The organism is Methylocella tundrae (assembly GCF_038024855.1).
GTDB lineage: Bacteria > Pseudomonadota > Alphaproteobacteria > Rhizobiales > Beijerinckiaceae > Methylocapsa > Methylocapsa tundrae.
The window spans coordinates 1,477,438-1,535,108 of sequence record NZ_CP139089.1 but is presented as its reverse complement, the minus strand read 5'-3'; the positions used below and the strand labels follow the sequence as shown (position 1 = coordinate 1,535,108).

45 protein-coding genes and 1 tRNA gene (1 of these 46 running past the window's edge) are annotated in these 57,671 nt (G+C 59.8%); 22 read left to right on the top strand and 24 right to left on the bottom strand.

All coding sequences use genetic code 11. The features are described from left to right. Window positions 1-28 precede the first annotated feature (28 nt). From sdhD to SIN04_RS09595, 3 genes are all read right to left on the bottom strand, one after another. Window positions 29-418 carry a succinate dehydrogenase, hydrophobic membrane anchor protein gene (sdhD, locus tag SIN04_RS09605; RefSeq protein ID WP_134488658.1) on the bottom strand — a complete coding sequence of 130 codons (390 nt, stop codon included), beginning with the start codon at window positions 416-418 and terminating at the stop codon, window positions 29-31. 66 nt (window positions 419-484) lie between these two features. Next, a complete protein-coding gene (gene sdhC / locus SIN04_RS09600) occupies window positions 485-898 on the bottom strand; it encodes a succinate dehydrogenase, cytochrome b556 subunit (protein ID WP_134488656.1) in 414 nt (137 codons plus the stop codon). A 42-nt stretch (window positions 899-940) separates the two neighbouring features. After that, window positions 941-1,225 (bottom strand): hypothetical protein, encoded by a 285-nt coding sequence (locus tag SIN04_RS09595; RefSeq protein WP_134488654.1) that lies wholly within the window; start codon window positions 1,223-1,225, stop codon window positions 941-943. On the opposite strand from SIN04_RS09595, the gene SIN04_RS09590 reads away from it, so the two are divergent. Next, entirely contained in the window at window positions 1,224-2,192 is a 969-nt protein-coding gene (locus SIN04_RS09590; RefSeq protein ID WP_134488652.1) for an alpha/beta hydrolase family esterase, read from the top strand. The genes SIN04_RS09595 and SIN04_RS09590 overlap by 2 nt on opposite strands. Before the next feature lie 38 nt (window positions 2,193-2,230). Here SIN04_RS09590 and SIN04_RS09585 read toward each other — a convergent pair whose 3' ends face one another. Continuing rightward, the gene (locus SIN04_RS09585) at window positions 2,231-2,539 is read right to left on the bottom strand and encodes a DUF167 family protein (RefSeq protein ID WP_134488650.1); all 309 of its coding nucleotides are present in this window, start codon (window positions 2,537-2,539) and stop codon (window positions 2,231-2,233) included. A gap of 41 nt (window positions 2,540-2,580) precedes the next feature. Then, window positions 2,581-2,871, bottom strand: coding sequence for a YggT family protein (locus SIN04_RS09580; protein ID WP_134488648.1), 291 nt, complete (start codon window positions 2,869-2,871; stop codon window positions 2,581-2,583). Window positions 2,872-3,032: 161 nt separating this feature from the next. On the opposite strand from SIN04_RS09580, the gene SIN04_RS09575 reads away from it, so the two are divergent. The 3 genes from SIN04_RS09575 (at window position 3,033) to SIN04_RS09565 (ending at window position 6,989) form a co-directional block, all read left to right on the top strand. Then, a tRNA-Ala gene (locus SIN04_RS09575) sits at window positions 3,033-3,108 on the top strand. Window positions 3,109-3,625: 517 nt separating this feature from the next. Then, window positions 3,626-4,852 carry an efflux RND transporter periplasmic adaptor subunit gene (locus SIN04_RS09570; RefSeq protein ID WP_134488646.1) on the top strand — a complete coding sequence of 409 codons (1,227 nt, stop codon included), beginning with the start codon at window positions 3,626-3,628 and terminating at the stop codon, window positions 4,850-4,852. Between the two features lie 19 nt (window positions 4,853-4,871). Continuing rightward, window positions 4,872-6,989: an ABC transporter permease gene (locus SIN04_RS09565; RefSeq protein WP_341264398.1), complete on the top strand. Its 2,118-nt coding sequence runs from the start codon at window positions 4,872-4,874 to the stop codon at window positions 6,987-6,989. 34 nt (window positions 6,990-7,023) lie between these two features. Here SIN04_RS09565 and SIN04_RS09560 read toward each other — a convergent pair whose 3' ends face one another. From SIN04_RS09560 to SIN04_RS09550, 3 genes are all read right to left on the bottom strand, one after another. Continuing rightward, the gene (locus SIN04_RS09560; protein WP_134488642.1) at window positions 7,024-7,437 is read right to left on the bottom strand and encodes a hypothetical protein; all 414 of its coding nucleotides are present in this window, start codon (window positions 7,435-7,437) and stop codon (window positions 7,024-7,026) included. 143 nt (window positions 7,438-7,580) lie between these two features. Further along, window positions 7,581-7,871 carry a hypothetical protein gene (locus SIN04_RS09555; protein ID WP_244605751.1) on the bottom strand — a complete coding sequence of 97 codons (291 nt, stop codon included), beginning with the start codon at window positions 7,869-7,871 and terminating at the stop codon, window positions 7,581-7,583. Window positions 7,872-8,091: 220 nt separating this feature from the next. Next, window positions 8,092-8,844, bottom strand: coding sequence for a peptidoglycan-binding domain-containing protein (locus SIN04_RS09550; RefSeq protein ID WP_134488639.1), 753 nt, complete (start codon window positions 8,842-8,844; stop codon window positions 8,092-8,094). A 972-nt stretch (window positions 8,845-9,816) separates the two neighbouring features. On the opposite strand from SIN04_RS09550, the gene mmoX reads away from it, so the two are divergent. From mmoX to glpK, 13 genes are all read left to right on the top strand, one after another. Beyond that, window positions 9,817-11,397: an aromatic/alkene monooxygenase hydroxylase subunit alpha gene (mmoX, locus tag SIN04_RS09545; RefSeq protein WP_134488637.1), complete on the top strand. Its 1,581-nt coding sequence runs from the start codon at window positions 9,817-9,819 to the stop codon at window positions 11,395-11,397. A gap of 105 nt (window positions 11,398-11,502) precedes the next feature. Further along, window positions 11,503-12,678, top strand: a complete 1,176-nt coding sequence (gene mmoY / locus SIN04_RS09540; protein WP_134488635.1) for an aromatic/alkene monooxygenase hydroxylase subunit beta — start codon at window positions 11,503-11,505, stop codon at window positions 12,676-12,678. A gap of 13 nt (window positions 12,679-12,691) precedes the next feature. After that, window positions 12,692-13,105, top strand: a complete 414-nt coding sequence (mmoB, locus tag SIN04_RS09535) for a methane monooxygenase regulator MmoB (protein ID WP_197731958.1) — start codon at window positions 12,692-12,694, stop codon at window positions 13,103-13,105. A 25-nt stretch (window positions 13,106-13,130) separates the two neighbouring features. Continuing rightward, window positions 13,131-13,643: an aromatic/alkene monooxygenase hydroxylase subunit gamma gene (mmoZ, locus tag SIN04_RS09530; protein WP_134488633.1), complete on the top strand. Its 513-nt coding sequence runs from the start codon at window positions 13,131-13,133 to the stop codon at window positions 13,641-13,643. 74 nt (window positions 13,644-13,717) lie between these two features. Further along, on the top strand, window positions 13,718-14,017 hold the full coding sequence (mmoD, locus tag SIN04_RS09525) for a soluble methane monooxygenase-binding protein MmoD (RefSeq protein WP_134488631.1): 300 nt from the start codon (window positions 13,718-13,720) through the stop codon (window positions 14,015-14,017). Window positions 14,018-14,232: 215 nt separating this feature from the next. Further along, the gene (gene mmoC / locus SIN04_RS09520) at window positions 14,233-15,285 is read left to right on the top strand and encodes an aromatic/alkene monooxygenase hydroxylase FAD-binding subunit MmoC (RefSeq protein ID WP_134488629.1); all 1,053 of its coding nucleotides are present in this window, start codon (window positions 14,233-14,235) and stop codon (window positions 15,283-15,285) included. Window positions 15,286-15,329: 44 nt separating this feature from the next. Next, on the top strand, window positions 15,330-17,423 hold the full coding sequence (locus SIN04_RS09515) for a sigma-54-dependent Fis family transcriptional regulator (RefSeq protein WP_341264397.1): 2,094 nt from the start codon (window positions 15,330-15,332) through the stop codon (window positions 17,421-17,423). A 33-nt stretch (window positions 17,424-17,456) separates the two neighbouring features. Further along, window positions 17,457-17,807 (top strand): hypothetical protein, encoded by a 351-nt coding sequence (locus SIN04_RS09510; protein ID WP_134488627.1) that lies wholly within the window; start codon window positions 17,457-17,459, stop codon window positions 17,805-17,807. 190 nt (window positions 17,808-17,997) lie between these two features. Further along, the gene (locus tag SIN04_RS09505) at window positions 17,998-19,674 is read left to right on the top strand and encodes an Hsp60 family chaperonin (protein WP_134488625.1); all 1,677 of its coding nucleotides are present in this window, start codon (window positions 17,998-18,000) and stop codon (window positions 19,672-19,674) included. Window positions 19,675-20,293: 619 nt separating this feature from the next. Beyond that, window positions 20,294-20,644, top strand: a complete 351-nt coding sequence (locus SIN04_RS09500; RefSeq protein ID WP_174512304.1) for a hypothetical protein — start codon at window positions 20,294-20,296, stop codon at window positions 20,642-20,644. Between the two features lie 110 nt (window positions 20,645-20,754). After that, window positions 20,755-21,234, top strand: coding sequence for a Fur family transcriptional regulator (locus SIN04_RS09495; protein ID WP_134488623.1), 480 nt, complete (start codon window positions 20,755-20,757; stop codon window positions 21,232-21,234). A gap of 448 nt (window positions 21,235-21,682) precedes the next feature. After that, window positions 21,683-23,299, top strand: a complete 1,617-nt coding sequence (locus SIN04_RS09490) for an FAD-dependent oxidoreductase (protein ID WP_134488621.1) — start codon at window positions 21,683-21,685, stop codon at window positions 23,297-23,299. A 78-nt stretch (window positions 23,300-23,377) separates the two neighbouring features. Then, the gene (gene glpK, locus SIN04_RS09485) at window positions 23,378-24,892 is read left to right on the top strand and encodes a glycerol kinase GlpK (RefSeq protein WP_134492401.1); all 1,515 of its coding nucleotides are present in this window, start codon (window positions 23,378-23,380) and stop codon (window positions 24,890-24,892) included. Window positions 24,893-24,951: 59 nt separating this feature from the next. Here the strand turns inward: glpK and SIN04_RS09480 are convergent, their stop codons facing one another. The 3 genes from SIN04_RS09480 to SIN04_RS09470 all read right to left on the bottom strand — a co-directional run bounded on the left by SIN04_RS09480 (window position 24,952) and on the right by SIN04_RS09470 (window position 29,017). Further along, window positions 24,952-26,715, bottom strand: coding sequence for an ABC transporter ATP-binding protein (locus SIN04_RS09480; RefSeq protein ID WP_134488619.1), 1,764 nt, complete (start codon window positions 26,713-26,715; stop codon window positions 24,952-24,954). Between the two features lie 324 nt (window positions 26,716-27,039). Further along, window positions 27,040-28,314 carry an MFS transporter gene (locus SIN04_RS09475; protein ID WP_134488617.1) on the bottom strand — a complete coding sequence of 425 codons (1,275 nt, stop codon included), beginning with the start codon at window positions 28,312-28,314 and terminating at the stop codon, window positions 27,040-27,042. Between the two features lie 100 nt (window positions 28,315-28,414). Beyond that, window positions 28,415-29,017 (bottom strand): PRC-barrel domain-containing protein, encoded by a 603-nt coding sequence (locus tag SIN04_RS09470; RefSeq protein ID WP_341264396.1) that lies wholly within the window; start codon window positions 29,015-29,017, stop codon window positions 28,415-28,417. A 359-nt stretch (window positions 29,018-29,376) separates the two neighbouring features. On the opposite strand from SIN04_RS09470, the gene SIN04_RS09465 reads away from it, so the two are divergent. Both SIN04_RS09465 and serA read left to right on the top strand, forming a co-directional pair. Beyond that, window positions 29,377-30,549: a phosphoserine transaminase gene (locus SIN04_RS09465; protein WP_341264395.1), complete on the top strand. Its 1,173-nt coding sequence runs from the start codon at window positions 29,377-29,379 to the stop codon at window positions 30,547-30,549. Between the two features lie 70 nt (window positions 30,550-30,619). After that, the gene (gene serA, locus SIN04_RS09460; protein WP_134488611.1) at window positions 30,620-32,206 is read left to right on the top strand and encodes a phosphoglycerate dehydrogenase; all 1,587 of its coding nucleotides are present in this window, start codon (window positions 30,620-30,622) and stop codon (window positions 32,204-32,206) included. Window positions 32,207-32,224: 18 nt separating this feature from the next. Here serA and serB read toward each other — a convergent pair whose 3' ends face one another. From serB to SIN04_RS09405, 11 genes are all read right to left on the bottom strand, one after another. Continuing rightward, a complete protein-coding gene (gene serB, locus SIN04_RS09455) occupies window positions 32,225-33,139 on the bottom strand; it encodes a phosphoserine phosphatase SerB (protein WP_134488609.1) in 915 nt (304 codons plus the stop codon). A 444-nt stretch (window positions 33,140-33,583) separates the two neighbouring features. Further along, a complete protein-coding gene (gene treY, locus SIN04_RS09450; RefSeq protein WP_341264394.1) occupies window positions 33,584-36,328 on the bottom strand; it encodes a malto-oligosyltrehalose synthase in 2,745 nt (914 codons plus the stop codon). Then, the gene (treZ, locus tag SIN04_RS09445) at window positions 36,325-38,106 is read right to left on the bottom strand and encodes a malto-oligosyltrehalose trehalohydrolase (protein ID WP_341264393.1); all 1,782 of its coding nucleotides are present in this window, start codon (window positions 38,104-38,106) and stop codon (window positions 36,325-36,327) included. Before treZ ends, treY begins: the two co-directional genes overlap by 4 nt. Window positions 38,107-38,516: 410 nt before the next feature. Further along, a complete protein-coding gene (locus SIN04_RS09440; RefSeq protein ID WP_134488602.1) occupies window positions 38,517-38,909 on the bottom strand; it encodes a hypothetical protein in 393 nt (130 codons plus the stop codon). 687 nt (window positions 38,910-39,596) lie between these two features. Then, the gene (locus SIN04_RS09435; protein WP_134488600.1) at window positions 39,597-41,054 is read right to left on the bottom strand and encodes a sensor histidine kinase; all 1,458 of its coding nucleotides are present in this window, start codon (window positions 41,052-41,054) and stop codon (window positions 39,597-39,599) included. Further along, the gene (locus SIN04_RS09430) at window positions 41,035-41,742 is read right to left on the bottom strand and encodes a response regulator transcription factor (RefSeq protein WP_244605748.1); all 708 of its coding nucleotides are present in this window, start codon (window positions 41,740-41,742) and stop codon (window positions 41,035-41,037) included. The genes SIN04_RS09435 and SIN04_RS09430 overlap by 20 nt, the downstream gene beginning before the upstream one ends. A 49-nt stretch (window positions 41,743-41,791) precedes the next feature. Next, a complete protein-coding gene (locus tag SIN04_RS09425; RefSeq protein WP_134488598.1) occupies window positions 41,792-43,468 on the bottom strand; it encodes a hypothetical protein in 1,677 nt (558 codons plus the stop codon). 842 nt (window positions 43,469-44,310) lie between these two features. Further along, window positions 44,311-45,027, bottom strand: a complete 717-nt coding sequence (locus tag SIN04_RS09420; protein ID WP_134488596.1) for a hypothetical protein — start codon at window positions 45,025-45,027, stop codon at window positions 44,311-44,313. Window positions 45,028-45,403: 376 nt separating this feature from the next. Beyond that, window positions 45,404-46,639 (bottom strand): efflux RND transporter periplasmic adaptor subunit, encoded by a 1,236-nt coding sequence (locus SIN04_RS09415; RefSeq protein ID WP_134488594.1) that lies wholly within the window; start codon window positions 46,637-46,639, stop codon window positions 45,404-45,406. Window positions 46,640-46,648: 9 nt separating this feature from the next. Beyond that, window positions 46,649-49,840 carry an efflux RND transporter permease subunit gene (locus SIN04_RS09410; protein WP_134488592.1) on the bottom strand — a complete coding sequence of 1,064 codons (3,192 nt, stop codon included), beginning with the start codon at window positions 49,838-49,840 and terminating at the stop codon, window positions 46,649-46,651. A 147-nt stretch (window positions 49,841-49,987) separates the two neighbouring features. After that, window positions 49,988-50,233, bottom strand: coding sequence for a hypothetical protein (locus SIN04_RS09405; protein WP_134488590.1), 246 nt, complete (start codon window positions 50,231-50,233; stop codon window positions 49,988-49,990). Between the two features lie 411 nt (window positions 50,234-50,644). On the opposite strand from SIN04_RS09405, the gene SIN04_RS09400 reads away from it, so the two are divergent. Genes SIN04_RS09400 through SIN04_RS09390 form a run of 3 tightly spaced genes read left to right on the top strand, consistent with a single transcriptional unit; the run spans window position 50,645 to window position 55,792 of the window. Beyond that, complete coding sequence (locus SIN04_RS09400; protein WP_244605746.1) at window positions 50,645-51,802, top strand: HlyD family secretion protein; 1,158 nt, start codon at window positions 50,645-50,647, stop codon at window positions 51,800-51,802. After that, a complete protein-coding gene (gene rbbA, locus SIN04_RS09395) occupies window positions 51,799-54,630 on the top strand; it encodes a ribosome-associated ATPase/putative transporter RbbA (RefSeq protein ID WP_134488588.1) in 2,832 nt (943 codons plus the stop codon). Before SIN04_RS09400 ends, rbbA (SIN04_RS09395) begins: the two co-directional genes overlap by 4 nt. Window positions 54,631-54,643: 13 nt before the next feature. Beyond that, on the top strand, window positions 54,644-55,792 hold the full coding sequence (locus SIN04_RS09390) for an ABC transporter permease (RefSeq protein WP_341264392.1): 1,149 nt from the start codon (window positions 54,644-54,646) through the stop codon (window positions 55,790-55,792). Window positions 55,793-56,052: 260 nt separating this feature from the next. On the opposite strand, the gene SIN04_RS09385 is transcribed toward SIN04_RS09390, so the two are convergent. Both SIN04_RS09385 and rbbA (SIN04_RS09380) read right to left on the bottom strand, forming a co-directional pair. Beyond that, window positions 56,053-57,147 carry an ABC transporter permease gene (locus tag SIN04_RS09385; RefSeq protein ID WP_244605949.1) on the bottom strand — a complete coding sequence of 365 codons (1,095 nt, stop codon included), beginning with the start codon at window positions 57,145-57,147 and terminating at the stop codon, window positions 56,053-56,055. Window positions 57,148-57,256: 109 nt separating this feature from the next. Continuing rightward, window positions 57,257-57,671 carry the final stretch of a ribosome-associated ATPase/putative transporter RbbA gene (gene rbbA / locus SIN04_RS09380; protein ID WP_134488582.1) on the bottom strand. It continues 2,336 nt past the right edge of the window, so the window shows 415 of its 2,751 coding nt (coding positions 2,337-2,751); its start codon lies beyond the right edge, outside the window; it ends in the stop codon at window positions 57,257-57,259.

The window sequence follows — 57,671 nt, the reverse complement described above, 5'->3', positions numbered from 1 at the left end:
CGATAAAGGAAAAGCGCGCCGGACTGGGTCAAGCCAGGCCGAGTTTCAAGACTGCGAAAATGGAAGCGAGCCCGACGGCCGCGCAAAACAGGGAATTGGCGACCAGCGCCCATTCTTTGCCGTGCGTCGAATGAATGTAGTCGTCGATGATTGACTGCATTCCGATCTTCATGTGGTAGACGCCGGCGAGAATAAAGAGAAGAAGAACGATGGCGGGAAAGGGCCGCCCGAGCTCGGCCTTCACCCCGGCGTAATCCTTGCCGACCAGGGACAAGAGGATCCAGACAAAGCCGAAGGTGAGCGGAATCAGCGCAATCGAGGTGACATGGATGCGCCAGGCGTTGGTCGTTCCAGCCCGCGCGGAGCCGAGGGAGCGCGTTTGAGCGGCGCCGCGACGGGGGGCTGGATCATGCGCCATGATGAATTCGTTCCTTCGATTGCGGTCCAAAACGCCGACGGCGCGTCTTAGGGGACCCGATAATTCCTAGAGCTGGGAGAATACGCAGATCCAGACGAGCAGCGTCAAAGCGACGCCGCCGATCAGCGTGCCCTTGGCGAGCCATTCGCGCTGCGGATGATCGAGTCCGTAGCCTGCGTCCCAGATGATGTGACGCACCCCGCCGAGGAGGTGATGAAACAGGGCCCAGCTAAATCCGAAGAGGATGAGCTTTCCGATGAAGGAATTAAAAACGGACGAGACCGAAGCGAAAGCCTCTGGACCGCTCGACGCGGCAATCAGAAACCACGCCAGCAGAAGCGTGCCCACGTAGAGCGCCACGCCGGTGATGCGATGTACGATCGACATCATCATCGTCAGTGTGGGGCGGTAAATCTGCAGATGCGGCGACAGCGGCCGGCGGCCCTCCGGCCGACCGGAATTGAACTCGACCTCTGTCATGAAGGTTAAATCCGATCTTCGTGAAATGCTCTGCGCTTTCCCTTAACGCAAAGCGAATTGGCGGGCAACCAATTGAGTGGATTTTCGGGGCCGGGCGATCTCCGGGATTGATGGATCGGATTTGCCAAAGGCTTTGCTTATTGCCAAAACGCCGCACGCAGTAGAAGAATGACAGCCGAATCCGGGAAATTGTCCGCACAAGAGGTTTGGGCCGAAAGCGCCGCTGCGCTCGACCGGCAAGGGCGCTGCCGGTCCGTTCTCGATGGCTGCGGCAAGCAGTCGAAACAGCGCTTCTGGGGTGACATTGTTGGCAAGGGCTAAAGACATGATCGTCCGGGGCGACGAACCCTTCCGTGACCACCGTGGCGGGCGCCGCCTGTCCACGCTCGCGGCGGCGCGCGCCGCGACGTGGTTGGCGCTGGCGCTTCTCACGATGCTCGCCGCGTCGCCACAGCCGGCGTCCGCCGCGTCCGGCCGGATTTCGATCGAATCCGGCGGCATGACGCGGACCGCGATCCTGATTCTGCATCACCGCCTGAAGCAGGCGCGCCGTCCTCTCGTCATCGTTTTGCGCAGTCGTGAGAAAGGTCCCCGTCTGCGGCGGGTCTTCGGCCTTGAAGAAATGGCCCGTTCCGCGGGCCCCGTGCTTGTGTACCCGGATCCCATCGGGGGCCATTGGAGCGAAACGCCCGGGCCCGAGGCGACGCGCGACGCAACATTCATTCGCGATCTCGTCGCGAAGATCGTCTCCGACGGAATTGTCGACCGGCGCAAGGTTTTTCTTGTCGGCATTTCGAATGGCGGCTTCACAACCTTCCGACTTGCCTGCGACAATGCGTCATTGTTCGCCGGCGTCGCGACCCTGATCACCGCCTTGCCCGCGTATCTCGCCCCGACGTGCAAGCCGTCGCGCCCGCTTCCTCTCCTGATGATCGTTGGCTCTGCTGATCCCGTGATCCCCTACGCGGGCGGCAAAGCGGCGTTGCCGGATGGGAAAATTGACGTCGTCTCAGCCGACGCGGCGCTCGCGATCTTTGGCAAGGCTGCGGGCTGCGGTGAAAGCCGTACGACGACGGCGATGCCGGATCGCGACACGCGCGACGGAACGCGCGCCTATCTCGACAAACTAAACGGCTGCAAGGTTCCGGTCGAGGTCTTGCGCGTCGAGGGCGGCGGTCATTCGGTTCCGGGCCACTGGGCCGGGATCGGATCGGACACCTCTCGGGGTCTGCACAACAATGACGTCGAAAGCGCCAGATTGATCTGGGATTTTTTCAGCCGGCTCGGCGGCTGATTTTCCGCCGAGGACGCGCCCCGGTTCGAGGGCGGCCGTCAGCCGGCCTCCGCGGAGCCGACGAGGGTGGTGAGAGCGGTCTTCAAAGCTTCGGCGTCGCCCGATAGAATTAATGTCTTCAGCCGCCCGCTCGCGCCGGATTCGAGCCGCACGGCGCCGGCCGGAATGCGCAGCGACTTGGCGACCAGCTTGAGCAGCGCCGCATTGGCCTCGCCATTCTGCGGGGCGGCGCGCACGCGCGCCTTCAGAACGGGCCTGCCATCAGAGAGGTGATCGACGCCGGCGATTTCGTCCCGGGCGCTTTTGGGCGTCAAGCGAACGATGACGGCGAGAGCGCCGCCGCGCATGCTCCAGGGAAGGGATCTCGAGTCAAAATTGTTCGGGTCGCTCAATAGACGTTCGGATAGATGTATTGAATAATGATACGCTGGATAAGAAAAATAATCAAAAACAGGACGATCGGAGAAATATCAAGCCCGCCAAAATTCGGCAAAACTTGCCGAATCGGCCGCAGAACCGGCTCCGTCAGCGCGTTGACCGCATTGACGATGGCGCGGACCACGTCATTGTAAGTATTGATGACGTTGAAGGCTATCAGCCACGATAGAATCACTGCTGCGATCACGACGTAAGTATAAAGGTCAAGAACCAGCAAAATCACATCGAGAAGAGCGCGCATGGGAACTCCGAAGCCTCAGCCTATCCCATTTCGTTTACGCGGCTTGCGTCAAACTGGCAAGGCTTCCGCCTGCGGCGCCAGCTTCTTATGAGGATAATAAGCGCAACCGCGCGCAACCCGCTTGCGCGCTCCCGCGCAGTCGCGTAAACAGCCGCTGGATGGGGGCTGTAGCTCAGATGGGAGAGCGCTGCAATCGCACTGCAGAGGTCAGGGGTTCGATTCCCCTCAGCTCCACCAATAAAACCAATAACTTGGAACCCGCCGCAGAAGTGCTGAAAACAATCGGGGAAGCGCAGGGAAGCAAGCGGAGGCGTTTCGCACCGAATCGCTAGCGGGCTTGCCCGGCCCGATCCCGGCTTTGGCGGCGGTGCGCCCCGCCGGCGCTCTGCCGTCCACGCTTGCCCAAAGCTCGCGAGGCGAAGGCGCCCCAGCCTTGATGCGCCGCCTTCAAATAAGGGCACGCCGCCATTCGGCTCGGACATGGGGTCACATAATGCATGACATGGAGCGGCCTCGCGCGTGTTTTATTGGCCGTCACCCGGGTCATTATATCGAGAAAACGCCGCCTGCTGCTCGCGCTTCCATCGACTGCGCTTTTCAAGCGCGCTTTGTCGAATGGCGGCGCTGGTTCGCGAGTGGAATATCAAACTTAGTGGATGAAGCGTCGTTCCCGACAGGCTGGCGGTTGAGGCAGATCAATGGGCTAGGTAGTTAACACGGCATAATGTGAGATGCCCGTTTGAGCCTGAGATCGATGACCGAAGAGGCCGAAGTGAAACCCCTCGTGCGGCAATCACCGCCGCTGAGCGACAAAGGGCTGGTGCGAAAGCAACGCCTGGGGCGCGGCGGTTGGATCGCTCTCTCTCTGGCCGTTCTTCTTGTCGCGGCCATCGGCGCGGTGTGGTGGTACAATTCAGGCACGGAAAAAATACATTACACGACACTGCCCGTCACGCGCGGAAATATCACCCGCGCTGTGACTGCGACGGGCACCGTCAATCCGGTGCTCACGATCATCGTCGGCAGCTATGTGTCGGGGATCATCCAGGAGCTCTTCTGCGATTACAATACGCTCGTAAAAGCCGGCCAGATCTGCGCGAAGATCGACCCTCGTCCTTATAAGGCCGTTCTCGATCAATATTCAGGCCAGCTCGCACGCGACCAAGCCGTGCTCGACAAGGACCGGCTCAACCTTATGCGTTATCAGGGCCTCGTGAAGCAAAACTCGATGGCCCGCCAGCAGGCCGAGGATCAGCTTTATGTCGTCCGTCAGGGCGAAGGGACCGTTAAGCTCGACGGGGGCCTGGCCGCAGGCGCGGCGCTCAACCTCGCCTATACGGATATTGTTTCGCCGGTGGAAGGCATCGTCGTATCCCGCAACGTGACTCAGGGGCAGACAGTCGCATCCAGCTTTCAAACGCCGACGCTCTTTTTGATCGCGACCGACCTGACGAAAATGCAGGTCGATACAAATACCAGTGAAAGCGATATCGGTAGTATCAAGGAAGGAAATTCGGCAACATTCACGGTCGATGCCTATCCCGGGCAGATTTTCAATGGGAAAGTTTCCCAGGTCCGCCAGTCGCCGCAGACGGTGCAGAATGTCGTCACCTTCGACGCGGTTGTCAGCGTTGACAACAAGGATTTAACGCTGAGGCCGGGGATGACCGCATCAACGCGGATCATCAGCGATCAAAGGGAAGATGTCATCCGCGTGCCCAACCAGGCCTTAAGGTTTGTTCCGGGAGGCCCGTCTGGCACAACGCCACCTCCGAGCGCGAAAACGTCAGGCATTGAGTCGACCCATCTTTGGCTCTTGCGCGACGGCATACCCACGCAAATCGATATCGTGCCGGGGCTCGACGACGATAATTTCACCGAGATTACAAAAGGCGATCTCAAACCAGGCGACGCCGTCATCGTCGGTGAAGAGCACAGCTCAAGCTCGCGGTCGCAGAGACTGCCTCTGCCGCGGTTTTAATTCAGGAAATGGATCAGCGGTGTCGGAACCGGTGTTACGGGTCGAGAATGTCACGCGGACCTTCAGTGTCGGCGATGTCGAAGTGCGCGCCTTGCAAGGCATAAATCTCACGGTCGAGCGCGGCGAATTCGTCACCATCATGGGTTCCTCCGGGTCCGGAAAATCGACCCTCATGGCCATCCTTGGTTGCCTCGACAGACCGACAAGCGGCCATTACTTTTTTGAAGGCGTCGATGTCGCGGCATTGCATGAACCGGATCTGGCGCGGATTCGTAGCGAGAGGCTCGGCTTTGTGTTCCAAAGCTTCAATTTGCTGGCGCGCACGAGCGCAATCGAAAACGTCGGTCTTCCGCTCTATTATGCGTCCTCCGGGCCCACGGGCCGTGCGACGCGTACCGAACGCGCCCGCGCGGCGCTTCAATTATTGGGTTTAGGCGAGCGCGAACGCAACACGCCGGCTCAGCTGTCCGGAGGCCAGCAGCAACGCGTCGCCATAGCGCGCGCCTTGATCAATGAGCCCGGCCTGCTGCTTGCCGATGAGCCGACCGGCAATCTCGATACGAAAACCTCGCATGAGATCATGGAAACTCTGGCGGCGCTGAACCGCGAAAAAGGCGTCACCATCATCGTCGTCACGCATGAGCTGGACATAGCCGCTTATGCGGATCGCGTCGTCACCATGCGTGACGGTAAGATCATTTCCGATGAGCGGGTCCGCCCGGAAAAGCAAGCGGGCGCCGCGCGCAAACTTGCGCCCGGCGGCACGCCCGTTTTGCCTCTTGCTAAAGCGGAGTTTCACACGGCGGCCGCGATCCAGGTCGCGGGCTTCTGGACTTTTGCACTGATGATCCTTGCTGCGGCGGCACAAGCGATCGGGCGCAACAAAATGCGTTCCGCGCTCACGATGCTCGGCGTTTTCATCGGCGTCGCCGCTTTGATCGTCATGGTCGCTGTCGGCCAGGGCGCCAATGAGGCCGTCCGCAAACAGATCCAGAGCCTTGGCACCAATGTCGTCGTCATCCTGCCAGGCGCCGTAACAACTGGTGGGATCCGGGCCGGGTTCGGCAGCGCCAGCACGCTTACGGTCCAAGACGCGAGCGCGATCCGTCGCGAAGACCCCGCCGTCGCCCAGGTCGGCTATCTCATCCGTCAGCAAGGGCAGGTTCAATATAGCAATCAAAACTGGACGACGACCGTTCAGGGGGTGAGCGCGAACTACCCGCCGATCACGAATTGGCGGATTGCCGCGGGCCGCGCCATTACCCGGGAAGACGAGACCAAGGCCGCCCTTGTCACCGTCATTGGTCAGACGGTCTACAAACAGCTTTTCAGCGCCGGCGAAAATCCGATCGGCGCCTTTATCCAGGTCAAAAGCGTGCCGCTCCAAGTTATCGGCACGCTCGCGGCCAAAGGTCAGTCGCCGTTCGGACAGGATCAGGACGACGTCTTGATGATTCCATTCCAGACGGCAGAGCGCAAAGTGCTCGGCGTCGCAGCGCCTACACAGCAGCAGACGCCGATCAACTGGCGCTATCTGCCGCCGCCCAATCCCTACAACTTGCAACCGCGTCTGACGGGATTCGCAAATCAAATCTATGTCCAGGCCACGACGCCCCGTGAGGTGCAAACGGCCATTCGTCAAGCGAGTGAAACCTTGATGCGCCGGCATCGCATTAAGCCCGGCCAAATCAAAGATTTCGATGTCCGCAACTTGAGCCAATATGCGGAAACGGCCGAAAGCAGCAGCCGCATCATGGCGCTTCTTCTCGCCGCCGTCGCATCCATTTCTCTCCTCGTCGGTGGCATCGGCATCATGAACATACTGCTCGTCTCGGTGACCGAACGGACGCGTGAAATCGGCTTAAGGATGGCGATCGGCGCGCGGCGTTTGCACGTGCTCCTGCAATTTCTGGCCGAAGCCGTCTTCTTGAGCCTGAGCGGCGGCATCGCTGGCATCATAACGGGCGTTTTGGTCTCCGCGGGCATTTCAGCCCTCCTCGGCTGGCCGGCGCCGATTTCGGCCATCGCGCTGATGGGAGGGTTTCTCTTCTCCGTCGCGGTCGGTGTTTTTTTCGGCTTTTATCCGGCACGCAAGGCAGCGAGCCTAGATCCGATCGAAGCGCTGCGGTACGAATGAAATTTCAAAGCATCGGCACAGCAGGTTCTTGCCCTCAATGCGCCGGCGCCGCGGCCGGCTTGCAGACGCCAAACTCCGCGCGGACATGGTCTTGCGCATAAGTTTGGACGACGATGTGCCACGACGACCTGTCTATGCCAATGCTCAGATCGTCGGTATAACCGTCGATCGTGATCGTACTAATCGTTACTTTGCCCAAATCACGGCGTTGGGACCCTGCGTCGAAGACAAGCGTGTTTGCTTCCTCATCGAATGTGACGCTTGCTTGGCGGCTTGTGTCTTTACCGTCGGTTCCTGCGCTCGTCAGTGTGCAGTCGAGCCGTGTCGGCTTCGCGAATGCTTCGAGCGGAGGGAAGAGCAAAAAGGCCGGCACAAGGACGCCGCCGGCCACCGCCTGCACAAGTGACCGTTTGATGAACATATCGAACATTTCCGCTGTGGGGCCCATATTGCCTTGCTATCGGCGGAAGTAAAGCCGCTGGGATGGCCAGTTTGGCGCATGAGCGCGCGCAACCTTTGTCTGCTCTGCGCCCGTTACAGCCAGTCCCGGCCATGCGGCCTTTCTCAAAAACGGTCGTGCTGAATCCAGCATCACGAGCGGGGAGGCTCTCCGATCAGCATGGCGAGCGGCGCGAGCGGCCCGAGACCGATCAGCTGGAATTCCATCATGCCGCCGACGCCCAGAGGAAGTTTCTCCAGGAGTTCGTGCGCTTCCGCAGTGCTGGTCGCGTTCACGATGAAGACGACGCCGTAGCCCTCGGTCTGAAAGAACCACTGCTCGATCTTTCCGGCGAGATGATTGCGAACCGTCGCGCGAACCTCATGAGGCAGGACCGGCGCGATCGCCTCGGGAGCGCCCTTCGGCCGGCCTCGCGAGATCATTGGCGGCGTCACGAGCGATGAGATTGGCCTTCGCGGCGGCGCGTTGATTTCGAAGACGCGGAGGGTTGTGATGAGCGTTGGTTAAGTCGTACCCGTCAGGACTCGCGAAGCAGCCTGTGCCTGAGACTTCCCCACTTTACCTCTGCTCCCGAGTCTGCGGCGCGGCTGCGCCTGGTGCTGGCGGTTGGCTGACGGGCTCCGTGTCGGGATCCGACGCGGATCATGGCGGTAGCTGGGGAATGTTGGCGAACGGCGCTCCGCTCATCGCGCTCGCGAACGAACCGGACATCAGAGTCGCCGCGCGCTCCATGTGAAGATCAGATGCATCATGCAGCCAGAAAATCGACAGCCAGAGGGCGTCGGGACGATCACTCTGGCAGCGGATATAGCTATCGAGGCCGTTTGTAGCCGATGAGACGACGAAATAGTCGCTCTTCAACATTTGGAACGAGATTTGTCCGCCGTCAGCAACGACTTTGGCGAGAACAGCATTATAGGCAGCTGCGAGATTGACCCCTGGGAGCCAATCATATGTCACCCATACGCGCTTTTCCGGGTCCCTCCATGTGAGGCCATTCTTATCTCGCTCCGCCACCAAGCCAAGCCCCATTGGAACCCAGATCGGGTGACCGCGGTAAGGGTGCGCAACCTGCTGGAAACCCCACACCTTCAGAAGAGGCGCGCCATTCCGATAGAGCCTCGCCAGAAGCTCCTTATCGATGACGCCTGTTGCGGGAAGCCCATTGTCGGCTTGATAATGCGTCGTCGCGTCAAAAAGTCCGCGGCTGAAATCGGCGTCGGCGACTGCGGGCCAATAACCCGCCGTTGTCAGCAAGACTTTGAACAGAAACCGCTCGCCGATCGCAAGCTGACTAAAGGCGCGTTCCGCATCGGCGTAGCTCACGGAAGGCGACAGCGCACTGGCCGGCAAGCACCATATCATCAACAGAATAACCGCCGCCGAAGCACGCATGCCAGATCCTCGGGTCAAGCGTAGCGTGATCCGAGGTTAAACGCCAGTCGTTAGAAGTCGCCTAAACGGCGGCGAGCGACCCTTCGCTGTATCAAGCTAGAGTCGAAATGGCGGATAGGGGCTGTAGATCTCATATTGTGTACAAAATACATACAGTTCAAAATGGATACTGTATGGAATTTATCCAAATCGGATTTCTGAAAAACCCAAGGCGCGCGTTCGGCTTGCAGCTTGCCTCCTGAATGAGACAGCCCGCACAGGCCTGAACCAAACATATCGAGGGATAATCGATCTGTATGGAATCTATACACTGTATAAATTCCATACAGCGCTTTGCTGAGAGGCTCGCAGAACCAGCATAAATGCTATTATAGCTAGTTTGTCAGTTCTCCAAATGTTTTACAAATGAAGATCATCTGTCCGCCTTTGCGGGACGACGGACAGGAGCCTTGGCGTCCACTGGCGCAACAGGTTTCCAGCCGCTATCGCTCGGCCACGCAACCGGGACTTCCAGGACGGGCGGCTCTACAACGCAAGCATTCATACCATCGCCGGACGAGCGCTACGAGCGCAACTTCACGAGAATGGCTTCACCCCAATGCGGATCACGCCGGTTGAGAAAGGATGATGTCTTCGCATGTACATAAAATTCTAAACCAGGATTCTCTGGTGAAGCCAAAGCTGTGCTTGTTACTTTTGATCAGTGTCAAATTTGCGCACACCCGCCTGGATTAGAATAATCCAAATAATCTGCATTACGGTAATGGAATGTGATTGTGCTCTATGCTGCATGTCTCTGATATTTCGACTTTTTTCAAAAATGATGATCGGCGGCCGAAGCGCGGCGCCACACTTGCTGAAGGATAACGCCACATCGAGCCGACTGAGGAGCTCGATCGATAAGGCGCCGCAGCTTAAGGTCGCTGGCTGAAGCTCAGCCGGCGTTCAATGTGAGCACCAAGGAGGAGACATATGGCATTAAGCACCGCGACGAAAGCAGCGTCGGACGCACTCGGAGCCAACCGGGCGCCGACAAGTGTAAGTCCCCAGGAAGTGCATAGGTGGCTGCAGAGCTTCAACTGGGATTTCGCTCAAAACCGGACGAAATATCCCACCAAATATCATATGGCGAACGACACAAAGGAGCAGTTCAAGCTCATCGCCAAAGAATATGCGCGAATGGAGTCGGTCAAGGACGAGCGTCAGTTCGGCACCTTGCTCGACGGCCTGACGCGCCTCGAAGCCGGCAGCCGGGTGCATCCGCGCTGGGGTGAGACGATGAAAGTCGCGTCGAATTTCCTCGAAGTTGGCGAATACAACGCTATAGCGGCGTCCGCGATGTTGTGGGATTCGGCGAGCGCGGCCGAGCAAAAGAATGGTTACCTCGCACAGGTCCTTGATGAGATCCGTCATACCCATCAATGCGGCTTCGTGAACTATTATTTCTCCAAGCATTACCATGACCCCGCAGGCCATAATGACGCGCGCCGCACCCGCGCAATCGGACCGCTTTGGAAGGGAATGAAGCGCGTCTTCGCTGACGGCTTCATCTCCGGCGATGCGGTCGAATGTTCGGTCAATCTCCAACTGGTTGGTGAAGCTTGCTTCACTAACCCGTTGATCGTCGCCATCACTGAGTGGGCGTCAGCGAACGGCGATGAAATCACGCCAACCGTATTTCTGTCGATCGAAACCGACGAACTCCGTCATATGGCGAACGGCTACCAGACAGTCGTTTCGATCGCCAACGATCCGGCCGCCCAGAAATATCTGAACACCGATCTCAACAACGCATTCTGGACCCAGCAGAAGTACTTCACGCCCGTGCTGGGCATGCTCTTCGAATATGGGTCGAAGTTCAAGGTCGAGCCCTGGGTCAAGACCTGGAATCGTTGGGTCTACGAGGATTGGGGCGGCATCTGGATCGGCCGTCTCGCAAAGTACGGCGTCAACTCACCGCCGAGCCTGCGCGACGCCAAAAAGGACGCCTATTGGGCGCATCACGATCTCTTCCTTTTGGCCTACGCCTTGTGGCCGACCGGCTTCTTCCGGCTCTCGCTGCCGGATGAAGAAGACATGGAATGGTTCGAGTCGAACTATCCAGGATGGGACGCGCACTACGGCAAGATTCTGCGCGAGTGGAAGGCGCTCGGCTGCGAGGACCCCACGAGCGGATTCGTTCCGATTCAATGGCTGATCCAGAATGGCCACCAGGTCTATGTCGATCGCGTGTCGCAAGTGCCGTTCTGCCCGACCCTCGCAAAGTGTTCGGGATCACTCAGAGTGCACGAGTTCAACGGTCAGAAGCACTCCTTCAGCGATGATTGGGGCGAGCGGATGTGGTTGGCGGAACCCGAGCGCTATGAATGCCAGAGCGTCTTCGAACAATACAGCGGCCGCGAGCTATCGGATGTGGTCCTTGAAGGACACGGCGTTCGCGCCGACGGCAAGACGTTGATCGGGCAGCCGCATGTTCGCGGCGACAAATTGTGGACAGTCGAGGATCTGAAGCGCGCCAATTGTGTCTTCGCCGATCCCCTCGCCGGGTTCTGACAACATTCTCGTCGGATCGGTCCTCGACTGGTCCGGCGGCTTCAATCAGTTTTCAAAAATTTGGCCCCTCAGGCCATGAAACAACATCAATGGAGGAAACCATCTATGGCTATCGCCTCGACGACCAAGCGCGGGCTAACGGATCCTGATAAGGCCGCACAGATTATCGCAGCAGTGCCTGATCACGAACTCGATTCGCAGCGCCGGATGAATTATTTCGTGACGCCGCGCTGGAAGCGGCTCAGCGAATACGAGATTTTGACGCTTTACACGCAACCGAATCCGGATTGGATCGCCGGCGGTCTCGATTGGGGCGATTGGACGCAAAAATTTCATGGCGGCCGGCCTTCTTGGGGCAACGAAAGCACGGAGCTTCGGACAACCGATTGGTATCGTCACCGCGATCCCGCTCGGCGCTGGCATGCGCCTTATGTCAAGGACAAGGCCGAAGAGTGGCGCTACACGACCCGTTTCCTCGAGGGATATTCGGCCGAAGGCGCCGTGCGTTCCCTCGATCCGAAATGGCGCGACGGAATCCTGGATAAATATTGGGGCGCCTTGCTGTTCAGCGAATATGGGATGTTCAACGCGCATTCGTCTGTGTCACGAGATACGCTTTCCGACACGATCCGTTCCACGGCGACTTTCGCCGCTCTCGACAAGGTTGATAACGCTCAGATGATTCAGCTGGAGCGCAACTTCCTGTCGAAGATCGTTCCTGGATTCCCGGAATCGACCGAAGGCCCGAAGAAAATCTGGCTCACCGATCCGATCTATCGGGGCGCCCGCGAGACGGTTGAGGAGTTCTGGCAGGGCATCCAGGACTTCAACGAGATTCTCTGGGCCGTGCATGGCGTCTACGATCCGCTATTCGGTCAGTTCGCGAGACGCGAATTCTTCGGTCGGCTCGCAGCTCATTATGGCGACGGCCTCACGCCGTTCTTCCTCAATCAGACGCAGACCTATTTCCAGACAACCAAAGCCGCGATGAGCGATCTATTCTTCTACTCCCTAGGAGACGATCCCGAATTCGGCGACCACAACAGGACATGGTACCGCGCCTGGACCAACAAGTGGCTGCAGAAAACCGCCGAAGCTCTACATGACTTCCTCGGAATTTATGCGAAGGTCGACAAAGTCACAGGCGTCAGCGACGCATCGGCCATCAAAGCGGCGGTCGCGCGGGTCGTCAATGATTGGGTCGAGGATTACGCGAAGAAAATCGACTTTAAGGTCGACGCCGATAAGCTCATCGCCAGCATCACTCGCGACGTTAAGTGAAGGGGGGAATAAAGTGACAGCAAAGAACGCATATAATGCCGGCATTATGAAGAAATCCGGCGAGGCTTTTGCGGCGGAATTCTTCGCCGAGGAAAACCAGGTCGTGCACGAATCCAACACAGTCGTTCTCGTGCTCATGAAAAGCGACGAGATCGATGCGATCGTGGAAGACATCATTCTCGGCGAAGAGACTAAACGCAATCCGACCCTGGTCGTTGAAGACCGTGGCGGCTTCTGGTGGATCAAGGCCGACGGCAAGATCCAGATCGACACGGAGAAGGCCAGCGACCTCCTCGGCAAGACGTACAGCATCTACGATTTTCTCGTGAATGTCTCGTCGACCATCGGACGCGCCTACACGCTTGGAAACACCTTCACGATCACATCCGAACTGATGGGTCTTGATCGCAAGCTCACTGACGTTTGAGCGATCGAAAGGGAGGAATCAAAAAATGCCTAACTACAAAATTCATGAAAATCCCCCGCGGTCGGAGTGGCTGGAAAAAATCGCAGAGCTGAAGTCCGTGAAGGACGCAACAGCATTCATCCAGGACTTTCGCAAGAAATACACGTCCCCCTTCCGCACGAGCTACGCGCTCGACGTCGATTACCTCTTTATTGAGGCGAAAATCGAGGAGCGGCTTGCCGTTCTGAAGGCCTCGACTCTGTCTGCGGCGGACCTCGTCGCGAAGGCGACGACTGGCGAGGCGGCTCAGGCTGTCGCCGACGCCTGGATTGCGAAAATCGATGCGGAAAAGTGCAAATTTGCCGCGGAAAAAATCCTGATTACCTTCCGCCAACTCTACAAGCCGCCCGTGCTCCCGGTGAATGTGTTTTTCAAGGTCGACGCTTACCTTGGCAGCCGGCTGATGGAATTACGCAATACCGACTATTACGCCGACTCCCTCGAGGAGTTGCGTAAAAAGCGCGGCGTAAAGGTGCTGAGCCTCGGCGACGCGGCGTGACAATGTCATGAGTTTCCGGGCGTCGACAACTTATCTCGTCGTCGCCCGGACTAGATCGAGGAGCGCGTTTCGTGATGACTGCGACATTGGACTTTGATCATAAAGAAGAAGATGCGTTGAACCCATCGCTAGTTGATCGGGTCCGGTTCGCAGAACTAGGAACACGCATCGAAATCTTCAGGGAAGGCCGATATCGGGCGTTTGTCCAGGATCTCGAATGCGTGTGGCGGTGGGAGATCCATAGGGACGATGAATTCGTCCAAGAGGGATGTTCTCTCAGCGAGTCTTCTTCTCGGGAAGCGGTCGGTCACGTCATTTCGTTTTATCGGCGCAGTGATCTGCGTCAGTCCGATAAGGACGATGCGCGGAATTAGCGCTGCGGAAGAAAGAGCAGGCTCGGCGTGGATTGCGTCAAGCCGGGAAGGTCGGGCTTATTCTCTCCAGCGCGGATCGCACCGTTCTCGCGCTGCGCGCTCTCTGTTGGCAGCGCTGGGGGACGGCGGCTCTCACCCCGGAAATCGTTCAAACTTCGGTCGGGGATCAATTCGCGAATTGCGAGCTTTCAATAAGGCACTTGGGGAAGGAAATTATGTTTAAAGTGCGCGCCATAACAGAAGACCAACAAGAGCTCACATTTGAATGTTCGCCGAGTGAGGACGTCATATCGGGAGGCTTGAAGAGAGATGTCATTTTGCTCGCCTCCTGCCGTGAAGGCGGCTGCGCCACATGCAAAGCGGATGTGCTCGACGGTGATTACGAGCTCGGCAACTGTAGCGTTCAAGCATTGCCGCCAGATGAGGAAGAATCTGGCGTCGTGCTCCTTTGCCGAACCTTCCCCAGAAGCGATCTCGTCATTCAGTTGCCCTACACGCATGATCGTATTTCGTTCCAAAAGATCAACACGGATTGGCGTGGCGAGATCGTCGCCGTTGAGCGGATTTCCTCGAATGTCGCGAGGCTGCAGATTGAGCCCAAAGACCCTCTAACGGGCGAGGCTATCAAAATTCCATTCGTGCCGGGACAATATCTCGATATAGAAATCCCCGGCGCTGGCGTCAGGAGATCCTACTCTATGGCGACGACCAGCGTTGAGCCACGTCTTGATTTTCTGATTCGTCTCTTGCCGGACGGTCGATTTTCGAATTTTCTGTCGAATGAGGCAAAGCCGGGGCTCGCGGTCAAACTGGAAGGTCCCTTCGGCGTATTCAACCTGCGCGAGAATGGCTTCAGGCCACGCTACTTCGTCGCCGGCGGGACAGGCCTGTCACCGGTTCTGTCGATGATTCGATACATGCAGCAGGAGCAGCACCCGCAGGAGACGAAGCTCTTCTTCGGCGTCACGCATCAGCATGAATTGTTCTATATCGACGAGCTGAAGAAGCTCGAGGCGGCGATGCCGAACTTCAGCGCGCACGTCGCCGTCATGCAGCCTGAGCCGGATTGGCAGGGGAGCAAGGGCACCGTCGTCGATGATTTATTGAGACATCTGAAAGGATCGAAATCCACGCCGGATATTTATATGTGCGGGCCGCCGGGGATGATCGATGCGACCTTCGCAGCTGCAGCAAATCATGGCGTGCCGAAAGATCACGTCTACGTGGAAAAGTTCCTTGCAACTGGACAAAGTCAGGCCGCAGAGTAGGGAGGTTTTCAGAGGCGTTTGCCTCATAGTGTGGTGGTGGTGCTATGTACTCCGTCGTCCAGATGCCAAATCAGTTAAAACCGCAGGATGTTGAAGCGCCGGAGCAGGACGCTGGACTGTTCGGCGTCGACCGGCCGGGGGTGGCGTGGGACTGGATGATGCAGACCGGTCAGCCGCCCGAGGGCGACGACTGGGTGCGTCCGCAAGTATCGGAAGCTTGGTACCGATGCATCGAAGAATATCGGCTCTCGCCGCGAACCAGTCTTCTGCGCCCGCATGCGATCATGGATTTCGAAAACGGCGGACGCACCGCGCCGGCGACCAATCTCGACGTCAGGACGGCGCTGGCGACGATGGCGTTCAACCTGCAGCCGGTGCTGCGGGACACGAGCGTCAGTCTCCTTTTGGCCGATAGCGCCGGCACGCTCATTCACGCCTTGGACGCCGGCTCTAATCTTGGCCCCATGGGCCGTCGCTTAGTTCGGCTCGGCGAGAGCTGGAATGAACTCATCATCGGCAACAACGGGTTAGGAACAGCGGCTGTCTTGCGCGAGCCCGTTGCCTTCGATGGGAAGGAGCATTTTTCTTCCGTTCTTCACCCTTTCGCAACTGTGGGCCATCCGCTTTTCGCCCATGACGGCGGATTGGTCGCCCTGCTCGGGCTCATCACGGACCAGCGTTCGTCGGCACAAACGCTTCTCGGTTTCGTGCGCATCGCCGGCTATCTGATCGAGACGAATTTGTTCGAATGCCAGGCGCCTGGCGCTTTCATGCTGAGGATGCGCCTGAACAACATCGGCGCCGGCTTGACCGGACAAGATTGTTTGCTCGACGGCCTCATCTCGCTTGATGAAGAAGGCAGGATCGTCGGCGCGACTCGGACAGGGCTCAACCTATTGCGCGCCGAATGCCATTCGAACATCCTCTCCAAAAAAGTGGAGACGCTGCTCGGAGTTGCTATCGGCGATTTGCGAGCCTGCGCGAGCCGTGGCGAACCGATCGAACTCGAGATACCTGATGGCTGGCGCCTCAAGGCGGAATTAATCGTCAGGCGTCGTCCTGAGAAAGACGTCGTTCAGCCCAGCCGGAGCTCTGCGCTAAAGGAAACAGGCCGCGCCGCGGCAGGTCTTGTTCTTGGCCGCAGGGGCAAGGCCGCGAACGCGGAGCCGTGGCGCGACGCCGTCCTCGAGGCAGCGCTGCAGAAGGCGGTCAATCTTCAAAAGCAGAAGATACCGATGCTGATCACCGGCGAATCCGGCGTCGGCAAAGACCATCTGGTGCGCAGAATTCACGCGGAGGGCGTGCGCAAAGGCCGGCCTCTGGTGCTTGTCAACTGCGCGGCGATCCCGCGAGATCTCATTTCCAGCGAGCTTTTTGGCTATGTACCCGGAAGCTTCACAGGCGCCCGCACCGGCGGCAAGACTGGCAAATTCGTTGAGGCGCATACGGGCGTTCTGTTCCTCGATGAAATCGGCGACATGGCTCTCGATCTCCAGACTGCGCTTCTTTGTGCGCTCGATAGTTCGGAGATCGTCCCCGTCGGCGGCTCAAGACCAGTGACGGTTGACGTTCAAGTCATCGCCGCGACCAACAGCGATCTTCCCGATTGCGTGAGAAAAGGGGCGTTTCGCCGCGACCTCTACTATCGGTTGAACGGCGCCCAATTCTGGCTGCCGCCTCTGCGGGAGCGTCCCGATAAACTCGGTCTGATCGAGCATTTGTGGGAGCAGGAGGTGAAGGCGCAATACGTCGATGAACACAAGGCTTTGAGTGCCGAGGTATGGGACATTTTCGAGCGTCATCCTTGGCCGGGCAATATTCGCGAATTGCGCAATGTCTTGCGTTCGTGTTTGGCCATGACTTCAGGTCCCGAGACGCTCGTTTCCGACCTGCCGAATGATTTTCTAAGGGAAATGAGCGATTCCGCTCAAGCCGAGGAGGAGGGTGAAGCAGGGCTGTCGTCATACGCCAAATGGCGACCCTCGCCTGAGAGCAAGGCGCTCGCCGATTGGGAGGCGGATGCTATCCGCTCGGCGCTTGCCAAGACGGCAGGAAACATTTCCGAATCAGCGCGACAACTCGGGATAACGCGAGCGACTTTGTACCACAAGATGGCGCGCCTCGGTTTGCGCAAATGACGTCGGCGCCAACGCCGAAGTAAGGGGAGAAAAATGGACGACGAGATCGAACAGTTTCTCGCCGAAATGGCAAAAGGCGCCGAAGCCACAATCCACGAACTGGAAATTGAAGAAGCGACTCTGCGCGCCCTCATCGGTGATGAGCGCGTCGAGGAACTCGAGCAGCTCTGGACAAAGCAGCTCGATCCCGCCGACGAAGAAGATATCAAGCGTTACATGGATTGGGACGACAAGAAGTTGATTTGGATCTGGCATCGTCTCGAGCGCTCGCGCGAACGACGAGTCGCTGCTGGGCGCGCCTATATGATTCGAAGCCAGCATTCTACAGCACCCGCCGGGACGGCTCCAGCGAGGCCGGCGCGGGGACCGCGTAAACCGCTTTGATTGATGAACACGGTCTCGCGCTTCGATGAGCTCGCTTCGTCTGAGATGGCTCTTCGATCGGTTCAGAAACGTTTGGCGCGTAATCGGTCGAAACGCGCGCGGCGTATTGCACGCCTATAATCAGCGCGCGCAATAAGCAAGAACATAAGCGACTGACGAGGACGCGATAGGCGTCTCAAGGGAGGAAACAATGGCAAAAGATATTCGCTATGGCGACACGGGGCGTCGCAAGATGCTGGCGGGCGCAAATCTTCTGGCTGATGCGGTGCAAGTCACGCTCGGACCGCGCGGCCGCAACGTCATCATCGAGCATCGCACCTCTGGAATCCAGCCGCTTGTCACCAAGGACGGCGTTACGGTGGCGCGATCGATCGCGGTGGATGACCGTTTCGAAAGCGCCGGAATCAACATGTTTACCGAAATGGCCGGAAAGGTTTCGAAGCAGTGCGGTGACGGAACCACAACGACGATCGTTCTCGCGCGCTACATCGCTCGGCAGGTGTTGAGGGCGATGAGTTCCGGGCTCAATCCGAATGGCCTGCGGACCGGCTTGGAGCTTGCTACGCGAGCCGCGATTGAGGACATGGAGAGGCGGGCGCAGAGTTGCGCCGACGAGCGTTCGATTGTTCAGATCGGCGCGACCGCGTCGAACGGCGACGCATCGGTCGGAAAGCTCCTGGCCTCCGCCTTCAGCGCGGTTGGCCGTGAGGGCGTCATCAACATCAACCTCGGCAACGGACTTGAAGATGAAATCGAGTTTCAGGAAGGCGCGCATTGGGAGCAAGGCTGGCTTTCGCCTTATTTCATCACGGACAAGACGCGCAGGATCGCGGAGCTGACGGATGCTTATGTGCTCCTTTACGATCGACCGATCAAACATTTCGAAGAGTTGATTCCGATTTTGGACCAGGTGCGGCAGGCCGAAGGATCGCTCCTGATCATCGCCGAAGCCGTCGAAGACGCGGCCCTCGCAGGGATTTTGCTCAATCATGTCCGCTGCGTCCTGAAAGCCGTTGCGGTGAAACCCCCTGCCCAGGGAGATCGTCGCAAGGAAACCCTCGCCGACCTCGCTTGCTTACTCGGAGGCCGCGCCATATTGGAAGAAAATGGAGACGACCTTGGCCGAGTAAAGCTCGCCGATCTCGGTCGCGCGCGACGCGTTCAAGTCGGCGAGGATACGACCAACTTATTCGGCGGCGCCGGCGATCCCAGCGTGGTTGCCGAGAGACTGTATGGGTTGCGGCTAGAGACGGATCGACTGCGGAGCAGCGACAAGGGCTCTCCGACGGGCAAGCTTCATGACCTCGATGAACTCCAGGAACGGATCGCCAATCTCTCGAATGTCACGGCGACCATCAACGTGGGCGGCGGCAGCGAGGCGGAGATGAAGGAGCGCCTGCAGCGCGTAGAGAATGCCCGAAATTCCGTGTCCGCCGCGCTTGCCGAGGGCGGTCTGCCGGGTGGCGGCGTCGGGCTTCTTCGCTGCCGGAAAGCCCTGCGCGCGCTTTCGTCGACGGATATCGCGGTCAAACATGGCATTCAAATCATTGCGGATGCGGTGGGCGAGCCGGCGCGTTTGATTGCTCATAATGCAGGAGAGGATGCTTATGCCGTGACGTCACGGACGCTGGCGTCGGACGATGAACATTGGGGGCTTGACGCGAGGACCTGCCGGTTTGGCAATCTCTTCGAGGCTGGCGTGATTGATCCGTTACGGGTTACGCGTCTTGCTCTGCAGCACGCAACCTTAACGGCGGGTGCGCTCATGACTACCGAGTGCGTGGTCGCTAACGTGCCGCCCGAGGATCCGACCTTCGGTTATACCGGGGAGTGGGCGGCGGCGACCCGAGAGAATCCGCGCATTTGAGCTTGTCCTGCTCGACGGATAGAGCGCGGTTGAGGGGTAGCCCAAGGTGAGAGCAGCGGGCGCCACAAAACGCCCACTGCGAGGCAGGGCTCGCCCATATCTGGGAGTGAAAGGCTTTATCGAAAATCTGAGGGAGATCCTCGGGGGAACCGTTCTCACTATATCAAATCACAAATTGCGCGAATGTTTTCCGCCGCCCAATGCCTGACGAACTCACAGTGGCGCTCGACGGTCTTTGCGCTGTCCGGGGCGTCTTGTAGACCAATTGCTCTTGGTCAATTGCGGTTGTCCGCGCCAGCGGCGATATCCTCTCCCGCCATTCATCTACAGGGGCGTCCATGTAATCGTGTTCAGATGACATACAGTGTATGAAAATGGAAGGCCGTCGCCACTGAAGACGCGCGTTGGCAAGGCCATACAATCCAATGTGGCGTCCGTCCGATAGGTCATACATCGCTGTTTTATCGAGCGTGTCCAAGCTGCGTCGAGCGCTTGTCAACTAAATGCGCGCAGCGTCGATGGGTGGCACGTCTCCTGCTAAATGCAACGAACTGTTGCCGGAGCGAACGCAATCCGACGTGGGAGTCGGAGAAGCAAAGCTCGACTGGGAGACACTTTGATGCATAAGAGAAATTGGTATTTTATTGTTGGCGCGGCAATCGCGGCTGGCTTCATTTACACACAGGCAAATGCCGAAGATCCGGCGCGAGCTTTCATCGATCGTGTATCAGGAAAGCCGTTTACAACAGAGCGCACCGGTGTCTCATCAGCGAAGATTGAGACAAATCCGGCGCAAGAATTCATTGACAGAGTTTCGGGCGCCGGACAGCTCGTCGCCGAGCGCGTTGGGCCGGGTACAACGTCGATCACAACCGACACGACACAGGAGTTCATCGACCGAGTGTCGGCGGCGCGTCCTTTCATTGTTCAGCGCTCTGAAAGTCAACCGGGCGCCCCAGGCGCTCGTTGAGCGCTTAGGCTTTCTGTCTGGCGATAATCAGCGGCGCGGGCGGGCTGAGGCCAGCCAGTAAAGTGGCCGGATTTGATAAAAGCAAGAAAAGCACGAAAGGCAGGTGCGTGATGGGTGACCCCGGGGATGGGCCTCTCGTTGAGAGATCTGCTACATTGAAGTTTTCAAGCGGCGTGTTGTGGAAGAGATATGGCCTTCGAGCGACGCGGCAACGCCGCAACCTTGCGAAATTGCTCTTCGGCAGAGGGGACCGGCATTTGACGGCTGAAACTCTTGCGTTCGAAGCGCGGGTCGCGCACACACAGACGTCGCTGGCGACGGTGTACAACGTCCTAAATGTATTTGCGCGCGTCGGGCTCGTCCGCGCTTTGTCGATCGACCGCTGCCCTACGTTTTTTGATACGAACACGACCGACCATCCGCATTACTATTTTGAGGACACAAAGGAAATTCGCGATATTGGACCCGATGAGATTAAACTCACGGACCACATCAGAACACCCGAAGACTATGAAGTCTCCCGCGTCAATGTTGTCGTGACGTTGCGTCCAAAGGCGCCGGCGGCGGAGGGGCGACAGCGCACGACTTGAGGCGGGATTAAACAATAGGCGACCAATTTGCTGCTGGGTTACGGGCTCCAATCCATCAAATGACATGGCCGCATAACGCGCAATCCCTTTCCTCCAGACACCCTGCGGGCAACCCCGTCGTGCCGCAGGGTGTCTCTTTAGCTTCGTTTGAGCTGGCAAGAAGATATGCCAATTGAAAAAAGAGGATATTTAAGATCGCGCGCCTCGCCATTGTGGGTGACAGCGTCAATCGAGTGGGGCCGGTAAGCGTTTAGCAGGTCGGCCGGCTTTGCCGGTTCGCTAACGCGGCCAAGGCGATAGGGCCGGCTCGATTCCGCTCTTCAACTCTGGGCAAATTCAGCCTCTCGATCCGCACGGCTCTTGACGGCGGCGTCAATAAGCGGCCTTCAGATGATGGCGCATCGAGCGTCGTCGACGTCCGGGTTGCGCGCGGGGAAGGGGAGGGACAATGGACAGGAGCTCCGCCCTGGCGGCGCTGCGCTCTGGCGGGACTTTCGACGTTCTGGTCGTCGGCGGCGGCGCCACCGGCTGCGGCGTCGCGCTCGATGCGGCGAGCCGGGGCCTCAGGACGGCGCTCGTCGAGCGGGGCGACTTCGCGGAAGGCGCCAGCGGCAGAAGCACCAAGCTGGTGCATGGCGGCGTCCGCTACCTTGAGCTGGCCATTCGGCGCCTTGACCGGACACAATATAATCTGGTTCGCGACGGCCTGCGCGAGCGCGCGATTTTCCTGAAAAACGCGCCGCATCTTGCTCATCGTCTGGCGCTTGTCTCGCCGCTCTACCGCTGGCGCGATGCGCCCTATATCTTCGCCGGTCTTCGCATCTACGATCGGCTTGCCGGGAAGCTGAGCTTCGGCCGCAGCCGGTTGCTCAGTCGCAGCGAAACCCTCCGCCGATTTCCGATGCTGAAGGCCGAAGGGCTGAAAGCCGGAATTCTCTATTATGATGGTCAGTTCGATGACGCGCGCATGGCTTTGACGCTGGCGCTGACGGCGTCCGAACAGGGCGCCGCGGTCGCCAACCGGGTCGAAGTGGTGGGGTTCACCCATAAGGAGAGCCAACTGACCGGCGCTGAGGTCGAGGACAGGGAGACAGGCGAGCGTTGGGAGATCGAGGCGCGCGCGGTGATCAATGCGGCCGGCCCGTTCGCGGACTCCCTTCGCCTGATGGCGGACGCCGGCGCGGCGGCGATCATGAGACCCAGTTCAGGCGTCCATATCGTGCTCGACAAGCGTTTTGCTCCCACGGGGGCGGGGCTGCTGATTCCGCGAACCGACGACGGCCGCGTGCTGTTCATACTGCCCTTTGAGGGACATGCGCTGATCGGCGCCACGGATGAGCCGGCTGCGATCGAGGACCATCCCCCGCCCACGACTGAGGCGATCGCCTATCTGCTGCGGCACATAGGGCGGTATTTGAACGTCGAGGTCAGCGAAAAGGACATATTATCGGCGTGGTGCGGTCTTCGTCCGCTGGTCAGCAACCCGAAAATCGCCGATACAGCGCGCCTCGCGCGCGATCACATCGTGGAAGTGAGCGGGAGCGGCCTCGTCACGATCTGCGGCGGCAAATGGACGACCTATCGAAAAATGGCCGCGGACGCACTGGATCATGCCATCGCCCGCTTTGATCTGCGCCCGAAAAATCCGTGCCGCACCGCCGGGCTGGCGCTGGCCGGCGCGGAGAATTTCGACGCCGAAAGGGGAATTGAGGCGCTCCGCTCCGCCTTCACCCTTGATTATGATGTCGCCGCGCATCTGCACCATGCTTATGGCGACCGCGCCCCCCGGGTACTGCAAGAGGCCGGCTCCGCCGGCGCGCCGCGGCTCCATCCCGCCTTTCCTTACCTCGAGGCCGAGGTGCTCTATGCCGCTAGATTCGAGGCCGCCCTTTCGGCGATGGATGTGCTGGCCCGGCGCCTGCCGCTGGCTTTGCTCGATCGGGAGGCGGCGCGGCGCTCCGCGCCCCGCGTCATCGCTTTACTCGCCACGGAGCGCGGATGGGACCAACGCCGCCGGGATTTCGAGGCCGCCGAGACGGAACGGCGGTTGACGCAGGCGATTTAATGGGCCTTCGCGCTGAGGCCGCTATTCGCAAGAGCGCGGTTGCTGATAAGACTCAGTGAAAATCCGGGAGATAACGCCTTGTCGAAATATGTCGTCGCGCTGGATCAGGGGACGACCAGCACACGCTGCATGATATTTAACAAGCGGGGAGAAACGGCGGCCTCGCATCAGCTCGAGCATCGACAAATCTGCCCACAGTCGGGCTGGGTCGAACATGACCCTTTGGAGATATGGCGACGCGTCGAGGAGGTCATCCGCGGCGCGATGGGCAAGGCCGGGGTGGCGACGGGGGATCTCGCCGCGATCGGCGTCGCCAACCAGCGGGAAACCACGCTCGTCTGGAACAGGAACACCGGCGAGCCCTATTACAACGCTATTGTCTGGCAGGACACGCGCACCGATCTGATCTGCGCTCAACTGGCCGAGCGCGGCGGTCAGGATCGCTTTCGTCAAAAGACCGGCCTGCCGCTCGCGACCTATTTTTCCGCGCCAAAAATCCGCTGGATGCTCGACGCCATTCCGGGCCTGCGCCGCGACGCCGAAACAGGGGACGCGATCTTCGGGACGATGGATAGCTGGCTGATCTGGAAGCTGACGGGCGGCCCCTCGGCGACGGCGGCGCATGTGACGGACGTCACCAATGCGTCACGCACCATGCTGATGAACCTCAAAACTCTGCAATGGGACGACGAGCTTCTGGCGGCCTTCGACATTCCGCGGGCGATGCTCCCGGCCATTCGGCCGTCCTCGGACTCCGCCTTCCATGGCCTTACGCGCGCCGACGGACCTTTTGGAGGGGAGGCGCCAATCTGCGGCGTTCTCGGCGATCAACAGGCCGCCACGGTCGGGCAGGTCTGCTTCGACGTGGGCGAAGCTAAAAACACCTATGGCGCCGGCTGCTTCATGCTGTTGAATACAGGCGCCGAAGTGGTGCAATCAAAACACGGGCTGATCACGACTGTTTGCTATCAATTCGGCGGGGATCCGCCCGTCTACGCGCTCGAAGGCTCGGTGGCGATCGCGGGAGCCTTGGTGCAGTGGCTGCGTGACCGCATGCAACTCATCGACAGCGCGGCCGACGTCGAACGTCTCGCCAGCCTCGTTCCCGATAATGGCGGTTTGTATTTCGTGCCGGCCTTCTCGGGCCTCTTCGCGCCTTATTGGCGCAGCGAAGCGCGTGGTCTGATCATCGGGCTCACCAGCTTTATCGACCGCGGCCATTTCGCCCGCGCCGCCCTTGAGGCCGCCGCCTTCCAGACACGCGAGGTGGCGGACGCGATGGCGTCGGACTCAGGCGTGCCTGTGACGGCGCTGAAGGTCGATGGCGGCATGACCGCGAATGATTTGCTGATGCAGATCCAGGCCGATGTTCTTGGCGCGCCGGTGACGCGGCCGAAAGTGTCGGAAAGCACGGCTCTCGGCGCCGCCTATGCGGCTGGGCTCGCGGTTGGCTACTGGAGCGGGATCGAGGATCTTCGGCGGAATTGGAGCGTTGACAGGACGTGGACACCGTCAGTTGACGATACGTTGCGCGTCAAAAACTACTTGATGTGGAAAAAGGCGGTCAGCCGGACCTTTGACTGGATGGAATGACCGCGTGCGACGCCCAACATCTCACGCCGATGGCGAGCCGCCGGCGCTCTCGGCCATGTTCAGGCGGCCTGCTCTGCGAGACGGCTCATCTCCTGCGTAATCAGGGCGCGATAGGGACCGTCGATTTGCATGAGGCTTTCGGGATGCCCGTCTTGCACCATGCGTCCGTTCTGCAACACGACGATACGGTCGAAGTTTCGTAGCGTCGATAAGCGGTGGGCGATCGCGATGACCGTCCGCCCCTGCATGAGGCGCGCAAGCGCCTCCCGAATGGCCTCCTCGGCTTCGCTGTCGAGCGCCGATGTCGCCTCATCGAGCAGAAGGATGGGCGCATTTTTCAGGAAGGCCCTGGCGATCGCGACGCGCTGGCGCTGTCCCCCCGACAGCTTCGCTCCCCTGTCGCCAACGATGGTGTCGAGCCCCCGCGGGAGGTGCTGGATGAAGGGGCGGCATCGCGCTGCGATGGCCGCTTCCCACACCTCTTCGTCGGTGGCCTCGGGACGGCCGTAGCGGATGTTCTCCATCAAAGAACGATTAAAGAGGGCGGTATCCTGTGGCACCACCGAGATCGCCTGTCGAAGGCTTGCCTGAGTGGTCCTGTGAATATCCTGTCCGTCAATGAGAATCCGGCCCGCGTCGAGGTCATAGAAGCGCTGCAGGAGCGCGATCAGCGTTGATTTGCCTCCGCCCGATGGACCGACCAGCCCAACCCTTTGACCGGCCTCGAGAGTAAGGCTGAAGTTTTCGAAAACCCGCCGTCCTTCAGGGTAGCGGAACGCAATGTTCTCGAAGACCACGCGCGCCCCGCCCGGAATGAGAGCGGCAGCCTGGGGATGGTCGCGCAGTTCATGCGGCGACAGAAGCGTCGCGAGGGCCTCGGAGAGGCGCGCCATGTGCTGCGTCACGTCAACGAGGGCGACGGCTAGGTCGCGCGTGGCGCTGAGCACGGCCATTCCGAGCGTGCAGACAAGAACGACGTCGCCGATGGTCGCGGACCGCTGCTGCCAAAGGCTGATCGCCCAGGCGAGCAGACCAAGCATCAAGACTATCGTCACGAGGGCGTGGCTGAGCCGCAGTTTTTCCAGATAGAGGAGGCTGCGCCGGCGCGCCTTGAGCTCCTCGTTGACCGTGGCGCCGAAGCGCCGATGTTCCCGCGCAAGACCGCCGAACGCCTTGACGAGCGAGATGTTGCCGACAACGTCGATCATCTCGCCGTCAACCGCCGCGGCCTTGTCGGCGAAATCATGGTGCAGTGGTTTGCCGCTGGCGGCGACGTGGAAAATTGTAGCGGCGACAAGGCCGGACACGACTGCAAGGCAGGCCGCCATCCCGAGGCTGACCGTGGTCAGATAGGCGATCGCGCCGACCATCGCGAGGCATGGCGGCAAGACATTCCACACGAACATGTTTTGAATGGTGAAGACGGCGTTGGAGGTCGCCGTGATGCGGCTCGTCAGCACTCCCGGCAATCTTTTGGCGAAATAGCTCGGCGCATGGCCGGTCAAATGCTGGAAAAGATCGGCGCGCAGATCGCCTGTGACATGCACGAATGTGTAGGCGGCGATCCAGCTCGCCACGCGCCACAGAAGATTGTCCGCGCCGATGAAAAAGACGAGAAGGTAAAACGCCGGCCAGGGCGCGCCGCTCCGCCCCTCTTGCGAGAGCGTGTCGACGAGGTGCTTGACGCCATACTGGGTGCTGACCGAAAAGCCGACAGCTGCGACCACCGCGAGGAGAATGGCGGCGTGAGACAGCCGGCGGGTTCGTATGTACCGGCCGAAAAATGCTAAAGGCCTGTTGGCGTAATGAGTGAGATCGTCCATGGATCACGACTCGTGGATTGAGAATGAGCAGAAAGTTTGGCTGGCGTTTGGCTTCCCTGCGGCGCAGCAAAATTTTCAGAACGAGCGAAGCTGAACAGCACTCGGCCGAAAAGAATGGTCTCGTCCAGTTTAACTGAGCAGTTGCAAGGGCATGGCCTGTGCCTGCCCACACGCGAGCAACGTTTCCAAATGGCGCAGGTTCCCAACCGGCTTCTGCCAACTGCCTAAAATCTGTGCTGCTGGCGACGATCAATGTGTTGCATCGGTCGTGTGGCGCATGTTGTCGCACGCTCGAGCGCGAGACGCGCCTTTGCGAGGCCCGTTTCACCCTTCGCTTGTATTTGGCCGTGTTTCCGGCATCGAGAGCCACACCACGGCGAATCCGCCAGCGGCGATTCCCGCCATTGTCAGAAACGCGGTGTGACTGCCGAAATGGTCACTGAGATAGCCGATGAGAGTTGTGCTGATCGCGGCGCCGACGCCGACGGCGCACCCGACCATGCCCTGTGCGAGATTGAAATGGCCCGTGCCCCGTGTGACGTCGGCGATGGTCAGCGGCGTCAGCACGCCGAGCACCGCGGCCGAAATGCCGTCGAGCAATTGCACGGCGACAAGAAGATGGGGGTCGATGACGACGACAAAGAGCGCTCCGCGAACGGCGAGCGCGCCGAAGCCGAGAATGAGGAGCGGTCTGCGCCCCCATAGCTCTGCCCTGCGCCCGACCCATGGCGATAGCGCCGCGACGATGAACTGAGGCACGACGATCGCGGTGGCGACGAGGATCGTCGCAGCCTGGCTCGACCGAAGAGTCAGCATGCTTGCAGCCAGAGGCAGCATAGCGGCATTGGCGAACTGAAACAGCATGACGCATCCGGCAAAGATGACGAGCGTTCTATCGGCAAGGAGGCTGCGCAACGCTGAGATAATGTCGGCTGAGCCGGATCGCGGACGGCCGCCATGAGCGCGTTCCGGGTTGATCTCGTCCGGCCGAATCTGGAAGAGCGAGATCAGAGCCGGAACGACCATCGCGGCGGCCACGAAAAAAACCGCCCGGTTGGAGAGATAATATCCGCAAGCGCCCATCCCGGCGGCGGCAAGACCGGTGCCGAGCGAGGCGAATGAAGCGTTCCGGCCAAGGCGTTCGCCAATCGCGTGGCGGCCGACGAGGCCAAGGCTGATCGCCGCCATCGCTGGAGCAAGCACGGAACTTGCCACGGCCTGCGCGATTCTGGACGCAAGCACGACCGCGAAGATCGGCCAGGCGGCAAGAGCCAGGGCGCCGGCGCCGATCGCGATGATGGCCGTGGCGGCGGTCCGGCGCATCGAACGTGTGGCGTCGACCGCTGCGCCGCCTGGGATTTGACTCGCAAGGCCAACGAGGCTGCCGATTGTCAAAATGAGGCCGATGTCAACCTGCGTCCATTTTTCCGCCGTCAGATAGACCGCGACGAACGCGCCGAATCCAGTCTGCACATCCGCTGTGAAAAATACGAATCCGTCGAGTCCGCGCCGGCTCGCGCGCGAAGGGCGTGGCGTTTTGTGCGCGATGGCGGCATTCTTGGACGAAGTGACATGATCGTCACGGGCGTCGTTTTGCATTGGTTCTCCGATCCGCCAATGTCGGTTCCGTGAGAATGCTGCTTTGACGGACAAGTTCAGCCGGCTCCGCAAGCCTTTCGATGCGGCTGGCTCTGCATCCTCAATGTGGAGAATCGCCGGAACGACCAAGCATGACGACGGGTTCGCCTGGCTTGAAGATCGGCGCCACTCTGAGCTGATTGGCGGTCAAATCCACGATTACATTGTTTGTCTTGCCATCGGAGGGGAAACGGATGAGGCGCCAATCGACCGCGATCTTGCGGGTGCCAACCCCGAGGAACCCGCCGAAATCGATGATGGCCGCCCGCACCGCGCCGCTGTGGTCGACCATAATGTCCACGATTCGTCCCATATCTTCACCCGTCGGGCTGCTGACGTTCTTGCCGAGGATGCTTTCGAGCTGCTGTCCGTCGATCACCGTCGCTGGCGTGCCTTCCTTTTCCGTTCGCGTTTCGCTTTTTTCGCCGGGTCGCGGCGGCGCATCCTGTTTTGGCTGAACCGGAGGCGGGGAAGGCGGCGATTCGGCGCCGCTGCTCGCTTGCGAAACACGAACAAGCGGCTCCCGCTTTGCGCTTGACGTCGCCGCTGAGGCTGAATTCTGGAAAGCGAGCAAAGCCGCCGCCACGGAAGCGGCGGACGCCGCCGCGCCATACAGGCAGCCAAAGAGCCTGCGTCGTTCAGTCAGCGCGTTGGAGGTCGGCATAACCATTGTACCTTATGCGTCTCAATCACGTCGAAGCGCGGTATCGAAAAGGCGCGCGAAACCGCCAGGAAGAACGCCATTTCAACATCGAGTGCGATGACCGATCCTCGACGTTGGTTATGGCGACATTGCGACCCTCGGCGTCCCCGCTGCGCCAAGGCGTCGCTGGCGCTGGACGCCGACGCCTTGACGTCGCTTTTATGTCCATTTATAGAAAAAACAAATAGGCTAATAGAGAGTGTGAATATTCAGCCGGGTAAGCTGAGGGAGAAGCTCAGTTTCGAACGGTTTTGCGCCGGAAAGGCGCGCATCGACTCTGATGTGGCCGATCCCGTTGACGCGATTCCAGGATGATCATCATGCAAGCAGTGATTCCGGCGGCGCGGCCCGCGTGCGCGCATTTTTCTTCTGGCCCTTGCGCCAAGCGTCCTGGCTGGCAAAGCGAGATTCTCGATCATGCGTTGCTTGGCCGCTCGCACCGCGCCAGCGAAGCCAAGGCGAGATTGAAGCTCGCCATCGATCTAACCCGCGAGATTTTGCAAATTCCTTCGGATTATCGCGTCGGCATCGTTCCCGGATCGGATACGGGCGCGGTTGAAATGGCCCTCTGGTCTCTCCTTGGGCAACGCGGGGTAGACGTGCTTGCCTGGGAATCCTTCGGGCAAGGTTGGGTCACGGACGTCGTCAAGCAGTTGAAACTGAGCAACGCCCGGACATTGAAAGCTGGCTACGGCGAGATCGTCGATCTGGCGAGCATCAATTTCGACAATGACGTCGTCTTCACCTGGAACGGGACGACATCGGGCGTGCGCGTGCCCAACGCCGACTGGATCGCCGCCGACCGCAAAGGGCTCACGATCTGCGACGCGACCTCCGCGGCTTTTGCGCAGGATCTCGACTGGCCAAAACTCGACGTCGTCACTTTGTCCTGGCAAAAAGCCATCGGAGGCGAAGCGGCCCACGGCGTGCTGATCTTGTCGCCGCGGGCTGTCGAAAGGCTTCTCTCCTACACGCCCGCATGGCCGCTGCCGAAAGTGTTTCGTTTAACTAGCGGCGGCAAGCTGATCGAAGGGATCTTTGAGGGCGAAACCATCAACACGCCATCAATGCTCTGCGTTGAAGATTATGTCGATGCGCTGCTTTGGGGAAAATCGATCGGCGGACTGGCGGCTCTCATCGCGCGCGCCGACGCAAATACGAAGGCGCTCGCCGATTGGGTGGAAAGGACGCCCTGGGTCGATTTTCTTGCCAGCGACCCGGCGATCAGATCCAACACTAGCGTGTGCCTCAAAGTGATCGATCCCGCCATTGCCGCGCTCGGCCCCGACGCCCAATCGCGTTTTTCCAAATCGCTCGCAAGCCTGCTCGAAAAAGAGAAAGTCGCCTATGACATCGGCGCCTATCGCGATGCGCCACCCGGCCTTCGCATCTGGTGCGGCGCGACGATTGAGACAAGCGACATCGAGGCGCTGACGCCTTGGCTTGATTACGCCTTTCAAAAAACCAAGAGCGACCTTGCCGCGGCTGCGTGAATTGAGATGACGCCGCCTCTCGCGCGGGCGCTTTCGCGCGGCGCATAATGTCCTAGCTTTGGAGACTCCCATGTCTCGGCGCGTTCTCATTTCAGATGCTCTTTCGCCGGCCGCCATCGCCATCTTCAAGGATCGCGGCGTCGAAGTCGATTTTCAGCCGGCCCTCGGCAAGGACAAAGAAAAGCTGGCGTCGATCGTCGGCGGTTTCGACGGGCTCGCCATTCGTTCCGATACGAAGGTCACCGCCGAAGTTCTCGAGAAGGCGACCAGGCTGAAGGTCATTGGCCGCGCCGGCATCGGCGTCGATAATGTAGACATCGCGGCGGCGACCGCCAAGGGCGTGATCGTGATGAATACGCCCTTCGGGAACTCGATCACCACGGCGGAGCACGCGATCGCCCTGATGTTCGCGCTCGCGCGGCAAATTCCCGCCGCCGACGCCTCAACACAGGCGGGAAAATGGGAAAAGAAACGTTTCATGGGCGTCGAAATCACCGGCAAGGTGATGGGTCTTATCGGATGCGGCAATATTGGCTCTATCGTCGCGGCGCGCGCCAGCGGGCTACACATGCATGTCATCGCCTACGATCCGTTCTTGTCGCCTGAACGGGCGCAGGACCTCGATGTCGAAAAGGTCGACCTCGACAGTCTTCTCGCCCGCGCCGACGTCATCAGCCTGCACACGTCATTGACCGCGCAAACGAAAAATATCCTCTCGGCGGCGACCCTCGCCAAAACCAAGAAAGGCGTGCGAATTATCAATTGCGCGCGTGGCGGCCTCGTCGACGAGCAGGCTTTGCGAGCTCTGCTCGATTCTGGTCACGTCGCGGGCGCGGCCTTCGATGTTTTCGTCGATGAACCCGCCAAGGAAAATCCGTTGTTCGGCCATCCCAATGTTGTATGCACCCCGCACCTTGGCGCATCGACGAGCGAGGCTCAGGAGAACGTGGCTTTGCAGATCGCCGAGCAGATGTCTGATTATCTCACCCGAGGCGCTGTCTCGAACGCTGTGAACTTCCCCTCGATAACGGCCGAAGAAGCGCCAAAACTCAGGCCCTTCATCGCTCTTTCCGAGTATCTTGGCTCTTTCGCCGGTCAGCTCGTCGATAGTGGCGTCACAAAAGTGACGATCATTTACGAAGGCGCCGTCACGGAGCTGAAAACGAAGGCGTTGACGGCGTCAGTCATCGCCGGGCTGTTGCGTCCGATGCTCGCCGACGTCAGCGTCGTCTCCGCGCCGGCGGTCGCAAAGGAACGGGGCATCGTCATCGACGAAGTAAGCCGCGCAGCCGATGGCGATTACGAATCCCTCATCACGCTGGTGGTTGAAACCGAGACGGAAGAGCGGCGCATCGCGGGCACGGTTTTTCATGCCGGCAAACCGCGAATTATTTCCGTCAACACGATCGACGTCGATGCGCTCATTGCGCCGGCGATGATCTATGTCAGCAATGAGGATAAGCCCGGTTTCATCGGGCGGTTCACGAGCATGCTCGGGGCCGCTGGCATCAATATCGCAACCTTCGCGCTCGGCCGCGACCGGGAGGGAGGCTCGGCGATCGCCCTTGTCGCTGTCGACGAGGCCGCGCCCGAAACAGTGCTCGCCGAGGTCAAGACGCTGCCTGGCGTAAAGGAGGTCAAGGCGCTGAGCTTTTAGCGGCGCCGTTCGACCGCTTCATCGATCCGATTGCTCGCAGATGAAATCTTCGCGGGCAAACCCTTGTGCATAAAGCAGGGCGGTGAGGTCCGCGTGATCAATGCGGACATGGGCGGCGGCGGAGACCGCGGGCTTGCCATGAAAGGCGACGCCGAGACCTGCTTCCAGCAGCATCGGCAAATCATTGGCGCCGTCGCCAACGGCAATGGTTTCCGCGATCGTCAGCCCGCGCTCAGTGCGTAAGCGCCGTAGTGTTGCGAGCTTGGCCTCCGCGCCAAGCACCGGTTCAATCAACCCACCCGTGAAACATCCGTTCGCGTCGAGCGCGAGTTCGTTGGCGTGATCTTCGTCAAAGCCGATCATCTTCGCCATAACGCGCGTGAACGCCGTGAAGCCGCCTGAAACCAGCGCCGTATGCGCTCCGTGATGGCGCATCGTGCGCACGAGCGCGCCGCCGCCGGGCGTCAGGGTGATTGCCGATTCAATGACCTTCGCGATTACGCCGCGATCGAGGCCCTTCAGCAGGGCGACCCGCTCCCGCAACGCAGCCTCGAAGGCGATCTCGCCACGCATCGCGCGCTCCGTGATGGCCGCCACATGGGCCTTCTTGCCGACCTCCGCCGCTAGTTCGTCGATGCATTCCTGACCGATCATGGTGGAATCCATATCCGCGGTCAGAAGCTTCCTGCGTCGGCCTTGGGCGGATTGAATGATGACATCCACAGGCTCGCCGCTGATTGCGGCGCGCACGGAGTTGGCGAGCCGTTTCAAATCTTCTGGGGCGTCCGGCGTGAAAGCAATGTCGGCGGCGACGCCCGGGTTGAGCCAACGCACCACATCGGCACGCGGCAACGCCGCAAGCGCACGCCGTGAGAGCGCCTCCGTCAGGACCGGAGAGAGCGGATTGCAAACGAGCGTTGCGACATGCGTCATCAACAGACTTTCTCAGGCGGGGGGAATTTGCGTCTCGTATCGAAGTCTGTCCGATCTTATTGGCGCCCGAACTCGCCTCGTCAAGCGCCGCGGCGCGCTCACATCTCGCGGCCGTCGGAATCGCCGCTCTGCCCGAGGGAGCCTTATCTTGATGTTCGACGGTTCCGCCATCGGATCATCTGACCAATGATAACGGTGAGCAACATCACGCCGCTCGTCACCACAAGCACCAAATCCTGAGGCGCAGATTTGGCGGACGAAGCGCCAGTGGGAAACGCCTTGCGAACCGCGATCGCGCCTCCGCGCATAGACCTGCTGACGACCAATGGTCAGACGCAAGACCGCGGCGGTCGACCATACGATGCGATCCGTCAATTCTGGCTTCGCCAAAGCTCCTTCCGCCAGCTCGGAACCGTCCCTGCTCGGTAAGGGCACAGCCTGTGATCACGAAGGCGAAGACTTGACGAGGACGGCGGCAGGCAGGGCGGCGAAGATTTTTGCGAGGGGGAATGCGGCGTCGCCGCTTTCAAAGGAGCATTCGGTCAAGACGTCGGTCCAGCGCCCCTTTGGCAGCTGCGCCGTCGTCGCGCCCCAGCCGGGATCTTGCTCGCGCAGGCCGGGGAAGCGGGCGATCAGTACGATGATCGCGGCGTCGCCGTGCGCTCTCGCAAAGCCAAGCGCGCGTTCGGATTTGTCGCCGGAAAGCTGTAGAGCTTCATAATCGCCGTTTGCAAACAGCGCTTCTTTCTGTTTGCGCAGACCGAGCAGCAGCGCCGTCACGGCCATCTTGACGCGGCCATCCTGCCAATGATCCATGAGCTCGCGCAACGCCGGGCCGCGGTTTCCGGCGATGGCCACGAGGACGGAACGCAAAGCGTTCTGTCGGGATGCAAAATCGACCAGGCGGCGGTTGTCAGGGTCGACTAATGAAAGATCCCACAGCTCGCAGCCTTGGTAAATATCGGGCATTCCGGGCGCGGTGAGCTTCAGGACCAGCTGCGCCAGGCTGTTCTCGACGCCGAGCCGCGCCACACGCCGCGCAAACGGAAGGAAGCTTGACAGGAAGCCTGCGTTGTTCGGGTCGAGCGCGGCGCTGGCGAGAGATTGCATCGCGTCCTCATAGTCAGCATTGGGCGCCGACCAGGAAGAATGAAGCTTGGCCTCGCGCATGGATTTCCGCAGCGCCTCTTTGACGCGCAAGGCGTAGGCCTCAAGAGCGGCCGCGTCAGGACGATCCAGCATCTCGATCGGCCAGGACCCGAGAAGAAGTTGATAGAATAGATATTCGTCGTTCCGATCCGGCGCCGCGCCGCCTTCGATTTCGCCGCGACGGGCGCGCAACAAGCGGCTCCAGATCTGAACCTGCCGCGCCCATTCTTCCGGAATATCCGACAGGGCCGCGAGCCGCGCGCGCGCATCCTCCCCACGTTTGGTGTCATGCGTCGAGGTCGCGAGCATGGCGTGTGGCCAATGTCTGGCGCGTTCGGCGTTGGCTTTGTGGAAGGCGAGCGTCGTGACGCCGAACCGGTGTGGTTCGCCGCCCACTTCGTTCAGCGCCACAAAGCGATTGTAGCGATAGAAGGCGGTGTCCTCGACGCCTTTGGCCATCACAGGACCGGTATACTGTTGAAGCTTCATGGCAAGACGCAGGACGCTGACCCGGCTGAAACCGCTCTTGGCCTCCGCCGTAAGCTTGCCCGACAGCGCCTTGTTCAGGAAATCAAACACCGTCGGATCGATGGCGCGATCAATGCGGCGCGCCTGCGCCACCGCCCAATCAAGATCGCGGCGGTCAGCCCCGTCGCTCTCGGCGTCGAATTCGATGTAGGTGCGATAGACGGGAAAGCACGCGGCGATTTGTTTGATCGCTCTTTGCAGGATCTGCTTGGTGAAATCAGCGCTCATGGGGTTTTGGCGAGCGACGCGCGCGGCGTCGCGGCCGAGCGCGTTGAGCTCGCTCGCCATCTCGTTCTCCATGATGCGAATCTTGGAATCATAAACGATTGTCGCAAACGGCGCGACACAGCCGGTGAAGTTTTTGTAGGTATCGGTAAAGCGTTCCTCGCTCGCGGAGTTGACAAGCACGCCGAGGGCTAGATTGGCGAAATCATAGCCGGTCGCGCCCTCAACTTTCCAGTCGGAGCGAAGCGACTCATGCGACGCGAGGATTTTCTCGACGACCGTATAGATTGGACGCGGCGTCGTGGCGTGAAGGCAGTCGAGATAAGCCTTGGGATCGAGCAGGCCATCGATGTGGTCGATGCGCAAGCCGTCGAGGACGCCCTCTTTGATCAAACGCATGATCAGCGCGTGCGCATGGCGGAACACCGCCGGTAGCTCCATGCGAAGGCCGGCGAGATCATTAATGTTGAAGAATCTGCGATAATTGATGTCGTCGCCAGCGACGCCAAAAAAAGCGATCCGCCAGAACTGCTTCCGGACCACGGCGTCGAGCGCTCTCCAGTCGTCATTGAGGCCCTTGATGGATCGCTCCAAGGCGATCCTGGCGTTCGGCCGGTCGCGAATGAGCGCCGCCAGCCTTTGCTTGAGCTCACGGGCGCGCTCGTTGACTTGCGGCCGCCATTGCATCAGGTCGGCGAACATGTCGCCGAGACGCTCGAGCTCGGCGTCGTCTTGTCCGAGCACCATCTGATAGTGCAGCGGGCACAAAGGAAGCTTATGGGCGTCATAAGCCCAGACGGCGAGACCGCCTTCATCCGCGTCGAATTTGATTTTGAGCTTGCCGGCTTCAAGTTCGACGCCATATTGATCGCCCAAAAAGGGAACCAACAGCTTGTCATGCAAGTAGCGATTATCGGAATCCCAGTCTATGTCAAACCACCCGGCGTAGTCTGCTCCCGGCCCCCATTCCAGCACATCGAGCCAGAACGGATTGTCGGCGCCGCCGACTCCCATGTGGTTCGGCACGAAGTCAAGGATCTGGCCAAGTCCCGCAGCGATGAACGCTGCCGACATGTTGCGAAAATCCTGCTCGTCGCCAAGTTCTGGATTGAGCGACAGATGATCGGTGATGTCGTAACCATGCGGGCTGCCGGGGCGCGCCCTTAGGTAGGGCGAGGCATAGACATGACTGATCCCAAGCTCGCTGATGTAGGGTGCGAGACGAGCTGCGTCCTCAAAGCGAAAGCCGGCGTGAAACTGCAGGCGGTAGGTGGCGCGGGGCGTCATTGCGGCGCCTCCAGCGACCAGCGCACCGACCACGGCCCGAGGGCGGGTTCGCAAGGGCCTTCGGACCAGAGGCTGCGACCGCGCGACGGCGGAAAGGCAATCCGCCTGTCCGAAAGATTAGCCGCCAGCGTCAGTGTCTCATTGGCGCCTGCGCTCCAACGCACTTCAACAGCGCTCTCCCCGTGAATGACGCTTTCGCCGCCGCGCGTAATTTGATTCAGCCGGGGCGTGATCTCACGCTTGCGGACAGAGATCAGCGCTCGGTATCGCTCGCAATGGGCCTGGTCCATGCGGGACCAGTCGAGCTTCGCGCTTTCGAACGTCGCTTCGGCGAGCGGATCTGGAATGCGCTCGCGCTGTTTTGGATCGGCGAATTCAGGAAAGCGCGCGAACTCCTCACGACGGCCTTTGCGCACGGCCTCGGCGAGGTCCCCCTCGAAATCACAGAAGAACGGGAAGGGTTGCTGAGCGCCCCATTCCTCTCCCATAAACATCATAGGGATCTGCGGCAACAGCAGATAGACGGCGGAAAGCGCGCGCATGACATGGGCCGGCGCTATCATCCCGAGACGCTCGCCAAAGGCCCGATTGCCGATCTGGTCATGGTTCTGAATGAAAGCGACAAAAGCGCTCGGGGGCAGGAACGCCGAAGGTTCGCCGCGCGGCGCGCCTCGATAGGGCATGATCTCGCCCTGATAAGCGAAACCCTCGGCCAGCGCCGCGGCGAGCAGATCCGTGCGGCCTTGGTAATCGGCGTAATAGCCGCTGCGCTCGCGCGTCGCCGCGACGTGCAATACATGATGAAGATCATCATTCCATTGCGCCGTGAAGTGGGGCGGGGCGCAGGCCTCAGGCGCGATGCGCCGCGTTTCATTTTCCTCGTTTTCCAGCAGCAAATGAATCGGCCGATCCGTAAAGGCGCGCGCGCGTTCGGCGATTTCGTCAAGAACATGCCTGGCGCTTTCGTCGATGATCGCGTGGGTTGCGTCGAAGCGCAGGCCATCGAGATAGAACTCTTCGAGCCAGTATAATGCATTGTGAATGACGAACTCCCGGACAGCCTCGCTTCCGGCGCCGTCGTAGTTGATGGCGTCGCCCCAGGGCGTCGTCCGCCCTTTGTTGAAGAATTCGGGAGCATAGAGAGGAAGGTAGTTTCCCTCCGGTCCGAAATGATTGTAAACGACGTCGAGCAGTACCGCGATTCCGCACCCATGCGCGGCCTCGACCAGCGCCTTGAAGTCTTCGGGGCGGCCGTAGGACGAGTCCGGCGCATAGAGCAGCGCGCCGTCATAGCCCCAATTGCGCCGGCCCGGAAAATCCGCGACCGGCATAATCTCGATCGCGGTGACGCCCAGCGCGGCGAGATGGCCGAGCTTTCCCATGGCGGCTCGAAACGTGCCGTCCTTGGTGAAAGCGCCGATATGCAGCTCATAAAGAACGATCTCGCTCCAATGCCTGCCGGTCCAGTTTGTCGACCATCGATAGGATGCCGCGTCAATGACCTCGCTTGGGCCATGTATATCATACGGCTGGAAGCGAGAAACGGGATCTGGAACCCTCGCGCCGTCAGCCATCACAAATTGGTAGCGGCTGCCGGGCTCCGCGTTTGCCACGAGCTCATGCCAGCCGCCGGGCTTCAGTGTCATGGGTAGCGGCATGGCGCGTTCGTTCAGCAGCAGGCCGACTTTTTCAGCTGCAGGCGCCCAGAGGCGAAAACGCACGCAGCCGTTTGGCTCGAGCACAGCGCCGCCTGGCGTGCGATGAACGCGCGCGCTCATATGTGCGCCGCCAGCGCCGGGGCCACAGCAGCTTGGAACAGTGTTTTGGGCATCAGAAAGTCACACCGCGAACGCGAGGCGCTGTGGGCCTCAAGCCCGCGGTTGACTGCAGTGCGCCGAATTGGGGTCATCTGTTGCGGGTCCAGGGCTCACGTCCGGAACGAAGGACGAGAGAGTGCATCTCGAATCGCGGCGCAGCGCAATAACCCTGAATGGGCCTTCGGGTTCCCCTGACTTTGGCGTCCCGCGCTGAGGGAGTCCCGCGAGCGGGTCCGCAGAGCCAGGGCGGGGTTCAGGCGAAGGGAATTTTGTGCGCCGCTATCGAGCGTCGCGGCTCCGCGGTTCGGCTGGCGAAGCGCCGACGAGTTGCCGGAAATGTAAGGCAGCCCGTCTTGCGCGACCCCGCTCGGCTAGGGCTTTGCAACATGCCATTTATTTCCCTGATAGCCGTTGCCATTGATTTGTCCAGGAGCCGTATCCTGTGTCCAAGTGTAAAGCGGGCGTCCCTTATAGGTCCACTGCCTTGATCCATCCTCGCGGAGGATGATGCCCCAATCCCCCATCGATTGCGCATCGACGCCTGCTGAGAAAGGCGGCCATCGCTGCGCGCATTCGCCATTGCACGAGGACTTCCCCTGCTGTCCAAGGTCGATCTTATCGCCATCATAGACGTACAAGGCATGGCCGCCGGGCGCTTCGAGAATATCGCCGGCGGGCGTCGTCCCAATCTTCGCCGGTTGAGCGAGAGCCAGGGTGGATGCGAGCGTCACGCCGGACGCGACTAGCCAAATCATCTGCTTCATGTCTCTTCTCCGCCAGAAAACTGCGGGCTGAGCTGCAAACGCAGATCATTGGCTTTGGTCGCCAAGATTTATCGCATGATCGCATTTCCCGGACGCGATAACGGCAGACAATGGCCGCCTTTGGGATCTTGTGGAAGCGGGCGTCCCGATTGAACGAAAGCCTGTCCGCACGCGCCACGCGGACGGAGACTATCGCCGCGACGGCGGCTCGCCGCCTTTTACCAGCTTGATCGCCCCTTCGCCGCGCCATGCGCGGGAATCGCGACGCCGGAAATATCCAAGGCGAACCCCGGGCGCCGTTGGGGAGCAAACGCCCGGGGCTCTGAAAGAGCGATCGCAAGGGGGGCGCGACGCGACCGCTCCGTATCAGGCTGCTCGAGAAGCCGGCTGCGGCTCCTCAGCTATTCAGCCTGAATCTCAGTTGGCGACTTTGCCGGAAGTTTTGGAACTGGATGGGCTCTCGCCGAGACCTTCACGACCGTGCTGATCCGAACGATCGTAGTCCAAGCGATCCGCCGCTATGCGTGTTACGGTCCTCATCGAGTGCTCCAGTAGTTGCGAGCTGACGCGACGACTTATGCCTTTGCCGTATTTTGGATACTAGATAGTGTTTATAAGATTGTCTGTGTAGAAAAATGGCATAAAATGATTTTTATGCTCTGCGAGGAGAGCGCCATTTCATGAATGCTATTTTATACTTTGAGCCGCTGCATTTGACGGCGTCGGTGGAATCTGCGCAAGCCGGCTATGGTCCTGCGAAGGGGATGCGTTTGACTGATCAACCCCCCGCGCCGCCATCTCGAACGCGGCCCCCGGGTGATTATCGGCGACGCGAAGATCAAACCCGTGCAAACGAGCGATGGTGGCGGCCATGCTTAATCCCAGACCGGCGCCCGGAATATGTCGATTTTTTTCGGAGCGGTAGAATCGCTTGAAGATGCTGCCGCGGTCGGAAAGCGCAACGCCGGGGCCGGTATCCGATACGCGCACAAGCGGGCCGTTGGGGGTCATTTTCGCTATAATCTTCACGGAGCCGCCGGTCGGCGTGAACTTGATGGCGTTGTCAATGAGATTGGCGACGGCCTCAACGAGAAGATCGAAATCGCCCGCGACCAACAGCGGCGCCGGCGCATCGATCGTGAAGGCGATCGATTTCTCCGCGGCCAAGGGTTCGAACAGGTCGAATGTATTAACGCAAACCTCTTTAAGGTCGACTTCGGAAAAGCTGCTTGTCTTGCGTCCATGTTCAATCTCGGAAATGCGCAAGAGGGCTGAGACCGTTGTCAGCGCATGGTCAAGGTCGGCGATCGCTTTTTCGCCCGCCGCGCGCAAGGTCTCAACGGAATCGCTTTCAAGGCTACGCTCCAGTCTGGCCCGCATCACCGCTAAGGGGGTCCGCAGATCATGGGCTATGTTGTCGCCAACGCTTTTGATCTGCTCGAGCAGCCGCACGATCTCGTCAAGCATGATATTGACCGCTCTCGCGACGTGATCGAGATCGTCGCTTGAGCTATGCGTAGGGAGCCGCTCGTTCAGGTCGCCGTGCATAATGCGCATGATTTGGCCGTTGATCGATTTCAGCCGACGCGCTGCGCGCACGCTGAAAATCGACCCGATGATGAGAGCCAGCACGATGGTTGGCGCTATGCCAAGGGCGAGCGCTTCAAGGACAAATTGCCGGAAGATGTAAACCTCATAGAGGTTTCGGCCGAACAGCAGAACGCCGCCATCGGGGCGCCTGCGCGCGACGAACAATGCCGGCTCATTTTTGCCTCCCGGGCCGACGAAACGCGCCGGAACTTCCACAAGATGGGCGCCGCCGTCGATCGGAAGATCGTCGGGCAGCGCTGCGACATTGCCGAAAACGTGCTTTCCGCCGACGTCGAAAAGAGCAGCGTAGTCGACCCGGCGCAGGTCTCGCGTCAGCCGCAGCTCAAGTTGGCGCCGCAGTTGGCTCTCCGGCTCGTCGATGACGGCTGCGGCCTCATCAACGAGCAATCTGTGGAAATGTGCGGTGTCTGACTTATCGACCTGCCAATAGACGAAGGCGAGCACCAGCGACGTTGCAGCTACGATTGCGAATGCAAAGAAGACGGCGAGGCGAAATGTCGCGGATCGGCGAAGATTAGCGATCGGCGTCCACATCAAGCCTGAACCCGGACCGGCGCACGCTGCGAATCAGCGTGGGCTCCCCTCCCATATCCATCTTTCGCCGCAGTTTGCCGATGTGAACGTCGACTAAATTCGTCTGGGGCAGAAAGCGGTAATGCCATACGTCCTCAAGCAGCATGGCTCGCGTTACAACCTGGCCCGGACGGCGCATCAGATATTCAAGAAGCTTGAACTCGGTCGGCAGCAGATCGAGCGCGCGCTCTCCGCGCCGCGCGCTGCGCGCGATCAGATCCAGTTCCAAGGGACCAGCGCGCAACATCACGGTTGGCGCATCATTTGATCTGCGCAGCAACGCTTCAACGCGGGCGGCGAGCTCGCCCATGGCGAACGGCTTTGTCAGATAGTCGTCGCCGCCGGCTTTTAATCCGCGAATCCGTTCGTCGACCGTTGCGAGGCCGCTCACGAAAAGGACCGGAGTCCGATTCCCTTCGCCGCGCAACGTTTCGATCATTGAAAGGCTGTCAGTGTTCGCAAGCATCCGGTCGACGATCAGAAGGGCGGCGTCAGTCGACCGCGCGGCTTCCAGCCCCGCGGCCTCCGAGGTCGCAACCTTCACCATATAGCCGAGACGTTCCAGCTCCTTCCCGATCTCCTGCGCCAAAGCTGGTTCATCTTCGACGAGGAGAAGAGGCCTCTGTTCGTCCACGTTGCCTTCAGACACTTCTGCTCCCAAAACATCCAGCGAAGATCGCTGGATTGATTATGCCATATTAGAACGGATAATAGCGAAGGCTTCCAAAGAACATGCTGTCATCAGCTTTCGCTCCGCCGCCAATGCCCTGAAACGAATACTTCTGGGTATATGAGTATTGCAAGCCGGCGCGCAACTGCCCAAATGAACCCTGGTAGATTTTGTCCCACAATCCGGCAGTAATTTGGCGTATCAAATGAATGTTACCGTTGCAGATCGTAGATCCGGGGATCGAGCAGCCTGCATTCGAGAAGAGAGGATTGCCGAGGCCGAAAGCATTGACGGCGCTCCCCGTCGTCGTGTTCGAATAGCTGGCGTTCTCGGTTTCTTCGCCCGCATAGGCATAAACATCAAGGTCCGTAGTCGGATGCCATGTCAAGCCCGCGAGCAGCATCGTTTCCTGGACCGGAGAAATTGTGCCGTTCCAATTAAATGTGACGTCAGGGAGCTGTCCTGCGCCATAACGGCCGATGCCGCGGCCCGTCGTAGCTGAAAACTGGGCCTCAAGCTGTTTTGGAAGCAGGGATACGAGGACGGAGCCGCCGAAACCGCCTCCGGCAACATCCTGGTTGCTGTTGTTAACCTGGCTGTAGAAGTCGCGGAAGAGCCCGAAGGCCTCCATGTGAACATTGTGGCCCTCGAAGGTCGGATCCCAGGCGACCTTACCGATAATATCCGGCATGTGGTTGAGGGAAACCGCGTTCAGCGAGTTGAACAAGGACCCGCCCGGAGGAGCCTGGTTGAAGACGAGCGTGCTTGGAAGCGTCGCCGCCGTTGCGCCTGCCGTGGTAAAGCCGCCAAATGTCGTCTGCGGAGTTTCTACGGAAAGGCCGGCCCAGAAAGTCTTGTCAAAATCCTTGACGACCCGGATGCCCGGCTGACGAGCCCAAGTGAAGCCCACGACGTACTGTGCGTCGATGGTCAATGGAATATTTTCCTGCCGTGGGACCAGTCCCTTGGAATACATCGTCGACATCGACCAGGCTTGTCCAGCAAGCAGATGCGCGCCGAAATCTTCCTGGTCGACGGTTGCGTATATTTGCCGGATGCGCGGCGTGAACGAGTTGCTCTCGTTCGAATTGGCGGTCTGGGCGGCGCCGAGGAAGTCGAGCTCCATATAGCCGGCGAGATGCGTCGTCGGATTGACGTCTCCCTTGGCGAGAAGCGAGGCGCGGCTCTGGCGCGCGCTCAAGCGGAATTCATTTGCGCTGCCCGTGCGAACATTTCCGTAAGGAATGTTTTGATATGGCGTGCCGATGTCGGCGCCGACGAATCGGCTGCGGAACAGACCTTCGAGTGCGAGGAAGCCGCCGGGCGTGATGCTGACGCCATTGATGTAAAGGCTCGGCGCCCCCGCCACCGGCAGGCCGCGGATAGAGGATTCGACGGCGGTGAGGCCGGTCGGGGCGACCCCGCCGAGGGAACCGAGAGCAACGCCGCTCGGCATTGATTCTGCGGCCGCCGGGGGCGCCCGGCGCGCCACATCGTGGATCTGGACCTGCGTTTCCTTTTGCTTGCGCGCCTGATCATTGACCTTGGCTTCCAAACGCTTCAGCTGCGCTCTCAGCGCACGAATCTCGTCGGCAGTGGCCCCGTCGTCGGCGGCTCTCGCTTCCAAAGCGATGAGGGAGACAATGGCGGCTAGCGCCAGTTTGAGAATGCGTCGATCTTTCGAGGACGCCTGGACACGGGCCACGCCCCAAGAACGCGGCTCACCGCGTCGAGCGCTCAACGTTGTCGATAACAAATCTTGATTCAACCTATGCCCCCAGAGAATAGCAGCCAAGTAGAGAGAAGCACATCGAAGTAGAGGTTGGGGGCGTATGCGCTCGATATTTAAATCCTATGTGACAAATTATTGATCTATTCGGAAAAGTGAATTCCATAAAAAGCAATTCACAAACGTTGTTTGCACATGCTGTTGCGGATTCCATCCTGAACGCGGGCGAGGCCCTATATTCATATGGCGGCTGAAAGGCCGCGCGGCATGCCTCGTTCATGTCTGATCTTGATGCGCTGACCTGCCATCGTGGCTCGTGCGAGCCGCGCCCGCCCGCTCGCTCAACGAATCGTGTTCAATTTCCCCAAGATGGAAAGCGCGGCGCTCCGAATGCGAGGAACGGCGGCTATGCCGAATCGCTGCATCTATCAGACGAGATTCGGCTGGATGGGGCGCCCACGTCTCGCTGTGCTTTCGCACGCCGTGAGGAATGGCGCGATGGAACATCGCCTTGCTGCCTGCGATGCTGAGATTTGTCTTGTCTGATCCTGGCGAAGGGGCGAAATTTATATGGTCGGCCGCTATACCGCTGCTTGGATCGCGGGGTCAAAGCGGGGCAGGGGCGTTCATCGGGCGTGGCGGAGAATTGCTGGCAAACGCCGGTGGCCGTGCGCGTGAAAGCGCAAGAGCGTCGCCCCGGCAGTCGTTGGCGCGGACGAGGCCGCTGCCCGACTGAAATGACCTGTTGTCAAGGCCTTACCTTGCGGCGCCAAACCGAAGCGAGGACCGCCCGCGCCGCAGGTCAAAGAAAATACCGGTCAAAACGTCATGCGCATGCTCAAGAGCCATGCGTGATTATACACAGGCGTCAGCGGCACCGTTATGGCGTGATCAGGCACAACCGCGACCTGATAGGAGATGCCGAAGCTAAGCTTCACGCGCTTGTAGATCTGAAAACGGCCGAAAACGATGCCAGGGCTCACGAAGAGCTGATTCCGGCCTGCGCGCACGCCGCTTGTCCACTGAGTGTCGTTGAAGGCGAATTCCGGCCAGAAATATTCCCAGAAATGATATTGTAACGTTGCGCTGGTGACGATCGAATAGCCGATGGCGTGCAAATTGTCGGTCGGGAGCGGAAGGGAAACCGTCCCCTGAATATCGAAATCACCCCAGCCGATGCCGCCTGCCAGCGTCGGGGTGACAATCCAGGCTGGTCGGTTGGTAAAGGCGGTAATGCCGGTCGGCGCTTGCACCCCAAGAAAAGCGCTGAGAATATAGTTCCCATTTTCTTCGTTGGCGCTGAGCAGCCGTTGTTTGATCGTGACGAAGTTGCCATCGGCGAAACCGGTGGCCGGTTTGACATTCGACCGATGCTGATAAGCCGGAACATTAAGCAGGATTTCATTGGTGGTCGTCGGAATGAGCTCCAGCCCTTTGCCGCCGCCGAAATTGTCGATCTGAGCCCCGTTTTGCAAATATTGCTTGTATTGGTCGTATCTATACTCTTGTTCGAGCCGCGGGGTGACCGTTGTCATTGGGGTCATCCAGTGGGGCTGGCTCGCCTGCGCCTGTTCGACGCGATTCTGCCAGTTGGCGAAATAGTCGGCGATCGGGGAATCGGAAGATTGCAGGGGCGCGCTATCCGGGGGCGCCGCGTCGGCCGCGCGGGCCGGCGCCGCGAGGCCAAGAGCCATACATGCCGCTACCGTAGAAAGCGCGTTGCGTCTCGCCGTTTTGGCGCGCGGAGCATCTGGCTTGGACGGCATCTTCTGTTCCTTTAATGCGATAGCTAAGCGGGGATGATGGCTGCTGTATCCAACAAGATACAGCTTAGGACAAGCCATAAGGCGTTCTGCTTAGCTTCAACATTAAAGAATTATTTAAGATCAGCGACGGGCGATCATCGCCGTTTCACATCGCCGTCTCCGCGCGGGACGCCTCCTTATTGAGCGCGGGCGATGCGCCGGCAACCTGAACGACATCGCCTGAAGCCAACGATTCCAGCGGGTTGTCAATGAGCCGGTCCGACAACGACACGCCGGAGCGGATTTCGACGTCGTCGCCAAGGTTGCGGCCGACGCGAACCTGCTTCAGCTCGACCTTGCTGTCCTTGTTAACCGCCGCCACGCTCATTCCGTTTGGCCCAAAAATAAGGGCGGTCGCAGGAACGCGCAGAGTTTCGGGATCGGAGGGAATATGAAAATGCACCTCGGCGAACGCTCCGGGCCAGAGCTTGCCGTCCGGATTTGGAGCCTGCAACTCAACCAGAGCCGTTCGCGAATTTTCGACGATCGCATTCGCGGTCGAAACCAGCGTCGCCTCAAATCTCTCTTTCTGGCCAGGTAATTCAAGGGTTGCCTTGATTCCTGGCTTCATCACGCCGAGGAAAGCCTGCGGAACGTTCACATAAATTCGCATCTCATGAACGTCGGACACTTGAAACAGAGCCTTGCCAGACGTGCCGCCGGCATTGACGAGATCACCAATGTCGACCGTGCGCGCCGTGACGATGCCGTCGAAAGGCGCCGTGATCCGCTCGAACCGGGTTAGCTCCTCAAGACGGCTAACCACAGCTTGCTGCGCGGTCACGTTCGCGCGGGCGACCTCAAGCGCCGCGACGCGCGATGCGGCCGTCAGCCGATCCGTGTCGCCCTGCTGCTGGCTTGACCAGCCCTGCGCCACGAGTCGCGATGTGCGCTGATCTGTTACGCGCCCAAGATCCGCATTCGCCTGCGCTTGCGTGACTGCCGCCTGCATCTGGACAAGCTGCGCCTTCGCCTCAGCAAGCTGCTGATCGAGATCAGGCGCCGCGATGACCGCGAGCACATCGCCTTTTTTCACATGTGCGCCGATATCCTTATTCCAGACGGTCACATAGCCGCTGGCGCGGGCAAAAAGGGAGCCGGTGTAGTAGGCGCTCACATTGCCTGGCAGAACAAGCCGCTCGTTGCTCGGCCCATGCACGGCCTGAACGAGGCGAACCGTTGGAACCGCCTGTTCATTGGTCCAGGTTTCGAGCTCCTGCTTGCTCTTTGCGCGATCCATGATCCCGGAGACTGCAAGGCCGATCGCAGCGACGCCGACAGCGCAGCCGATGAGCAAAACGCGACGAGACTTCGGGGTTTTAACGGGCTCGGACGACATCATCACTCCATTTCAGGCATGCGACGGCAGGCTGGAAAATGTTTCCGCGGCCTTCGCCGGTTTGGCTTTGCGGCCATGTTCGCGTCGATGCGCGATGCTGAACACGGCCGGCACAAAGAATAACGTCGCGCAAGTTGCGAACAGAAGGCCGCCGATGACGGCGCGCCCGAGCGGCGCATTCTGTCCGGGCTCGATGGCCATGGGGGCCATGCCGATGATCATGGCGAGAGCGGTCATCAGCACGGGCCGGAATCGCGTCGCGCCCGCCGCCATCGCGGCGGTTAGCGCGTCCTTGCCGTCGGCGAGCTGGTCACGCGCGAAGTTGATGACAAGGATGCTGTTGGCCGTCGCGACTCCCATGCACATGATCGCGCCGGTGAGAGCGGGCACGCTGAGCGTCGTGTGGGTGATGAACAACATCCAGACAATTCCCGCCAGGGCGGTTGGCAGCGCCATGATGATGACGAACGGGTCGAGCCACGACTGGAAGTTCACGACGATCAAAAGGTAGATCAGGACGATCGCGAAGGCCAAACCGAAATAAAGCTGCTGGAAGGCACTCGCCATTGTGGCGGCCTGGCCCCGGATGACGATCTGCGACCCTCGCGGCAACTCCGCGCGATGTTCGTCGATGATCTTTTGGATGTCCGCGGCGACGGCGCCTAGATCGCGGCCTTGCGTCGTCGCATAGATATCGACGGTCGGGCGGATATTATAATGCGACACGACGGCGTCGACCGGCTCCGGCGAAAGGGTTGCGACCGCGCCCAGCAATTGGGTCGACTGAGCGGCCGAAAGGGGCGTGTTCCTGAGGCCCGCCAGTGTGTCGATGTCATATTGCGGGGTCTGGATCGACACCGGATAGGAGACGCCGTTCGAGGGATTCAGCCAGTAGGTCGGCGACGTCTGGGCGCTGCCTGACAGCGTGTCCTGCAGGCTTGTTGAGGCGTCGCTTTCGGTCAGTCCGACGACGCCTGCGAATTCGCGGTTGAAGTCGACCTTCAGCGCCGGCGCTTGAAAGACTTCCTGGATGCGCGGATCGGCGACGCCAGGCACGTGACGGATCTGCGCCAGCAATTTGTTCGCGAACGCACGATCTTCCGCCACCTTGAAACCGCTGAGCTGCACGTCGATCGGCGCTGGCGAGCCGAAATTGAGGATCTGGCTCACAATATCGGCGGGAAGGAACGCGAATGTCGTGCCGGTAAAGGCCCGCGGCAGCTTCTCGCGCAAAATCTTCTCATACTCTGCGCTCGAAACCTCTCCTTCGTTGAGTGAGATGAGGATGTCAGCGTCCATCACGCCGATGGTTCCCGAGTTGCCATAGGACAGATTGATGCCGCTGTTGGGCAGCCCGATGTTGTCAACGATGCTCGAGATGCGTTGCGGCGGAATGATGCTGCGGATCTTTTGTTCGATCTGGTCGCATAGCACCGTCGTTCCCTCAATTCTCGTTCCATTTGGCGCGCGCACATGAATCTTGATGGCGCCGGCTTCAACGGAGGGGAAGAAGTCTTGCCCGAGAAAGGGGAACAAAGACAAAGACAGCAAGGAGACACAGAGAAATCCGCCGGCGAAGCGAAAACGGTACGACAGGGCGAACTGCAATATGCCAATATAACCCTTGCGCAATCGCTCGAACTGATGCTCGAAGGCGCGCTGAATCCGCACGAACGGATTTTTGGTCGGAGGCGCCTCGCCTTCTTCATGCGCGACGTGATGCTGGTGGCGCATCAGAAAGTGCGCCATCGTCGGCACCAGCGTGTAGGTCAGCGCGTAGGAGGCGACCATGGCGAACACGACCGCCTCGGCCAGTGGCCGAAACAGATAGCCGGCGACCCCGCCCAGCGTAAGGAGAGGCGCAAAGGCGATACAGATGCAAAACAGCGCAATCGTCGCAGGCGGCATGATTTCATGCGCGCCGCTGATGACGGCTGTTTCGATATCCTGGCCATGCTCCAGATGCCGATTGATGTTCTCGATTGTCACCGTGGCGTCATCGACCAGGATGCCGATCGCGAGCGCGAGGCCGCCGAGCGTCATCACATTGATCGTTTCGCCGAGCAGCGAAAGAACGGTGAGCGAGACGAGGATCGCCAGCGGGATTGAGATCGTGATGATCAGAGTGGAGCGCCAGCTGCCAAGGAATGTCAGGATCATCACCGCGGTCAGCGTCGCGGCGATGACGCCTTCACGCACGACGTTGGCGACGGACGCCTTGACGAAACTGGACTGGTCATTGACGAATTTGAGATTGACGCCCGGCGGCAGCGTCTGCTCGATCGACGGCAGCAGCCTCTTGACGCCATCGATGATGTCGAGCGTCGAAGCAGAGCCATTCTTCACGATCGAGATCAGCACAGCCTTGTGGCCTTCCGTCTGCACCACATTCGTTTGCGGCGGCGAGCCGTCGTGGACGAAGGCGACGTCGCGCATGAAGACGACGGTGCCGTTGACGACCTTGATCGGCATATTGTTGAAATCTGCGATCTTCGTCGGCGAGTCGTTAAGATTAACGGTATATTCGAACGGACCGATCTTCTCGGTGCCGACCGGCGTGATCAAATTCTGCACGGCAAGCGCGTTGACGACATCCTTCGCCGAAAGGCCGTGGGAGTGCAGCGCGCTCTGATCGAGGTCGATCTGCACCTGTCGCGCCATGCCGCCATAGGGCGAAGGCATTTGCGCGCCGGGAATGACGGCGAGCGCTGGCCGTATGAAGTTCGCGGCGTAGTCATTCAGCTTTGTCTGCGACACTGTGTCGCTGGACAGTGTGAGTTGGATGATCGGGACGCTCGATGCGTTGTAAACGAGAATCTGGGGCGGGTTGATGCCGGCCGGAAGCTGCTTCAAAATCGTCTGCGAGATGGCTGTCACCTGCGCCTGCGCGGCGTTGATGTTCACCGTCGGCTGGAAATAGATCTTGACGACGCCATAGGTTGGAAACGATTGCGATTCAGTATGCTCGATGTCGTTGACCGTTGTCGAAACGGCTCGCTCATAGATCGATATGATGCGGCCCGCCATATCATCCGGCGGCAAGCCATTGTAGCTCCAGATAACGCTGATGACGGGAATGCCGATATTTGGAAAAATATCCGTCGGCGTCCGAATCGCGGAGAGGACGCCGAAAATGGCGATCAAGATCGCCATGACCACGAATGTATAGGGGCGCGCAAGCGCCAAACGCACAATGCCTAGCATAAAGTTTTTGCTTCTTGAATGGGCGGCCCGGCCAGTTAGCGAGAGAGCGCCACTGTTTTGCGACCCGCGATTGTCAGCGGCGAAATTCACCGCTTAAGCTGATGTCGAATTACACCGGATCGCGCAAAATGGTTATTATATAATCATTTAGTCTGACGCATCGCTTTCATCCCCATAGGGGAGCAGCATGATCGCAAAGCCCATCTGTAGACTCCCGAACGTCAGGCCGAACACGAAGCTTAGCATTCCATACGCCATCCAGCGCTGACTCGAGCCGGCGATGAGCGAGCCGACGTTGAAGAGATCCAGCCAGACGATCGCAACGACCGCCAGAAGGCCGATCGAGAACCCGACCAGGGCATGTCGGGCGAGGAACTTGACGTGGGCAGGCATCGAACGAACCATTGGACGGCTTGGCGAGCCGGTTTTGGCCGCTTCTCAAATGTGAAGGCGGCGTTCGCGGTCACGAACACCATTATAGCTTCGGCGCGGTGCGAAACTCCAGACCCAAAGCCAGCATTTTTTATGAATATAATATGATGGCGAAATAGATTAAATTGTTAACTCCGCCGATCGGCTCCGTCGTCCGACGCGCGCTATCCCGCGTTGGGGCGTCGATTGATTGCGCTCAATACATTGATCGGCGCCGGACGCCACAATAGAATTGCCAAAGCGAAGGCAAAACTGTGGCAGAACGCCCTTGGGCGGAAAACCGGCGCTTTTCTTCGCAGACGGGCGCCATTCCATGAGGTCCTCCCATTTTGGACTGAGGTGCGGCTCGTCGGTCCCTGAGCAGGTGTGCGAGTGCCAACAGAACCAATTGAAACGCCGGTTTCTTCCGGTCAAGGGAGGCCGGTCGAGATCGCGCCGGCCGAGGCGCCGGGGCTTCCCGTCGCGGCCCCCGGCGCCGCTCTCGTGCCCGTGCCGACACGAGAGGCGCTTCCGGCGCTGCCTGGCCATGTGACTCCCGCACGGCATAGGCCGAGCTGGCGGGTGCTCCTCGGGCTGGTCGTCATCTTTGCAGGCCTCGCCGGCGGCGGGTTCTATTGGTGGCGCCAGCAGCAGGCGCGCCTTCCGGTTTGGATCGTATCGGGGAATGGCCGGATCGAGGCCGAGGAAATTGATATCGACACAAAATTCGCTGGACGCCTGGCCGAGCGGCTGGCGGACGAAGGCGATATCGTCACGGCGGGTCAGGTCGTCGCGCGCATGGATACACGAGACCTCGAAGCTACGCTCAAGGCGACCGAGGCTCAGGTTCAGCAAGCGCAGCGAACGCTCGAGGAGGCCCGCGCCAATGTCGCGCAGCAAGTTACCCAGGTGACCCTCGCCCAGAAGGAAATCGACCGCACATCGGCGCTCGTCACGCGCGGATATGCGACGCATGAATTGCTCGATCAGCGCCGTCAGGCTCTCGACGGCGCCGCCGCGGCGCTGACAGCCGCGCAGGAGCGTGTAGGCCAAGCCACCCATGCGCTGGACGCGGCGACGCATAATGTCGAGCTCAATAAGGTCAACATCGCCGACAATACTTTGGTGGCGCCTACGGTTGGCCGCATTCAGTATCGCATCGCCAACGTCGGAGAAGTGCTCCCGGCGGGCGGCCGGGTCTTCACGATGCTCGACATTTCAGATGTGTACATGAACATTTATTTGCCGACCGCCGCCGCCGGCCGCCTCAAGCCTGGTTCGGAGGCCCGAATCGTGCTCGACGCCTGGCCGAAGTTCCCCATCCCGGCGCATGTCTCCTTCGTCGCCACGCAGGCTCAGTTCACGCCGAAAGCCGTTGAGACGGAAGACGAGCGCGACAAGCTCATGTTCCGGGTGAAAGTGCGGGTCGACCGCGGCCTTTTGCTTGCGCATGCCGCCGATGTGCGCACCGGTTTGCCGGGCCGGGCCTATGTCAATCTCGATCCCAAACGGCCGTGGCCCGCTGTGTTGCAGGGACCGCCATCCCAATGACGGCGCCCCATGGCGAGGCCGTGAGCGAGCTGCGCGGGGTTTCGCTGCGATATGGGGCGACTGTCGCGCTCGATGATGTGACGATTGCGTTTCCCGCGGGTGGCACGGTCGGGCTCATCGGTCCCGATGGCGTCGGAAAATCATCACTGCTGAGCCTTATCGCCGGCGCCCGCCGCATTCAATCGGGCAAGGTTTTCGCGCTCGGGGCGGACCTTGGCGATGCTCGCAGGCGCGCCGAGATCTGCCCGCGGATCGCCTATATGCCGCAAGGGCTCGGAAAGAACCTCTATCCCGACCTCAGCGTCTACGAGAACATTACATTCTTTGGCAGGCTGTTTGGTCAATCCAGAGAAGAACGGGAGCATCGCATCAGGGCGCTCCTGACGGCGACGGGCCTTGACCCTTTCCCTGACAGGCCCGCGAGCAAGCTCTCCGGCGGCATGCGCCAGAAGCTCGGCCTTTGCTGCTCACTTATCCACGATCCGGACCTCTTGATCCTGGACGAGCCGACCACCGGGGTCGATCCGCTTTCAAGGCGACAATTCTGGAGCCTCATCGCTCGCATGCGCGCAGAGCGCCCGGGCATGAGCGTTATCGTCGCAACGGCCTACATGGAGGAAGCCGAACAATTTGATTGGCTGGTGGCGATGGATGCGGGGCGCATCCTTGCCGCCGGATCGCCATCTGACCTGAAGGCCAAGGCCGGTTCGCTCTCTCTCGAAGAAAGCTTCATCGCGCTTTTGCCAGAAGAGCGTCGCCGCGGGCGCGAGCCTCTCGTCATTCCGCCGCGTCGCGGGAGCGATGGCAAGCCCGTCATCGTCGCCCACGCGCTGACCCGGTGCTTCGGCAATTTCGTCGCCGTCGATCGTGTCAGTTTCTCTATCGAGCGCGGCGAGATTTTCGGTTTTTTGGGATCGAACGGTTGCGGCAAAACAACGACGATGAAAATGCTGACCGGGCTTCTGCCCGCGAGCGCCGGGCAGGCCTTCCTGTTCGGCCAGCCGATTGACGCCTCGGACATGAAGGCGCGCTTTCGCGTCGGCTATATGTCGCAGTCGTTTTCACTCTACACGGAGCTCACGGTTCGCCAGAACCTCGATCTCCACGCCCGCCTGTTCCATCTTCCGCGCGAGAAAGCCCATGCGCGGATCGCCGGACTCGTCGATCGTTTCGGTCTTGGCCCCTACCTTGGCCAGCGCGCATCTGATCTGCCGCTCGGCATTCGCCAACGTCTTTCGCTGGCGGTGGCGATTGTGCATGAGCCTGAGATTCTCATTCTCGACGAGCCGACGTCGGGCGTCGATCCGCTCGCGCGCGATCACTTCTGGGAAATGCTCGCCGATCTCTCGCGCAGGGAAGGCGTCACCATTTTTATCTCCACGCATTTCATGAACGAGGCCGCGCGCTGCGACCGCATCGCGCTGATGGACGCCGGGCGCGTTCTTGCGATGGGAACGCCGACGGAGATCATCAAAGCGCGCCGATGCAACAATCTGGAAGACGCCTTCATCGACTATCTCGAGGCGGCAAATGGTGCGCAGGTCGCCAATGATGCGCCCCTCGCTCTCAGCCGCGAAGCGCTCGCGCGCGCCGGCGCAGAACAGCCCGCGCGAACGGCCCCGAAGACATGGTTCAGCTCGCGCCGGCTGTTCGCCTACACGATCCGTGAGGGACTGGAGCTTCTTCGCGATCAAATCCGGCTCGGCTTTGCGCTGCTCGGAACGGCCTTTCTCATGGTTGTATTTGGCGCGGGCATCTCGACCGACGTCAACAATCTGTCTTTCGCCGTCCTCGACCGCGACAATTCGCACGAAAGCCGGGCCTATCTCGAAGAACTGCGCGGCTCGACCTACTTTATCGAGAAGGCGCCGATCGTCGATCAGGCCGACCTCGAGAAACGGCTGCAATCCGGAGACATCAAGGCCGGTATCGAGATCCCGCCCGACTTCGGCCGCGACATCAAGAAGAAGACCCCAACCTTCGTTGGCGCATGGATCGACGGCTCCATGCCGTTTCGGGCCGAGACGATCCGCGGATATCTGCAAAGCGCGCACCAGCAGTTCCTCACGGATTACGCAGTGCGCAGGGGGCAGAGCGCCAACCCTACATCCGATGAGGCGCGCAACGCGCTGCGCAACAAGAATTTCGCCTTGCTCGACCATGCGAACACAAATCCGCCGGTGTGGGCAAGAATCGAAACGCGGTTCCTTTATAATCAGGATTTCGACAGCATCTATGCCCAGGCGCCGGGCACGATCGCTCTCCTGCTGGTTATGATTCCAGCCGTGTTGATGGCGCTTTCCATCGTGCGAGAAAAAGAGCTTGGATCGATCACAAATCTCTACGTCACTCCGGTGACCCGCATTGAATTCCTGCTCGGCAAGCAGATCCCCTATGTTGCAATCGCGATGGTCAATTTCGCGGTTTTATGCCTCATCGGCATTTTCATCTTCGGCGTCCCGTTGAGAGGAAGCTTTGCAACGCTCTTTCTTGGCGCATTGCTCTACGTTACGGCGACAACCGGCATCGGAATGTTGATATCGGCGTTTTGCCGCACGCAGATCGCCGCCCTGTTCGGCACGGTGATCCTCACGATCCTGCCAGCCACCCAATTTTCCGGGATGCTCACGCCGGTCTCGTCTCTGGCGGGGCTTCCCGCGATCATGGGGATCGGCTTCCCGATGACCTATTTTCTGCAGATCAGCGTTGGCGCATTCACCAAGGCGCTGGGCTTCGCAGATCTTTCGATGAGCCTGCTCAAGCTCGCCCTTTTCATCCCTATTCTGACGGGGCTCAGCCTCCTGTTCCTGCGCAAGCAGGAAGACTAGCGGGAACGCGCAGATGCGCATGCTCGGCAATATATTCTGGCTTGGAACCAAGGAGCTCCGGAGCTTTTTTCGGGACTACGTGCTTCTTGGGCTCGTGATCTACACGTTCTCTTTTGCGATCTTCGTGCAGGGACGCAGCAATGCGCAGGAGCTGTATAACGCCTCCGTGGGCGTGGTTGACGAAGACAATTCGGCATTGTCCCGCCGGATGATCGCAGCCTTTCTGCCTCCCTATTTCAAGGCTCCGGTTGAGATCGATAACAAGGACGTCGATCACCTGATGAACACGGCGGCCTATACGTTCGTTATTGTAATTCCGTCGCATTTCGCAAGAGACGTTCTGGCCAGGCGAAGCCCCGCGGTCCAGGTCAATGTAGATGCGACCGCCATGGTTATGGCGGGGCTCGGTTACGGCTATATCCAGCAGATTCTGACGACCGAGATCAATAATTTCGTTTCTCGGGATGAAGGCGAATCACTGTCGGACTCGCAAAATGTTCCAGGCTCGCCGATCACGCTCGCCGTGCGCGTCGCCTTCAACCCGAATGTCACGACCGCGTGGTTCTCGAGCGTCATGGGAATTGTCAACAACGTCACGATGCTGGCTATCATCCTGGCGGGAGCTGCGATTGTCCGGGAGCGCGAACACGGCACCATGGATCATCTTCTCGTCATGCCTGTCACGCCGTTCGAAATCGCCATGTCGAAGATATGGGCTAACGGTCTGGTGATTACTATCGCCGCCGGCCTGTCGCTTGAAATCGTTGTGCGGGAACTGCTTAAGATCCCTATCGCGGGCTCTGTCCCATTGTTCATAGGGGGCGTCGCGATCTATCTGTTCTTCGCGACCGCGGTGGGAGTATTTCTGGCGACGGTCGCACGCTCTATGCCGCAGCTCGGGCTGCTCTATATTCTCGTGGCGATGCCTCTGAATATCCTCTCCGGCAGCAATACGCCGCTCGAATCCATGCCGGTCGTCCTGAGCACTATTATGATGTGTTCGCCTTCAACTCATTTCGTGTTGTTCGCGCAATCCATCCTGTTTCGGGGAGCAGGCTTTGCATTAGTGTGGCCTGAATTCCTCTTCGTCGCGTTGGTTGGCGGTTTGTTCCTGTTTCTCGCCCTCATCCGCTTTCGCGCCGTAGCCATCCAGAGCGGCTAATCCGAATGAGGGATTTGGTATGTTATAGTTCGTGGCCTCTGGCTTGCGTTGCTGAATTCGATCGGCCTGACTTCGAGAGCCTGGAGTCCGCCGCGATCTGGGCCGCCGGCCCGTTCGTCGGCCGTGAGCAGGCGCGGGAGATCGCGCGCGACGCCGAACCGGCCTGCCTCAATTATTACAGGCAGATTTACAAGCCACGGACGATGCGGAAATCAGGGTTTTGGCGATGGAATTCGTCGAGGGGCACAGCTCGCGCGACCTCACGCGCCGAAAATGACGCGGCGGAAACGGCGCAGGGCGAAGCCGAAATAGACGCTGCCGATAATGATGATTGCGATGAGCTGCGGCCAGACGATGGATAAACCAGCGCCGCGATAGAGCACGCCCTGCGCGAACGCCACGAAATGCGGGGTGGGGCTGATGATCTGCATAATGTATTGTAGCCAATCTGGCATGCTTTCCATGGGCGTCATGCTTCCAGAAAGCAGCATCATGACAAGCAGCACGGGAATGACGAGAAGCCCGAACTGCCCCATCGAAGCCGCTATCGTCCCAAGCAGAATGCCGAGCGCGGCGACGGTGAAGACGTAGAAGAACGAACCGCCGATGAAGAGCGCGATGGATCCGACGATCGGCACTTTGAGCCACCACTCGACCACGAAGACCAACGAAAGCGCAGCCGCCACGAGGGTGACGAGGCCATTCGCCAACATTTTGGCCAGCATGATCTCGGCCGGAACCACAGGCATCACGAGGAGATGCTCCACGGTGCCTTGTTCGCGCTCTCGAATGAGCGCGGCGCCGCTCAGGATCACTGTGAGCATGGTGACGTTGTTGATGACCTGCATCACCGAGGTGAACCAACTCGAGTGCAAATTTGGATTGAATTTTACGCGGACCACAGCATTGACAGGCACAGGATAGCCTGCCTCCCGACCCGTGAGAGAGGCCGCGACCTCATTCATGATGATCGTCTGGATGTAGCCCGCGCCATTGCCTGCCTGCGTAATGGCCGTGGCGTCGGCGTTAATCTGAACCGAGGTCTGCCGGCCGGCGAGCACATCGGCTTGAAAGTCGGGCGGGATTTCGATGACGAAAACGAAACGATTTGAATCCATCGACGGGTCAATGTCCGAAGGCGCGATTTCGACGGCCCGCCTGAAAAGGGGAGGCGTCAGACCATCGGCGATTTTGCGCGACAACGCGGAGTGGTCTTCATCAACAATCCCGACCGCCAGATTGGTTGCTTCGGTTGAGGCGCCATTGGCCACGGTGTAGATGGCGATGCTGAAAGCATAGACAACGAGGATAAGCATCACGGGGTCGGATCGGATGCTCCGCAGCTCCTTGATCATCAGCCGGCCGATGTTGGCGACATGCGCGCCGATGCGGCTCTTTTTTGCGCGCCCCTTGACCGGCGGCGCCTTGCTCTGCGGGCTCGTCTCCTCTTTCACGGACGCCATCTCAGGCCTCCTGCTTGTTCAGGATTATCTGCGCGGCGACGAGATAGAACAGCGTGAAGAGCGCAAGCACAAAGATATTGAACCATAGATCCGAGAAGCCGAGCGCCTTTGTGAACGCGCCGACGCTGATCGGCTGATACCAGGCGGCGGGGAAAGACAGGCCTAATAATTTGGCGCCGCCAGACAGGGATGACACGGGCGTGAGCAGGCCGGAGAAATTTACCGCGGGGATGACGGTGAGAATGGCGGTTGCGAAAACCGCCGCGGCCTGCGTGCGCGTGAAGGTCGAGATGAGCTGGCCGACCCCTGTCGTCGCGAACACGTAGAGCAAGGTTCCGAGCGTTAACGCGGCGAGCGATCCCTTGACGGGCACGTGGAATATGCTCGCGGCGATAAGGGCCAACATCGCGAAGGTG

What these genes read in the sequence shown, in the direction of transcription:
- sdhD (WP_134488658.1), bottom strand. Translation starts at nt 418, where the DNA reads ATGGCGCATGATCCAGCCCCCCGTCGCGGCGCCGCTCAAACGCGCTCC.
- sdhC (WP_134488656.1), bottom strand. Translation starts at nt 898, where the DNA reads ATGACAGAGGTCGAGTTCAATTCCGGTCGGCCGGAGGGCCGCCGGCCG.
- SIN04_RS09590 (WP_134488652.1), top strand. Translation starts at nt 1,224, where the DNA reads ATGATCGTCCGGGGCGACGAACCCTTCCGTGACCACCGTGGCGGGCGC.
- SIN04_RS09595 (WP_134488654.1), bottom strand. Translation starts at nt 1,225, where the DNA reads ATGTCTTTAGCCCTTGCCAACAATGTCACCCCAGAAGCGCTGTTTCGA.
- SIN04_RS09585 (WP_134488650.1), bottom strand. Translation starts at nt 2,539, where the DNA reads ATGCGCGGCGGCGCTCTCGCCGTCATCGTTCGCTTGACGCCCAAAAGC.
- SIN04_RS09580 (WP_134488648.1), bottom strand. Translation starts at nt 2,871, where the DNA reads ATGCGCGCTCTTCTCGATGTGATTTTGCTGGTTCTTGACCTTTATACT.
- SIN04_RS09570 (WP_134488646.1), top strand. Translation starts at nt 3,626, where the DNA reads ATGACCGAAGAGGCCGAAGTGAAACCCCTCGTGCGGCAATCACCGCCG.
- SIN04_RS09560 (WP_134488642.1), bottom strand. Translation starts at nt 7,437, where the DNA reads ATGGGCCCCACAGCGGAAATGTTCGATATGTTCATCAAACGGTCACTT.
- SIN04_RS09555 (WP_244605751.1), bottom strand. Translation starts at nt 7,871, where the DNA reads ATGATCTCGCGAGGCCGGCCGAAGGGCGCTCCCGAGGCGATCGCGCCG.
- SIN04_RS09550 (WP_134488639.1), bottom strand. Translation starts at nt 8,844, where the DNA reads ATGCGTGCTTCGGCGGCGGTTATTCTGTTGATGATATGGTGCTTGCCG.
- mmoX (WP_134488637.1), top strand. Translation starts at nt 9,817, where the DNA reads ATGGCATTAAGCACCGCGACGAAAGCAGCGTCGGACGCACTCGGAGCC.
- mmoY (WP_134488635.1), top strand. Translation starts at nt 11,503, where the DNA reads ATGGCTATCGCCTCGACGACCAAGCGCGGGCTAACGGATCCTGATAAG.
- mmoZ (WP_134488633.1), top strand. Translation starts at nt 13,131, where the DNA reads ATGCCTAACTACAAAATTCATGAAAATCCCCCGCGGTCGGAGTGGCTG.
- mmoD (WP_134488631.1), top strand. Translation starts at nt 13,718, where the DNA reads ATGACTGCGACATTGGACTTTGATCATAAAGAAGAAGATGCGTTGAAC.
- mmoC (WP_134488629.1), top strand. Translation starts at nt 14,233, where the DNA reads ATGTTTAAAGTGCGCGCCATAACAGAAGACCAACAAGAGCTCACATTT.
- SIN04_RS09515 (WP_341264397.1), top strand. Translation starts at nt 15,330, where the DNA reads ATGTACTCCGTCGTCCAGATGCCAAATCAGTTAAAACCGCAGGATGTT.
- SIN04_RS09510 (WP_134488627.1), top strand. Translation starts at nt 17,457, where the DNA reads ATGGACGACGAGATCGAACAGTTTCTCGCCGAAATGGCAAAAGGCGCC.
- SIN04_RS09505 (WP_134488625.1), top strand. Translation starts at nt 17,998, where the DNA reads ATGGCAAAAGATATTCGCTATGGCGACACGGGGCGTCGCAAGATGCTG.
- SIN04_RS09500 (WP_174512304.1), top strand. Translation starts at nt 20,294, where the DNA reads ATGCATAAGAGAAATTGGTATTTTATTGTTGGCGCGGCAATCGCGGCT.
- SIN04_RS09495 (WP_134488623.1), top strand. Translation starts at nt 20,755, where the DNA reads ATGGGTGACCCCGGGGATGGGCCTCTCGTTGAGAGATCTGCTACATTG.
- SIN04_RS09490 (WP_134488621.1), top strand. Translation starts at nt 21,683, where the DNA reads ATGGACAGGAGCTCCGCCCTGGCGGCGCTGCGCTCTGGCGGGACTTTC.
- SIN04_RS09480 (WP_134488619.1), bottom strand. Translation starts at nt 26,715, where the DNA reads ATGGACGATCTCACTCATTACGCCAACAGGCCTTTAGCATTTTTCGGC.
- SIN04_RS09475 (WP_134488617.1), bottom strand. Translation starts at nt 28,314, where the DNA reads ATGCAAAACGACGCCCGTGACGATCATGTCACTTCGTCCAAGAATGCC.
- SIN04_RS09470 (WP_341264396.1), bottom strand. Translation starts at nt 29,017, where the DNA reads ATGCCGACCTCCAACGCGCTGACTGAACGACGCAGGCTCTTTGGCTGC.
- SIN04_RS09465 (WP_341264395.1), top strand. Translation starts at nt 29,377, where the DNA reads ATGCAAGCAGTGATTCCGGCGGCGCGGCCCGCGTGCGCGCATTTTTCT.
- serA (WP_134488611.1), top strand. Translation starts at nt 30,620, where the DNA reads ATGTCTCGGCGCGTTCTCATTTCAGATGCTCTTTCGCCGGCCGCCATC.
- serB (WP_134488609.1), bottom strand. Translation starts at nt 33,139, where the DNA reads ATGACGCATGTCGCAACGCTCGTTTGCAATCCGCTCTCTCCGGTCCTG.
- treY (WP_341264394.1), bottom strand. Translation starts at nt 36,328, where the DNA reads ATGACGCCCCGCGCCACCTACCGCCTGCAGTTTCACGCCGGCTTTCGC.
- treZ (WP_341264393.1), bottom strand. Translation starts at nt 38,106, where the DNA reads ATGAGCGCGCGCGTTCATCGCACGCCAGGCGGCGCTGTGCTCGAGCCA.
- SIN04_RS09440 (WP_134488602.1), bottom strand. Translation starts at nt 38,909, where the DNA reads ATGAAGCAGATGATTTGGCTAGTCGCGTCCGGCGTGACGCTCGCATCC.
- SIN04_RS09435 (WP_134488600.1), bottom strand. Translation starts at nt 41,054, where the DNA reads ATGTGGACGCCGATCGCTAATCTTCGCCGATCCGCGACATTTCGCCTC.
- SIN04_RS09420 (WP_134488596.1), bottom strand. Translation starts at nt 45,027, where the DNA reads ATGACAACGGTCACCCCGCGGCTCGAACAAGAGTATAGATACGACCAA.
- SIN04_RS09415 (WP_134488594.1), bottom strand. Translation starts at nt 46,639, where the DNA reads ATGATGTCGTCCGAGCCCGTTAAAACCCCGAAGTCTCGTCGCGTTTTG.
- SIN04_RS09410 (WP_134488592.1), bottom strand. Translation starts at nt 49,840, where the DNA reads ATGCTAGGCATTGTGCGTTTGGCGCTTGCGCGCCCCTATACATTCGTG.
- SIN04_RS09405 (WP_134488590.1), bottom strand. Translation starts at nt 50,233, where the DNA reads ATGCCTGCCCACGTCAAGTTCCTCGCCCGACATGCCCTGGTCGGGTTC.
- rbbA (WP_134488588.1), top strand. Translation starts at nt 51,799, where the DNA reads ATGACGGCGCCCCATGGCGAGGCCGTGAGCGAGCTGCGCGGGGTTTCG.
- SIN04_RS09390 (WP_341264392.1), top strand. Translation starts at nt 54,644, where the DNA reads ATGCGCATGCTCGGCAATATATTCTGGCTTGGAACCAAGGAGCTCCGG.
- SIN04_RS09385 (WP_244605949.1), bottom strand. Translation starts at nt 57,147, where the DNA reads ATGATCAAGGAGCTGCGGAGCATCCGATCCGACCCCGTGATGCTTATC.